This is a genomic window from Stenotrophomonas sp. OVS01A, assembly GCF_019969775.1.
Classification (GTDB): domain Bacteria; phylum Pseudomonadota; class Gammaproteobacteria; order Xanthomonadales; family Xanthomonadaceae; genus Stenotrophomonas; species Stenotrophomonas indicatrix.
Genome location: NZ_JAHXYV010000002.1, coordinates 801604 through 858747, shown reverse-complemented (window position 1 = coordinate 858747; position 57144 = coordinate 801604). Strand labels below are relative to the sequence as shown.

Below are 57144 nucleotides of genomic sequence, written 5' to 3'. Positions count from 1 at the left end.
AAAGTGCCGAAAGAACGAGCAATTTGGAAATCAACTTTCCAACTGATTTTTTTGGCATGGCTACGCACCTTCAACGGATGTAACTAATAGCATTAATCACTAGATCTGGCAGCACCTATCGTACTCGGGGCAGTTCTTGTTTCGCCGGTTGAGCTCGGAGGCATCGAGTTCCTCACCATATTTCCTGAATGAACCTCGGTCTGCCGCACGTCACTATTCGAAGGTGCTGCCGGCGTATACGACCCCGGCGGCTGCCCCTGCGGACCTGGCTGGCCCGCTGCCGATCCACCGATCTGGGAGTATGGCGCGAAACCACCCAAGGTCCCCTGGAAGAACATCGCCGCCATTGGGGGAGCGGTCAGGATCAGGGTCGTGAGGATCAGGCCCATGCCGCCCTGCTGCATCGCTTGGCTGGTCATGCCGTCGCTGGAGGCGCCGTCGAGCAAAAACTTGTTGACTAGGGCGGTGGACCAGAACGCGGCCGAGACACGGATCACCATGTCCAGCGCGATCGATACCATCGCTGCCAGTACCGCCATCGAGAACATCGTGCCGATGCCGTAGAACAGCCATCGCTGGAACAGCTGCTTGGTCTGGTCGAACAGCAGACACAGAATGAACAAGGGACCCAGGCCGATGAACAGCGCCAGCGCGACCTCGTAGAGCAGCAACATCGCACCAGCGGTGACCGCCGGGCCGCCCGTGCCCAGGCCGATGAACCACAGCGCCCGGGTCTTGTCCGCCTGCAACCCTGGATCATTCAGGATCTTGATGCCATCAATGCTCGACAGCGCCACCTGCATCCAGGCCAAGCTCTTGTCGATCTGATCTTCCGGCTGCTGGTCCTTGCCGGTCACCACGTGGGTGATCAGGCCTTTGACGTCCTCGTTGAGGAATTTCTGCAGGTTGCTGCCGAACATCGCCATGCTGGTGGCAACGCTCACAATCAACGCGGCGCGCGCCATATTGGTCACCAGCACCATCATGGAGTCGCGGCTGCGACCGGTGACGATCCGGAAGCCCTGGATCAGTACCCACAGCGTCATCAGCACCAGGGCAATGCCGCCGACCCAGGACATCATGCGCCCCATCAGGTCGATGCCGTAGTCACTGATCCTGTCGCGCAGGTAATCCATGATCAGCTTGAAGAAGACGAAATCGCCGATCGACTGGACACGCACCGCGTAGCCCAGCAGATCCTGCAATCCGCCTGAGAAATCAAAGTTGGCCAGCCACCTGATCGTCATTTCCACAATCCCTTGGTAATTCCGTTACTACAAGAAACGCCGCATTGCTTTGCAGCGCCTGTCCACGTATTAGCGGCCTGCAATCACTTGACGCTGAGCGCGGCCTTCAGTGCGGTGGTCTTTACCATGTCGCTGATCAGCTGCTTGGTCGGGTCCCCCTTCAATGCGGCCTGCGCCACCACCTTCTGGTTGGCCTCCATGACCTCGATATAGGAATCATAGGATTTCATCCGTGCTTCCCAGCTCTGGGCAAGTGCGGCAATGTCATTGGCGGTGCGGATCGATTCGCTGTCGGCACCCTGCACGGTGCCCTGATCGTTGTTGGTCAGGCGGATCTTGAGGATGCGGTTCAAGGAGTTGTTGATGCGCGGAACGGTCTGGGTCAGGAAATCGATCGCGTCGTTGTACTTGCGGTTCTGCATCATCCGGATGTTGACGCAGATCTGCATCTGCTGCTCCTTCACATCCGCCTGCGGATTGAACACGAACACCTTGAAGGCGGACTCCAGGCTGAAGTCCAGCGCCTTGCCGCAGGTTTCGGCAACCAGATAGTTAGGCGCCACCGGCACCAGCGGCGCGCTGTCGGGCATGCCGAAGCTGTTCACCGCCGCCTGCACCTGGATCAGCGCTTGGCGATACTGCTCCAGCGTGCGGATCCAGCGGGTGTTCTGCTCGATGTACTCGGCCGCGTCCTGCGCTTTGGCCGCGTAGGCGGTCGCCTCAGTCTTATAGGTGTTGATCTGATTGAGCAGGTGCTGGATAAGGCTGGTACCGGTCTCCTGCACGGGAATCCAGGCGCTGACATTGGCGGTGCCGAGCGCCATCATGGCTGCCACGGTCATCGCTGCAAGACGGGGCCCGCGGCGGCGGGGCGAGGAAGTTTGCTTGGTATTGTTCATATCAGTCTCCATTGATCGGAACTCGTAGTCTTCGGGCAGACCGTCTCGCGGATCAGGTAACAGTGTCGCGCGCTGCGACAGCCGCCTTGCCCGAGCCCTTTCGATTCTTGTAGAAATCTTCAAGCCACTGTTCCGGCGTCAGTTCATCCACCGTCACTCGTGCGCGTACCGCAGCCGTCTGCAATACGCGATGCATGATGTCGATGTTGTCAGTGGACGCCGAGATCACCGACAGAATGTCGTCCATCCCGCGCAGGTTGAGCTGGCACACGCTGGACGCGTGACCCTGCTTGACCAGGAAGCAGCGCGAGCGCTCATCCAAGGCGGTGACCACCTTGAACTCGGCCTCGGTCAGCTTCAGGCCGTCCATGTAGTCGCTCTTGCTGGCGTTCGGGTTCGGAAGCAGGATCAACGTGGCAGTCTGCTCGATCAGCGCCGCCGAGATGTCGCTCTTCAGCGCGTCCTCCGGGCTCTGCGTCGCGAAAATGCCCAAGCCATTCTGCTTACGGATGGTCTTCTGCTTGTTCTTGGCGAATTCCTTCAGGCCACCCTCACCGTCCAGAATCTTCCAGAATTCGTCCATTACGTAGATCAACGGACGACCGTCGATCAGCGACTCCAGACGGTGCAGCAGGTAGTTGATGACCGGCACGCGCACTTCGGGGTTGTCGATGATGTCGGTGTAATCGAAACCGATGATGTTGGCCTTGCTCAGGTCCACGGTATCCACCGGGTTATCGAACACCCAGCCCAGCGAGTTGCCTGAGGTCCAGCGGCGCATGCGCGCGTACAGTCCGTCGTCGCCCATGTTGGGCAGGCTCTTCTGGAAATTGGTCATGCTGCGCAGGTGCATCGGCGTGTCAAGCATGCTCTCGACCGCGCGGTAGATATCCTCTTCTTCGCGGGAGCTGTACTCACGCTTGCCTGCCAACACCTTGATCAGGTCAGCCAGGAACTGCACATTGCTTTCGTTGTTCTCGCACTGGAACGGATTGAAGCCGGTCGGCGCGCCGTTCTCCAGGGCCAAATAGTTGCCACCGCAAGCGCGCACGAAGATCTCCGCGCCGCGGTCCTTGTCGAAGAAGAAGATAGTCGGCGATGGCTCGTACTTCTGCACCTGGCTGAGCAGGAAGTTGATCAGCGCGGTCTTACCGGTACCCGACTTACCAATCACCATGGTGTTGGCGATCGCCTTTTCACCCAGCGAGTTTTCCGACGGATGGGTGGCATGGAAGTTGAAGTAGTACGGCTGGCCGTTGGTCGTCTGCAACGTGGTGACGCAGTCGCCCCACGGATTGTTGTGCTGCTTGCCGGTGGCGAAGTTGTGCAGTGGCGATAGACCGAGGAAGTTCAGCGAGCTGACGTTGGCCAGGCGAGTGCGGAAGCGCCAGTTGGCCGGAATCTGCGAATAGAACGACGAGGTGACAGCCAAGTCTTCCTTGGTGGTCACGAAACCCGCATTGGACAGCTCGGCACGGGTGGTAGCCACGTTCTGGGACAGCTTGGCCTGGCTGTCGCCATAGACCGCCATGATGAAGTGGTACTCACCCAGTACGAAGTTGCCGGATGACAGATGGTCCATCGCCTGGTCGAGCTCGACGATCTGGCTGACGGCCTTGTCACCGGAGGAAATCATCATGCCTTTGGTGCGGTCGAGCACCTTCAGCGCGTCCTGGCGCCCCATCGGGCTGAACGAATGGGTGATGACATACTCGAAGTCCAGATACTTCAGGCCGTTGAGGATGCCCGGGTAGGTGCCCTCGGCATACTCCTTGATGTTGAGGATGGCGCCGAAGTGATTGACGCCGTTGGGCGTGTTGATCACGAAGTCGCCGGTCTTGGCCGAGAACATGTGCCGGCTGACCGGCAGGTAGTCCTTCACTGGTGCCGACAGCACCGGCACGGGCTCATCGATGCGATTGATCAGGTAGCCGAAGAGCTCCAGGGTCTCGGAGAACACCACGCCGTTCTTGGCTTCGTACATGCCCAGGCGGTACGGCGCGTAGTCGCGGATGACGGCTTCGACGTTGCCAGCCAGTTCCATCAGCTTCTCGACGGCCTGTTCCTGCTCGGCGCGGAGCTTGTCGACGTTGGCCGACTTCTCCACGAAGCGCTTGCCGGCCACTACCGGCCGGTAGAGCATGGTCAGGTACAGCTCGTTCTGCATGATGCGCTGCGAGGACAGCATGCCCATGTACTGGTCGGACACGTCCTGGTTGAAGCGCTGCTTGTAGCTGCTCTTGCCCTTCAACGTGCGGCGACGGCGGATGTCATGCACCCAGAAGGCGACGTTGACGAAATCCGGCGCGCGCAGCGTCTGCAGCAACCGATTGAAGGTGTTGTGCCGATGTTCCAGTTCCCACTCCTCGCGCCCCACGAACGGCAACCCTTCCAGGTGCCAAGTCAACAGATAGTCGCCGCCCGTGGTCTTCACCACGTTCGGGGCTACATGCGAGGACAGAGGAATGAATTCGCTGATGGACGTATCTGGGCTGAACATACGACTGCTTCCAAAGGGTACTGCCGACGAAGATTCGGAGTGGACGAGGTGGGCGTCTGACGCCCACCTTGTCCGATCCAGCCCTCAATCCATTCGGGCTGGTTTGTTGCGGTAGTGATTCGGGTTGAACACCCACATTCCTTCGTGTTCCTGCACGTTGCGAACCCGGAGCTTGAACATCAGCCTCAGGCCCAGCAGCCGGAAGATCATTTCGTCACGCTTGGCCATCTGACGCATGATGAAGATGGCCACCGGAATGGTCAGCAGGAACCAGAAGTTCGTGTACATGCTCAAGAGCAGCAACCCGCCGGCCACCATAAAGAACGGCAGGTAGGGAACGCCCAGAAACATCGCTGGGCGTGTGCAACCCCGGAACAGAACGTTCTTATGCACTGTAGTACTGGATGGCGTTCTGAATCAGGTAGGTCGTGCCGCCGCTGCCGCCACACTTACCGTCGCTGCCATCACCCAACAGCATGCGCGCGATCTGACCTGCGGCACCGATCAGCACGCCACCAATCAGGATCGACGCGACGTCAGAGATGCGCTTGTGTGCGAACGCAATCTGGTAACCGGCGAAGATGACCGCGATGGTCACCACGGCGATCGAGGCAATATTCAGCAGGCCATTGATGTTGTTGAAGAAGCCGCAGACCTTTTCGTCGGTGCCACCGAAATCGGTGGCGCCGGAGGCAAACACCTGCGGAGCAAACACGGCGCCAGCAAAGAAGGTGGCCATCAGCAGGGTCTTCAGCGTGCGCTGGGCCTGGACGAGGTCGAGATTGGATCGCTTCATGGATTGATTTCCTTGTTGATGGACTAACACAACTGAATCGACCAGCCGGGGGACTGGCCGTACCACGACTTCGTCAGAACACGAAGGCCGCATCCCCTGCGGGAATCTGTTGCACCGGCGCTGCCGCTGGCGCGTTGTATACGTTGCCGTCTCCCGCCACAGGTGCGTTCCGCTCGCTCCATGGGCGCAGCATGACCGGGGCATCGTCGCCGGCGACCGCTCCGGGAAGCTGCTGCGGCATGACAGGCACACCCTGCCCTTGCCTGACTTGCGGATTCTGCTGCGGCGGAATCTGCTGCCGCGACTGCGGATAGCCTGCGCCTGCCGGGCCTTCCGGCTGCATCATTCGATCCACCGAGCCCAGCACAACGCGTGACAGCGCCTGATCGGCAAGATTGACCAGACTGCTGCGCGCCATCGCACCGGTGGACGGATAGACGGTATAGGCTCGTGCCGGATCGTTGGACGGCACATACACCGGAGTACTGGCCTGGGCGACGATGCGTGCCTGTGCTGGAGACGCCAGTTGCGGGTGGTGCTCCACCTTGACGGTACGGCGCTCACCACGATTGATCACGTCGATCGGCGCAACGCCATTGGAGGCAACCTGCTGTCCACGACGGATCGAGTCATACACTTTCTGCACATAACCGTGGCGGAAGCCGGTTTCGAAGTTGCCCGAGTAGTAGCAACTGAACGACTTGCCCCAATCCTTGCCCGAGCGCTTGTAACACTCGGCAAGGATGCGCGAACCCGCCTGCAGGTTCGGACACTGCTGGAAGGCCTTTTCGTACGAATCCAGGCCGTACTTGGCCAGGTTGTAGCGATTGACCTGGGCCAGGCCGATCGAGAAGTTGTAACCCTTCTCCTCCAGCATGCGCACGGTGGCGAGCGCTTCGTCCAGCGCCTTGGGCTGGCGCACCAGTGCACCACCAACCACGCCAATGGCGTAGGGGTTGCTCGAAGATTCCACGTTGATGACGTGCTGCATGACGTCCATCGAGACGGCCATCTCCGGGCACGCCATCATTTCAAGTCCTGGCAACATTGCTCAGCCCTCCTGCCCCTGGGCGCGCCCAGGATTGAAATCGATACCGGTGATATAGCGCGAGCCTGCATGCGCCTTGATATGCACGACGATGTCGATGGTCATCATCAGCAGACGCTTGATGACATTGAATTCCAGACCCGAACCTTCGGTCGACGCCTTCACCATCAGCGCCAGCTGATCCCAGGTCTGTTCCGGGCTGCCAGCGTGGCAGCTGGTAATCGAGCCGGGGTGACCAGACGCGCAATTACGGATGAAGTAGAACGCCTCATCGCCACGCAGCTCGGCGAGGATGATGCGTTCGGGCTTCATGCGCAGGCAGGCTTCCATGCAGCTCTTGGCCGTCACGTTGCTGGCGCTCTGCCCGCCCTTGGAATAAAGCAGGTGCACGACATTGGGTTGAGTCAGAAACAGTTCGCGCGCATCTTCGATGGTGACCAAGCGCTCGCTGTCCGGAATATGGTTGACCAGCGCCTTCATGAAGGTGGTCTTGCCGCTACCGGTGGCGCCAGAGACGACGATGTTCTTGCGGTACATCACCGCACGCCTGAAGAACTCGGCGTACTCACGCTGCTGCCGCAGCTCCAGCAGTTCGCGATCCTGCTCGCTGAGGCTTCCATCCTGCTCAAGAATCTGGTTGAAGAAACCATCTTCGTGATACTGGGTAAGTGACTTGGTGTGCTTGGACGGCAGACGGATCGTGATCGACACCTTGCCCGCATCGCAGGCAGGCGGGATCACGAACTGTGCGCGCTGCCCGGTCGGGAAGGTCAGCGACACAACCGGGTCGGCATCGGTAATGCGCTGACCAGTGTTGCTCTCGTTGACCACCGCGGTGCAGAACTGCCGGGCCCGTTCGAACGTCAGGCCCGGCACATCCACGTGCTGCCACCCCGCCCGCGTCTCCAGGTACAGCTCACCCGGACGGTTGATGCAGATTTCCGTCACTTCCGGCGAAGTCATGTACTCGGCGATGCCCAGCACTTCGTACTGATAGCGCAGGAAATCGCTGGAGACGAGGGCGAGGGGCGACACTTCGGCGTCCATGATCGTTCTGGTTTACCGGCGTGGGTTCAGCACGCTGGTGAAATCAACGTCCTTTGCGACGTAGACATTCACGATCGTGCCCTGGTTGATGGTGACAGTCGGCGGACGACGACCTTCGCTGAGGGCCTCATTGGCCAAGCGCTCCATGGTGCGCGCGGTGGCGCTCTCATAGGGCGAGCGGACAGCGAAGCCGTTGCTGGCGACGGTGGTCGACTCTGGACCGTGCTCTGCGGCAGCGTATTTGAAGGCGTCAGCGATCAGGCTGATCATCAGGGCCGACGCGATGCGGCTCCCCCAGTGAGCGCTGTACTGACCCGGATGACCGGCGCCACCCAGCTGGTCCACGCCAGGACTCGACATGGCCACGTCGATGCCGTTCGGGGTCGTGATGCGATCCCAGATGACTTCCACGCGCTTCCCGGTTGGGCCGCCACCGTATGCGCCATAGATCTTCGAACCCTTCGGCAGCAGCAGGTTGCGGCCGTTGATCGAATAGACCGGCTCGGTGACCAGGCAGGAGGTATAGCCGGCGATATCGGTGATGATGCGGGTTTCCAGCACGCAGCGCAGATAGGTGCCGCGCACCAGCAGGGCATCCGGGCTGCGGATGAAGCTGGCGCTGGACACGTCTTCCACGTCCGGTCCGCGACGGACCTTTGCCGGCGCCGCCTGGTTGTTGGGCAGCTGGGCCAGCATGGCACGGGTGTACTCATCCATGCCGCGGCCGCCATTGCCCCCGTTGCCATCCTGTCCATCACCACCACCCACCCCGCTCCCGGAGCCGATGCGGCGGTCCAGCAAAGTCGGGCCACGGTCCATCTCGCGTGCCGAATCGGACTGGGGAACGAACAGCGGGGTGGAATCCAGCGGCGGCGGCGGCGGTAGCGGCGGCACCATCTGGATCGGATCGGCAACAGCCTGCGGCGGTGGTGCAGCCGTCGGCAGCTCAGGCGTCACTGCGCGCGCGGTCTTGTTGACGTCCGCCGGGGCATCCTTGTCTTCCTGCCCCTTGCGGAACAGCAGGAAGCCCATGGCCACCAGCAGAACCACGATGCCGCCCAGGAACAGCAGTGCCTTGCGGTTCAGGCGTTGTTCTTCGGCCGAGCGCAGCTGCGGCGCACTGGCGTCCAGATCCGGCGCAGGGCCGGCCTGGGTGTTGCCGAAATAGGGATTGGACGACGCCTCGGGCGCAGCGCCAGAAGCGCTGCCGTAAGGGCTCTGGCTGTCGTCGCGCCCGTTGTTTGGATCGCTTCCGGGAGTGTTCTGCTGGCTCATTTCTTCACGTTCCTTCGCAGACCAACGACGAAATCGCCGTGGCGGATGACCAGGTACGGGTAGGTCCCGTGGACGATCAAGGTATTGCCTTCAACGGTGGTGTTGACCACGAAATCCTCGCCGTACTCTTTCTCACGGCCGAACACGGCCGGGAAAATGCCGGTCTTGTACTCCGGCGAGTTCGGAAGTTTCAGGTAGGTGAAACGACCATCGTCGTACGCGTTGACCGGAATCAGCCACCCCATCTTCTTCGCCTTGCTGGTCGAATAGGAGTAGTTGAAGTTGTACTGGCGATCCTTGGCCAACTCCGTGCTCAACAGCGGCTGTGCCTCTTCCTCCACGGCCTCCTGGGCAACACCGAACACGGTGTCGTTCGGGTAGTTGAAGGCGATCTTGTACTGCACGCCGGCACGACGGGCCTGCTCGAGCTGACGCCAATCGGTCGCCACCACCTTCAGTTCGAAGATGTACGAATGGGTCTCGGTGCGCACCATCATGTTGGTGTCGACATCGACGTTTTTCGGCTTGATGTAGAACACGTTCTCGCGGCGGGTCAGCTCCCAGCCGCTGCTGAAGCCGGTGCTGTAGTCGAGGATTTTTTCGTTCGGGCTCAGTTCGATCTGGGTGGTCAGACCCAGGCCGGTGCGAACCGGATAGATGCGGTCCTTCTCATACTCGTAATGGTCTACCGCCTGTGCCATCGCCGCGGTGGAAAACACCAGCGACAGCAACGACAGCAGCGCCAATGCGCTCCCCCTGACTTTTCGACTACTCATCGGTTGCTTGCTCCATCAGCATTTCCGGTGGAATTGTTCGGCGCCGGCGGCATGACCTGCCCCTGCTGCATCGGTTGCCCCTGCATCGGTTGCCCCTGCATCGGTTGCCCCTGCATGGGCTGGCCTTGCATCGGCTGCCCCTGCTCATTGACTGGCACTGCCACAGGTTGGCCCGTTGCAGGATCAATCATGGTTGCTGCGGCAGGGTTGTTCGGATCATAGATGCCCTGTGCCTGCTGCGCGGCCTGCTGCGCCTGCGCCTGCATCGCGCCATCGTCCGGCACCGGCACGCCACGTGCGTAATCGTTGTCCACGCGGTATTCGGTGACCTGGAAGGCCAGCGGATTGAGTACACGATCCTGTTCGGACAACGCCAGCTTCTGGTTGTACTCGAAGCGCATCGTCACCAGCTGGTTGTCCAGATAGGTCGCCGCGCCACTACGCTTGTCGAGCAGGCTGCGCTGGATGCGCACCGAAGCGCCGCGGAAACTGCCGTTCGCCTCAGTACCCAAGGGGGTGATGCTGAGGATCTTGACCCGGATCGCTTTCTCGCGACCGTACATCACGAACGGGTTTTGCGGGTTGTTGCCGGCATAGCGCTGACGCATGCTCTGGGCGACAGGACCGCTGGACATCACAAACACCAGCTCCCAGTCGCGCAGGCCCATCACCGCCGAGTCATACGACTCACGTGCCAGCACGTACTGGGCGACGTTGCTGCGATTGACCGCTTCGTTGGTGGTGATGGTTTCACCCTGGAACGTGCCGCGCAGGCGCGCAACCGTCGCCGTACCCGTATAGGCATCAGCCATCACCAGGAACGGCACCTTCTCCTTCAACGGCAGCATGTAGTAGTAGCCACCGGCCAGCGCCAGCGACATCAGCAACGAACCGGTGGCGACCCACCAGGCACGACGCTCGCTGCGCCGGGCCATGTCGGCCACGGTGATCTCGTAGCTGACCGCCTTGGCGACCGACTGCTCGACCTTGGGGCTGTTGCCTGCATCCTTCTTGCGGAACATGGGTTCTTCCGTACTGCTGAAACATCAATGGGCGCGACGCCCCTGCGCCAGACGCGGGGTGCGGCACGTTCGATGATTTCGACGCGGTCTCAGCTGCCGCTGCTGGCTTCGGGATCCTGGGCCGACGCGGTCGGCGTCGATCCAGCGCTCTGCACGACGATCTGGTTGCCGACGATGGAGACGGAAACGCCCTGCGCCGCATAGGCCGCCGTGAGATCGATCACGGCCTGCTGTGCGTTGGTGGTGTCGATCTCCGACACCGCGCCATACAGGGTGAAATCCGAACTGAGGCGATAGTCCAGCGTGCGGCCGGAATCCTTGGCCCAGCGCTCGAGCATGGCCTTCAGCGTGCGATCCATTGGCGACGCCTGATAGACGTAGCTGGAGTACAGCGGAATCTCGGTCGGAGCCGTCGCGAAACGGTTGACCGGCTTCCAACGCCCTCCAAAGTCGGGTGCGGGCTTGGTAGCACAACCGGCCACCATCAACGCCGCCACTGCGGCGATGGACATTTTTGCAATAAACGCCTGATTCATACGGGCTTCACTTTGACGTACGAAAAAGCAGTCCCGATGTTGGTCCCTTGGTCGTCCGGCACTGCGCGATGCACGCCGGAAACGTAACGAATGCACTGCTTAACAGCACATGGGCACGGTTCCCCTGCAGCTCGAAAGCTGCCAACCAAGTCGCGTGAAGCGACCTCATCCGAGGCCCCTCTCACGCACCCTCACCAACGTCGGAACCATCCCTGTTCCCATGGCTGAAACTCCTGGCCACTCTGAAAGCATGACGAATCACACAGATCCGCAAGCCACGCATAGAGTCGCACAACTACGCGTCAATTCGATGTCAGACAAATCTGAATTTTGACCAACGTATGGCGTTTCTTTGACGCGCTTCACTAATTCACCTCAATGAATGCGTGCATTCGTCACACTTTCAAGTCTGCAACTTAGACATCCAGCATCGGCACGTCAACCTTTGGCAGTAGACGTGACGTGAAATAGCGATCCTTGTAATAGCGAATCTTGTCGCACTTGACCGGATGCGGGATGCCTTCGTACAGGAAGACTTCCTTGTCCGGTCCCATCGCCTTGAGCTCCTGCGGCAGCATCAGCGCGCGACGCTCCTCGGTGAAGCTATGGGTCTTTTCACGTGCGTGGGTGACGTTCTTCTTGCGGATGGTGGTGTAGCCCAGCATGTCCGAATAGTCGTTGGCATCCTGCTGTTCGCGCGGGGCGTACAGGATCTGCAGCGCATGGTTGGTGATGATCGTGCGCGAGACCTCGCGGCCGTAGGTGGCATCCAGCTGCGACATGCTCTGGATGATGGGCAGCAGGCGCACGTTGTAACCGGCCATGTAGGACACCGCCGAGGCGATGATTTCGACCTTGCCGATCGAGGTGAATTCGTCCATCAACAGCAGGCACTGGTACTTCAGGTCCGGATTGGACTTGGGCAGTTCCTTGGTGTTGAGGTTGATCAACTGGCTGAAGAACAGGTTGATGATCAATCGGCTTTCGGCCAGCTTGTTGGGCTGGATGCCGATGTAGATGGTCATCTTCTTCTTGCGCACGTCGGTGAGCAGGAAGTCGTTGGTGCTGGTGGCCTTGTCCAGGACCGGATTGATCCAGGGGTTCAGCGGTTCCTTGAAGGTACCCAGGATCGAGGCGAAGGTCTCGTCGGCCTGGGACAGCATGTTGGCGAATGCCGAGCGCGCGTTGCTGCTGAGGAATGGGCGCTCGGACAGGCCCTTGAGGAACTTCTTCAGGTCGCTGCCATCGCCGGAGGACAGGCGGTAGACCGCACCCAGGGTCGGCGTGCCCTGCCCGCCCGGGAAGCCGCTGCTGCGCTCGTCATCCCAGTTCTCGAACAGGTACAGGGTGAAGGCTATGAAGGCATTGCGCGCCTGGCTGATCCAGAACTTCTGGTCTTCCGAGCCATCCGGATACAGCATCGCACCGATGCTCATCAGGTCCGAGACTCGGAACGCCGGGTCGTCGGAGACATAGCTGAGCGGGTTCCAGCGATGGGTGCGGCGATCTTCGGCGAAGGGGTTGAACAGGTAGATCTCCTGCCCCTGGCTGGCGCGCCAACCACTGGTCAGGTCGAAGTTTTCCTGCTTGATGTCCAGCACCACCAGCGATTCGCCGTACTCCAGCAGGTTCGGAATGACCACGCCGACGCCCTTGCCCGAACGGGTCGGGGCCGCCAGGATCACGAATTGCTGGCCGTCCAGCCGCACCAGCTTGCCGCCATGGCTGCCGACCACGATGCTCTGGCCGCTCTTCTTGAACATGCCATGCTTGGCCAGATCGGCGCTGGTGGCAAAGCGCGCATCACCATGCAGCGAGCGCTTGTCCTTCTTCAGCAGCACGACCAGGCCGACGATGGCCAGCACCAGCAGCGGCAGGCCGAAGCCGAGGTAGCCGGCCCATTTGATCTTGCCCACGAACGGGGCAACCTGCGGCTGGCCGATGGCGTGGAAATACTGGTAATAGGTATTCCAGGTGAGCAGCTTGGTATCCAGACCAAGCAGCAGCAGCGTCAGGTAACCGGAAAGCACGAACCCAAGCAGCAGGGTCGCCAGCGTGATGATGGCGATGAGCAGATACTTCTTACTGGACAACACCCGAATCCTCCATGATGCGCCCGAGGGCGCGACGGCTTAGCGGCGGCGTCGCTGCGACGCCTTCCTCCGCAGGTTGACTTCATTCTCCAGCCCGGGCTCCACGCCCTCTTCCCGCACCAGTTCCTCAAGGTACCGGCGCGCATCGGCCAACGACATCAGGTCGGTCAGACGCTCCCCACCGTCGACGATGACCGCATGGCCGACCACATCGCCGGGAGCGTACACCGGCTCGTGGGTCACCGCTACCAGACGGAAGCGGCCGCGTAGTTCCAGCTGATGGGTGTATTCCTGCATGTCTCATCTCCCTGATGGAATCCAGATGCCATTCCTGCAGCGTCCGATGATGCCTGCACGGCCGTGGTGGCGGCATGCAGACAGTCCGTACGACAATACACGCTTGCACCGGGGAGATCGCAATGGACTGGGTAGCACGTGCACGCATGCTGGCGCTGGAGGCCCATGCCGGCCAGGTCGACAAGGCAGGGCACCCCTACATCGGCCACGTTGGCCGGGTGGCCGCTGCCGTGCGCGGCGATGATGAAGCCGAGGCGGTGGCTTGGCTGCATGATGTGATCGAGGACTGCCCGGCCTTCGCTGGGCAGGTGCAGGCCTTTCCCGCTCCGTTGCAGGACGCGGTCCGGCTGCTGAGCCGGACGTCTGCGGCGGATGCCGACACGTACTACGCACGAATTTCGGCGGATCCGCTGGCACTGAAGGTCAAGCTGGCCGACATCGCCGACAATGCCGATGAAGCGCGGCTGGCATCGCTGGATGCCGCCACCGCCGAGCGCCTGCGTGACAAATACCGACAGGCCTTGGCGGCGCTTGGCCAGCCGGCCACGCCGGCAGCACCACCCATCGAACACTGATTTACCCCCAGCCCGGCTGATGCCTGTTGCGGTGCAGCAGTACAATGGGGCGCTTCCCCGCCCCTTTGCGCCCCCGAATGAGCCCCAACTCCCCTCTGGCCGCTCGGCTGACGCCGCGCCAGCGTACCCTGATCATCCTCGCCCTGTCGTTGGGCGGCTTCGCCATCGGCACCAGTGAATTCGCCAGCATGGGCCTGATGCTGGAGATCAGCCGCGGCCTGTCCATCAGCGAGACGCAGGTCGGCCACCTGATCAGCGCATACGCCATCGGCGTGGTGGTGGGCGCACCGATCCTGGCCTTCGTCGGCGCCAGCTTCCCGCGCCGCAAGCTGCTGCTGGCGTTGATGGGGTTCTATGCCGTCGGCAATCTGGCCAGCGCATTGGCCCCGAACTACGGCACGATGCTGGTGGCGCGCTTCGTCGCTGGCCTGCCGCATGGTGCCTACTTCGGCGTGGCGATGCTGGTGGCCGCAGCGATCAGCCCGGCCGGCCAGCGCGGGCAAGCGATGTCGCGCGTGCTGTTGGGGCTGTCGGTGGCGATCCTGATCGGCAATCCGCTGACAACCTGGCTGGGCCAGCAGCTGAGCTGGCGTACCGCCTTCGCCCTGGTCAGCGTGCTGGCCATCGCCACAGTGGCGATGATCGCGCGCTTCCTGCTGCCCGATCCGGATGAGGTGCGGACCTCGCCGATGCGCGAGCTGCGCGCATTCAACACCACCCAGGTTTGGCTGGCGCTGTCGATCGGTGCGGTGGGCTTTGCCGGCATGTTCTGCGTGTTCACCTACCTGGCACCGACCCTGGTGCAGGTGACCGGCGTGGCCGAGTCGTGGATGCCGCTGGCGGTGGGCGTATTCGGCATCGGCGCGATCATCGGCAACATCGCCGGCGGCTGGCTGGTCGACAAATTCCACTTCAAGGCCGCCGCCGTGGTGCTGGTGTGGTCGATCGTGATGCTGCTGCTGTACCCGCTGGCCGCCGAATCGGTGTGGACCATCGGCCCGATGATCATCACCGTGGGCACGATGGGCGCCCTGGCTGCGGTACTGCAGACGCGCCTGATGGACGTGGCCGGCGAGGCGCAGACCCTGGCCGCCGCCTCCAACCATGCGGCGTTCAACACCGCCAATGCACTCGGCCCGTGGCTGGGCGGCATGGCGATCAGCGCCGGCTTCAGCCCGGCCACCACCGGTTACGTAGGTGCGGCGACGGCGGTCGGCGGCCTGCTGCTGTGGTGCGTGTCGGTGATGCTGGAGAAGCGCAGGGTTGCCATCGCCGGCAGCCGCTGAACTGCGCACGGTTCGTCAGCCGTCGCCCAGGCGACGGTGTTGCCCTGGAGGCAACAGGCAGCACCGCGCTGGCAGCGGCTGCACACCGAACCTACCGCAGGCAATAGCTGAAGCGTTCGCCCAGTGCCATGGCCTCATCCTGGCGCTGCACCCGCTCAAGCACGCCGACGATCTGCTGGAAGCGAGGCCCCAGCGCCTCTCTGGAAACCTGATGGCCGTTCCAGGTCAGCTGCAGCGGGCGCTCGACGCTGGCACTCAGCAGATCCCAGAGGGCGTCGAGATTGTTCCCATAACCGCGCTCGACACCCAGTGCGAGCGCCAGCGTCTCGTGGAATGCCCGCTCGCTGTGGATGCGGTTGCCGTCCAGTTCGATGTCCATTGCGGGCTACTCCGTTGCCAGCGGCGAGTGGAAATTCAACCTGCATGCTATCCCAGCCGCATGCGCAGCGCTGAAGCGTAGCAGCGGACCTCGTTGACTTCGCCACCGCGCTGGCCTGACAGCCTCATCACGGTAGGAAAACGAGGATGGAGACACCTGTCTGCAACCGAGAACACCATGCCGGACACCGGCCACTTCGCCATCCATGCCTTCGAGGCCGCGTTCAATATTTCCGGCGACGTGGAGCGCATCATTTCGCTTACCGTGTCATGCCGTCATTGTGCGGAAATCACCTGCGCCCAGGATGCAAACCTGTTGCACCTGCCGGGCGGTACGCTGTTCCGTTGTGATGCCTGTGGCTGCCATCAGGCCATCAGCAATGCGCGCCTTTCGGACTGGCAACTGCCGCCCCTGCTGGGCGTATGAGGACGTGCCATGCCGTTGACTGAAGAACAGTTCACCATCCTGCGCGCCATTGCCGATGCGCACCCTGTGGGAAGCGATGCGGCGACGTGGGCCGTGAAGGAAGGCCTGGCGGTGCAGGCGGAAGATGCGGATATCGATCTGACCCCACACGGGCGCGACATGCTGGCCTCCCAACCGGCACGCTGACCGGGCAGCACTGGCATGCAGTATGCACATGCCGTGGTCAGCTCATCACGGCATTTGCCCGCTGGCGGTGCGACGAACACGCGGCGTAGATCTGCGTTGTTGCAGAGTTGCGCACGCCAGCCCCCCAAGCGCGACACAGTCCTCATGCACCGCCAGCTTTCCCCCACCTGCCACGATGCGATTGCCCTGCGGGCCGGCGCGCTGGGTAGCGTGCTGGGCGTGGCGCTGTTCAAGGTCTTTGCGCTGTCTGCCGCAGCGGCCGGCTCGATGATGACGGTCGGGCTGTGGCTGCTGGGATGTGCACTGCTGGCGGCTTGGGCGTTGGCGGCCTGCCTGACCTGCCTGGCCTTGAGCCGGCGCGTGTTCGTGCTGATGCTCGCGCTGTCGACGGTGTTCCTGATCTGCATCGCCTGATAGGCAGTCAGCGGCCTCAAGCACCTCCACAATTGTTATTCAATAACAAGTGCTGCCAGTCGGATTGCGCGTGAGCCAGGTCACGGATTGAATTCGATAGCCAGACCGGCCCTCTTGAGATCCCCCCATGCGCCTGCTGCAGCCCCTGCTCCGCTCCGCCCTCTGTTTCCTTGCTCTCGCTTCGATCAGCGCCTGTGCCACTTATGACGATTCGGCCATGCACGCAGCCTGCCAGGAGTCGCCGCATGTGAAGGACCTGCCGCCTGAGGTTGCCGCCCGCGAAAGCCGATGCAGCAAGAGCGTTGAGGTCTGGTCGAGCGAGCGCAAAGGCAGTGACCAGCCGCTGGACCTGAGCGGCAAGAAGAAGGATCTCTGAAAGATGGCGGCGCAGCCCCGCGCGGGCTGCGCCGGAACTCAGGCAATCGCTTCCCTGCCAGCTGAGCTCGTCCATTCCTGTACCGCCCGCGCCAGTCCTGCCGCATCGGCGCCATCACTGGCCCAGGCGACAATGCCGTCCGGACGAACCAGCAGCGCCGACAGGCCCAGTGAATCGACAGCGGGCTGCGCGATGGACAGGATGCGGGCCCGTTCAACATCAACCGCCTCGCACAACGAGGCAGCAGCATCGAACACCAGCAGCACCGCCTGCCCTGCCCGCAGTAGTTCACCCATGCGGCGACCATCGACCAGCAGGAAATCCGGCGTGCTGCGGCCCACCAGCGGATGGGTATGGCCGAGGTCCAGCTGCTGGCCCACACCCCACACGCGCTCGGCGAGATACGTGGCGCCATCACGTGTTTCTGCCAGATCGGCCACGATGGCAGCCAGTGCACGTGAGCCCGCGCTTGGGCGCATCAATGCGACCTGCGCGCGCGACCATTCCAGCACGCGCGCGCCGATCGGATGGCGTTCGGCCTGATAGGTATCCAACAGCGCATCAGCTGCCTCGCCGCGAACGACGGCGGCGAGCTTCCAGCCAAGGTTCATCGCATCGCCCAGGCCCAGATTCAGGCCCTGCCCACCCAGCGGCGAATGCACATGCGCGGCATCGCCGGCCAGCAGGACGCGGCCACGACGATAGGCGGTGGCCTGCCGTGCGCCGTCGGCCCAGGTGGTGGCCAGATGCAGTGCGGTGATCGTTGCTTCGCGGCCGGAGATGCGGCGCAGCAGCGCCTGTGCCGATTCGCGATCAAGTGGCTGGCGGTGGCCCGCGCCGCCGTCGAAGTCGGCCAGGGCGATCGTGCCCGGCGGATTGAAGTTGCACATGCCCTGCGCGGTGGTGTGACGCCCCGGGCTGAGTACCGTCGGATCTTCCAGTTCAACACTGAGCGAGTGGCCGGTGAACTCTGGATCGGTACCAGCAAAGCTGAAACCACACTGCTTGCGCACGGTGCTGCGGCCTCCATCGCAGCCGACCAGCCAGCGCCCGCGGAAGGCCTGTCCGCCCGCCTCGACCTGGACCTCGTCGGTCCCCATCTGCACGCTCTGCACGCCTGCACCACGCAGGATCACTGCGCCCAGCGCCTGCGCGCGCTCGGCCAGCACGGCCTCCAGCGCCTGCAGTTCCACCGCCATCTGCGTGCCGACCGGGCTGGGCAGGCGCCACGGCCAGCGACCGCTGTCGACGTTGTCCAGTGCAAACGGAATACCCGCGAAGTGCCCACCCAGCTTGCGTGGCTGCGAGAGCCAGTGCGCGGTTCCCGGCGGCGGCGGGCCTTTCTCCGGCTTCAGCACCTGGCCGGCTGCCACCGCGTCCAGCAGACCGCGCCGGTCGAGCGCCTCCAGCGTCGGGGCATTCAAACCGCGCAGCCCGAACGGCAGGCGCTTCAGCGGCGAATCCGGCGAGGCCGCCTGCTCCAGCACCAGCACCGCGCTTCCTGCCTGACACAGTTCACAGGCCAGCAGCAGTCCCACCGGGCCAGCCCCGGCAATGACGACGTCGTACCGCATTGGAAATCCTCGTGAGCACCGGTTCGGCGCTCTGGCGGTCGCAATGTTACACTCGGTGTACTTTTCCACAAGTGACCCACCCATGCACCCGCCACCCGGCCGCCGCGAGCAGCGCAAAGCCGAGACCCGACAGGCGATTTCCGACGTCGCCACCCGGCTGATCATCGAGCGCGGCTTCGAGGCGGTGTCAATGAGCGAGATCGCCGACGCCGCCGGGGTTTCGCGCAAGACGGTGTTCAACTACTTCGCCAGCAAGGAACAGCTGGTGTTCGACCGTGATGAGGAAGCGCGCCAGTTACTGCGCGAGGGCATGGGGGCGCGCATGTCGATGACGCCGCTGGCCGCCTTCCAGGCACTGGTGCGGGAACTGCTGGACACCGGCCATCCGCTGCTGCGGATCAACGCCGGTGCGGCGTCGTTCTGGAAAACCGTGGCCCAGAGCACCGTACTGGTGGCCCATGCGCGGCAGCTGCAGGCGCTGCTGACTGATGACCTGGCGCAGTTGATGGCTGAGTCAGCGGGGCGACCCGTCGGCGACGCCGACGCGCGACTGGGTGCGACGATGCTGATGGCGTCGATGGTGGCCGCCTACGAACAGGGGCTGCGCGCCCTGTCGTTCGGCGGCGATCCGCGGCAGGCGATGGTGCCGCTGATCGTGCGCGGCGCCACCGGCGTGCTGGTGGCTTTGGCCGGTACACCGTATACGGATCCGTCCGCGCGTCCATGACGCAATCGGGGGATGGGCACCCGCTCATTGCAAATGCTACTCTTTCTCATTTGCAGACAAGCCTGATACGCCCATGCCCCACTTCCTGCCCCGCCGCAGCATTCTGTGCCTGGCGACGACACTGGCTTTTGCCACTCCCGGATACGCCGCCGACGCCACGCCCAGCCGCGTGCAGGAGCTGGACAAGGTGGAGGTGCGTGGCCGCGCACAGACGTTGTACCGGGTGGATGACGCGGCTGTCGGCACCCGCACCGATACACCGCTGGAACTGGTGCCGCAGTCCATCCAGGTACTGCCGCGCGAGCTGATCGACGACCAGGCTGCACGCCAGGTGACCGATCTCTATCGCAGCATCAGCGGCATCAGCTACTTCAGCTATGCCGGGGTGACCCTGCGTGGTTTCCGCCAGGAGAACGTGCTGTATGACGGCCTGCGGGGCGACCCCTATGCGGGATTCTCGGTACCGCAGTTGTTCAACATCGAGCGGGTGGAGGTGCTGAAGGGACCGGCCGGTGCGCTGTACGGGGGCGGCGACGCTGGTGGCGTCATCAACTATGTGACCCGCAAGCCGAAAGCCACTGCCGAACGCCGCGTTGAACTGCAGATGGGAAACAAGGATTTCCGCGCCGGCTCGATCGAAGGTACCGGGCCGTTGAATGCAGCCGGCACGGTGCGCTACCGCGCCGGCCTGTACGGCGACAACGAGCAGGGCGTGCGCTGGAACACCGACAGTGAAAGCGTGATCGGCGATGCCTCGCTGGCCTTCGACGTGGGCGACACCGGCGAGCTGGTGCTGCAGTTCACCGACATTGCCCAGAACCTGGGCGGCAATCGCCTGCGCGGTGTTCCGGTCGATGACAGGGGCAATTTCCTGACCGACCGCCGCTGGAACCACAACGAGGCCAGCGACTTCCTGGACATGCGGGCCAAGGTGGCGCTGGCACAGTACCGTTTCGCGCCGCGCGACAACCTGGACGTGGATATTGCCGCGCGCTGGTTCAGCAACAACGAACACCAGATGTACCACGAGCCGATGGGCCTGATCGACCGCGACCGCGATGGTGTGGCCGAATGGATGACCCGGCAGCTGCGCAACCAGATCCGCGACAACGAGGCGTTCACCGCCAACGCCAATGCGGTGTGGCGGGTAAGCACCGGTCCGGTGGAACACAAGGTGCTGTTCGGTGCGGACGTATACCAGCTGGATGCGGACTTCACCGCGCAGACCGCCAACAGCGCCGACCTCGCGCGCGGCGCCGGCCCGGTGCGTGGCATCGACCTGTTCAATCCGGTGTATGGCGCCAGCACCTGGCACGATTACAACCTGTCCAGCCTGCCCTGGCGCAGCACCAGCACGCGCAGCAGGCGTTATGGCGGTTACCTGCAGGACGAGCTGGCCCTGACCCCGCGCTGGCACGTGCTGGCCGGCCTGCGCTGGGACGGTTTCAAGGACGACGACCGCCTTGCCGGCAGCAGCGTGGATGGCAACGACATCAGCTGGCGCCTGGGCAGTACGTTCACCGTTCGCGATGGACTGAACCTGTATGCCAACGTGGCCAGCGGCTTCGTGCCGCAGTCGGCGGCCAACCAGAATTCCGCCGCGGGCGGCCCGTTCGATGCCGAGCGCAGCAGGCAGTGGGAAGTGGGCATGAAATCGCTGCTGGCCGAGCGCCTGAGCCTGAACCTGGCGGCCTACCGTATCGACCGCAGCAACATCGTGCAGGCCACTGGCGAGGTCATCAATGGAGTGAACCAGCTGGCGGCGTTGGGCCTGGTGCGCAGCACCGGCATGGAACTGGATCTTCTGGCCGACGTGACCGAGCGCTGGGTGCTGAACCTGACCTACGCCTACAACGACGCGCGGGTGAAGGACGCGGGCCCCAATGGCATCACCAATGCCTCTGGCGATCGCTTCGCCAATGCACCGCGCAACAAGCTGGGCCTGTGGACGCGCTACGACCTGCCGGCGATCAACTCGGCCATTGGCTTCGGTGCCGACTACGTGGATGAGCGCATCAGCCTGGATGGCCAGCGCGTGAAGCCGTATACCGTGTTCGACATGAGCTGGAAAACCACGTGGAAGCAGTGGCAGTTCCAGGCCAACGTCAAGAACCTGTTCGACAAGGTGTATGCCGCCAGCGGATTCATCGAGCGCAACGGCCATTTCCCGGGCGAGCCGCGCCGGGTGTATGTGCAGGCCGGTTACAGCTTCTAGGCCAGCGCTATTGAGCAACGCCTCAGGGAGGTGGAATGGCCACCTCCCCGGCCTGCATCAGCCCGAGCAGGACACCAGCATCGAGCGCGTGGCCATCTGGGTGGAGGTGAAGCCGTTCTTGTTGCCGACCGCGATGGCGTTGCCCTCGTCGCCGTCCTTGCTGAAGACCACGTAGCCGCCCGGGCACATCTGCCCGGCCTTCTCGTAGCAACCGCTCCAGGAACTGGAGCCGCTGCAGTCGATGGAAACGCCGCGGCGGCCATCCGGGGTGACGGTCATCTTGGCGGTGGTGCAGCCGGTCAGCGTGGCGAGCAACAGCAGCGGAACGAACAACTTCATGGTGACTCCAGGGATGGGAACTGCGAATGGGCGCCAAGGCTGGAGCGCCTGGATTGCGTGAACCTTGCGCCGTCCCCGCGGCGTCATCGCATCCCTGCATGACCTGCCGGCGGCTGTGCAGGCACGCCATGTTCACGCAATGTTCCTGTAATACGGTGCCGGCGCGTGCCGAACCGCCCTTCTGCGGCCTCTCCCTGCCCAAGCCCTGCTGATGCACATCCTGCTGATCGAAGACGAAGCCGAACTGGCCGCCACCCTCAAGTCCGCCCTGCAGCGCGAGCGCTATGTGGTGGACGTGGCCAATACCCTGGCACTGGCCCGGGAGGCGGCCCTGTACGGCCTGCACGATCTGGTGCTGCTGGACCGCACCCTGCCCGATGGCGATGGCCTGGCGTTGATTTCCCTGCTGCGCGAGCGCAATCCCGGGGTGCCGATCATCGTGCTGAGCGCGCTGGGCCAGTTGCCGGACCGGATTGCCGGGCTGGATGAAGGCGCCGATGACTACCTGGCCAAGCCCTTCGCGCTGGAGGAGCTGTTCGCGCGGATACGTGCTGCGGGCCGTCGCCCAAGCGGATTGCAGGTGGAGTCCATCAGCATCGGCCGATTGGTGTTCGACCCCGCCTCGGGCGAGGCCAGTGTGGGCGGCCAGCGGCTGGAGCTGCCGCGGCGCGAGATCCGGGTGCTGGCCGCCCTCGCACGGCGCCTGGGCCGCACCGTGCTGCGCGAATCCATCGAGATGGCGGTGTATGGCTTCGACGACGGCATCCATTCCAACACCCTGGATTCGCACGTCTCGCGCCTGCGCCGAAAACTCGCTGACGCCGATGCGGGCGTGGAGATCCACGCCATTCGCGGGGTTGGCTATCTGATGCGGGAAAGCAAGTGATGGCGCGTCGCCCGTCGTTGAAGCGCCCACTGATCGTCAAGACGCTGATCTACCAGTTGCTCGCACTGCTGGTGGCCTTCTTCGCCCTGCTGATGGTGCTGGTTCGTGCCGACAGCGGTGGCTACTACACCATCCAGACCTTCGCACCGGTGGCGGCCGAGGCGGTGCACCGCGACCGCAACGGCGAACTGTACGTGCAGCACACGCCGGAGCTGTCCGAACTGCTGAAGATCGTCCCTGGCGCATGGTTCATCGCCGAGGACGAGCATGGGCACTACGTCACCTTCGGTCATGTGCCACCGGCCTATGCCTCGCTGGTCGGCGCCCTCGATGGCATCCCCTATGGCGACCTGCGCGGGCGTGATCGCAGCGATGGCCTGGCGGTGGTAGTGCGCCAGCACAGCGGACCGGCCGGCAAGCTGACCATCATGGCCCATGGCGAAACCGATTCGCTGACCATGCAGATGGCGTTGGCCGCGCACATCATCACCCTGCCGATCTTCCTGCTGCTGGCGCTGGCCACCATCATCCTGACGCCGATCATCGTGCGGCGGGCACTGGCCGGTGTCGAGCGCATCGCGCAGGAAGCCCGCAACATCTCGGCCAGCCGTCGTGGCATCCGCCTGACCGAGACCGCGGTGCCGGTGGAAATCGCGCCGCTGGTAACCGCCGTCAACGATGCATTGGACCGGTTGGATGAAGGACACGAGCGGCAACGCCGTTTCATCGCCGCAGCGGCGCATGAGTTGCGCACGCCGATCGCGATCCTGCGGGTAAAGATCGATGCCGCTGATGATTCGACTTCGCGCAGCCTTGCCGTGGAAGTCGCGCGTCTGGCGACCCTGGCCGAGCAGCTGCTGGACCTTCACCGCATGGAAGAGGACGGTCCAAAGGAAACCCTCAACCTGGCCCGGGTGGCCAAACGGGTGGCCGCCGATCTTGCGCCCCTGCTGATCCAGTCGGACAAGACGGTGGCGGTGGCGGTGGAACCCCACTTCCCGGTGCTGGGTGAGGCCGGCGCGGTCGAACGGGTGATCTCCAACCTGGTGTTGAATGCCGCCGAGCACGGTGGCCGCCAGATCATCGTGCGGGTGCAGGGCAGCTGCCTGGAAGTGGAAGACGATGGCCCCGGCATTCCGGTGGACCAGCGCGAACGTGTGTTCGAGCCGTTCCAGCGACTGCGCCCACGCCAGACCGGCGCGGGCCTGGGACTGAACCTGGTGCGGCAGGTGATCGACCGTCACCGTGGCCATGTCACGATTCTGGATGCCCCCGGTGGCGGCGCGCTGATCCGCGTCGAATTCCCACAGCACCCGGGCGTTGCCTCTGCGCCATCGCTAGAGCAGTGAGGACGTCCGCACATCGGTGACTGCCGCCTGTCCGTGCGCTGCAGACAGCGATGACACGCAAGGTTGCGGCAATGTTCGCTGCGCAGCATCGAATCGATGGCATCTGCGGTGCCATCGCGTTCCATCCTGACAGGAAGCCTGTACGTGACCGAAGGAGTTCCTCCACCCTCCTCTTCTAGCCGATCCCGCGCGACACCAGCTACATCTGGTTTGACCGCGGCTGCGTGGAATAGACGCTCGCATGCCGATCGCGCGCGCGGACTGCCGCATTGGCCACAGTGGCTTCGCGCGATCCCTGCGGTGAAGCGTCCGAACGTGCTGATGCGCCTTTTTGCCGCGCTGTTCCTGTTGCTGCCCGGCAGTGCACTGGTGGTTTCGACGCACCACCATGCACACGCAGCCCTGACCAGCGCAGTGCTGCTCTTCGTCGTCGCACATGCCGTGCTGCACGCGCTGTCCGCATGGCGATCAACTACAGCGCGAACCCTCCCTGCTGCTCTGCGCAACATGGACAGGCATGCAGCGTGGATGATGCTGGCCAGCGCGTGGGTCCCGCTGGTGATACCTCGCGTGCACGCGCAGCCGACCAGCACACTCGCTGCCGCAGGGCTGGTGATCGGCACGCTGTGCCAGCTCTGCAGCCTGGGCATGACATCCGACCGTCTGCGCAGCGCATTGCTGGTGCTGGGCAGTGCCTTGCAGTTCATCACCGTGGCGCTGGTCATCGCCATGGAAGTGACCTGACAACTACGACAGCGCCGCAAGGTTCACGCAATCCATCACCTTGAGACTCGACGGCCAACCACGCCCGGTACTCGGAGCGTGCATCTCTCCTGCCGCGAGGACCACCGATGACCTGCCCCTTCTGGATGCTGTGCGAATGAGCACGGCACCGCGTAAACACCGCCGACTGCTGATGACCGCCGGTGCCGTACTGTGCACTGCCATTGCCGTCTGGTTCTGGCTCCGACCGGCACCGCCACCACCGCTGCAGCTCGCGTCCGTGGTGCGTGGGAACATCGAGCAGGTGGTGGAAGCCACCGGCACCCTCAAGCCATCGCGGCTGGTGAGCGTGGGCGCGCAGGTTTCCGGACGCATCGAAACCCTGTACGTGAAGCTGGGCGACAAGGTGAAGGCAGGTGACCCGATTGCCGACATCGACTCCCGTACCCAGCGCAATGCACTGCTGAGTGCGCAGGCAGCGCAGCGCACCGCACGCGCCAACCGCGATGCACTGGCCACCGATCTGCGCCAGCTCGAACTGACCCTGCGGCGGCAGCAACGGCTGGTCGCATCGCAGCTGGTTGCGCGCGCGGACTTCGACGCAGCCACCGCCAAGGTGGAGGCGACACGCGAACAGATCAAAGCGCTGGATGGAGAGATCGTGCAGCGGCAGACCGAGGTGGACATCGCGCAGACCAATCTGGAATACACCCGCATCACCGCGCCTACCGATGGCACGGTGCTGGCGGTGGTCGCCCGTCAGGGGCAGACGGTGAACGCGGTACAGAGCGCACCCACCATCGTCATGCTGGGCAACCAGGACGTGATGACCGTCTATGCCGAAATCTCCGAGGCCGACGTTGTGCACACCACGGTCGGCCAGGAAGCCTTCTTCACCATCCTTGGCGATGCGGGCCGCCGCTACAGCAGTACCCTGCGCGACATCGCGCCCGCGCCCGAATCGATCACCAACGAAGATGCGTCCAGCCTCACGTCACCGGCGTTGTCCGCCGGCAGCCGTACCGCCATGTACTACAACGGCCAGTTCGACGTGGACAACCGTGATGGGCGCCTGCGCAGCTACATGACCGCCCAGGTACGCATCGTGCTCGGCCGTGCCAACAACGTGCTGACCATCCCCTCCGCCGCGCTGGGTGCGCGGGCCGGCGATGGCAGCTACAGCGTACAGGTTCGCGGTGCGGACGGGCGCGCCGTGGCGCGGCGCATCGCCATCGGGCTGGATGACCAGATCCAGGTGGAAGTACGCAGCGGCTTGAAGCAAGGCGAGCAGGTCGTTCTGGCTCAAGCCGGCGACGAAGACGCCGCCGCACCCGCGCAGCCCCGATGAGCGCCCCCATGAGCGAGCCTCTGCTGAGCGTACGTGGGCTGCGCCGTGAATTCGCCGCCGGCGAGCAGACGCTGGTGGTACTGGACGGTGTGGACCTGGACATCCATGCCGGTGAACTGGTGGCCATTGTCGGCCAGTCCGGCTCGGGCAAGTCGACGCTGATGAACATCCTCGGCTGCCTCGATCGGCCCTCTGCCGGCGAATACCAGATTGCAGGACGCCAGACCGCGCAGATGTCGCCCGATGAACTGGCCGAACTACGCCGCGAACACTTCGGCTTCATCTTCCAGCGTTACCACCTGCTGGCCGACCTGACCGCGCTGGGCAACGTGGAAGTGCCGGCGATCTATGCCGGCATGCCCTCCCCCGCGCGCCACGCGCGGGCCGCCGAACTGCTGGCGCGGCTGGGCCTGGGGGAACGCATGCAACATCTGCCCGGCGAGCTGTCGGGGGGCCAGCAGCAACGCGTGTCGATTGCCCGCGCACTGATGAATGGCGGTGCGGCGATCTTCGCCGACGAACCGACCGGCGCCCTGGATACACAGTCGGGCAAGGAAGTGATGAAGATCCTCGGCGAGCTGCATGCCGAAGGCCACACCGTGGTGCTGGTGACCCATGACATGGCGGTGGCCGAACACGCCCAGCGCATCATCGAGATCCGCGATGGTCGGATTGTCGATGATCGTGCCACGGGTGCTGGCTCGGCAGCGGGCATGGCGCCGACCGCGATGGCGCAACGTAACGATGGCATCGGCTGGCAGGCCGTGCGTGATCGCTTCTCCGAGGCCTTCCGCATGGCCCTGCGCGCCATGAATGCACACCGCATGCGTACCTTCCTGACCATGCTCGGCATCATCATCGGCATCGCCTCGGTGGTGTCAGTGGTCGCGCTGGGTACGGGTGCGCGTCAGGCCATCCTGTCCAACATCTCTTCGCTGGGTACCAGCACCATCGAGATCTATCCAGGCTCCGGCTTTGGCGACCTGCACGCGGCGCGGGTGGAGACCCTTACCCCGGGTGACAGCGTGGCCCTGGCCGGGCAACCGTTCGTGGACAGTGCCACCCCTGGCGTAGCCACCACGGGTACCGCGATGCGCGGCAACCGCTCCGCCAGCGTGCAGGTGCAGGGCGTCAGCGAACAGTACTTCCGCGTGCATGGATTGAAGCTGGGCGAAGGCACCTTCTTCGGCGCGCAGGGTGTGGCTGTCTACCAGCAGGTGGCGATCATCGACGCCAACACCCGCGCGCGCTTCTTCGCCGCAGCCGAGAATCCCATCGGGCAGACCCTGCTACTGGGCACCGTGCCGGTGCGCGTGGTGGGTGTGGTGAAGAAAGATGCCGGCGCCGCCGGCGACGCCTCGCTGCTACGGGTGTGGATGCCCTACACCACCGCCATGGCGCGGGTGTTGGGCCAGAGCCATGTATCCAGCATCACCGTGCGCGTATCCGATGCGACCAGCATGGACGCGGCCGAGCAGGCCATTGCGCGGTTGCTGACCCGCCGCCACGGCAGTACCGACTTCTACATGAGCAACAACGCGCAGATCCGCCACTCGATTGAACAGACCACCGGCATCCTCACCATGATGATCAGCTCCATTGCCGCCATCGCGCTGGTGGTCGGCGGTATAGGAGTGATGAACATCATGCTGGTATCAGTGACCGAGCGCACCCGTGAGATCGGCGTACGCATGGCCGTGGGGGCGCGGCGCAGCGACATCCTGCAGCAGTTCCTGATCGAGTCGGTGCTGGTGTGCCTGCTTGGTGGTGTGCTGGGCATTGGCGTGGCGTTGCTGCTGGGCACGGTGCTGGCACTGGCCGACGTGGGCTTCAGCCTGGTGTTTTCAGCAAGTTCAATCATCGCGGCGTTCGCGTGTTCCAGCCTGATCGGCATCGGCTTCGGCTTCCTGCCGGCACGTCGCGCGGCGCAGCTGGATCCGGTGGAAGCTCTGGTCCGGTAGGCGCTGCAATTACCTGTCGTGACGGCAGGTTCGCGCAATGTCTGCGGTGTGTACTGCAGCTACCGACGATGTCCGCACAGGAGCTGGACGATGTTTCTGAAAACAGGAAGGACTGTGCTGCTGCTTGTGGCGGCCGCACAACTGCTGGTGCTGCTGCCCTACTCGGGCGATGCCCATGCGCAGCGTGGCGACCGCCACAACCCGCAGTGGAACCAGGACTATCGTGACCGCGAGCGCGATGACTGGCAGCGCCGCGAGCGCGAGCGGGAGCGTGACCGGGAACGTGAGCGCCGACACGACGCCAAGGCCACAGGCGTAGTGGTAGGCGTCGTGGGTGCGGCCGTGGTGGCGGGCGTGATTGCGGCAGCGGCGAAGCGCGAGCGGGAAACACGTGAGCGCGCCGATTACTGCATGAACCGCTACGGCAACTACGACCGCCGTACCGACAGCTATCGCGACCGCGATGGCTACACCTACCCCTGCCGCTGACTCCCTCGCTCAAGGAATACATGCAATGCATATGAACAAGACCGCCCTGCTGATCGCGCTATGCGCCGCCCCGCTGCTTGCACAGGCGGCGCCAGCCGACCCGAAACAGGCCTATATCGATTCCACCTTCACCGCGATGGACAGCAACAAGGACGGTCGCGTCGACAAGGGCGAGTTTGCTACGTATCAGCAGGCACGCTTCAGCAAGCAGGCTGACTCGATCGATGCCGCGTTCGCTGCGATGGACAAGAACAAGGACGGAAAGATCAGCAAGGAAGAAGCGACCGTGGTGCCGGAAATCACGAAGTACTTCACGGGGCTGGATACCGACAGCGATGGCTACCTGTCGCTGAAGGAAATGCAGCAGGCGATGGTGGCGGCGCAGACTGCCGACGCACCGGGGAAGTGACGGGTGCGGGGGCAATGGGAATACCCCACTGCCCCTTGCTGTGCACTATGCCAGGCGCATTGCCGGATGCTCGCGCACCTGGTTGTCCAGTTCCTGCTGCTGACGCTGGGACTGGGCCTGTTGCCGTTCTGCACTGGCCAGCTCCAGACGCTGCAACGACTGCTCTACCGGCGTCTTCACGGCCACATCGGTGGGCATGGAAGCCCTCAGGTGTGCCGGGTCGTTCATCTCGCCCTGCACCACGAACACGTTGCGGCCAGCTGGGCTGTCCGCCGTCTGCGCGCTGAGCAGCACATGGTCGGCACGGTCCAGGTTGTTCTGCCGGGCCAGGACCATCACGCTGGCGGTCAGACGTTCACTGCTTGCATCCGGCGTGCGTCCTGCTCTGGCATCGATGCCGGCGACATGCCCGCTGACCTGCTGCAGCAGACTGTACTCGGCGTGGTCCGGGCCAATGTCCGCCAGACGCGTTGGCGAACGCTGGGGGCCTGGCATGCCATCGACCGATGCAGTGAGCGGGCTGCGGGTGATGGAGCGGTAGGGATCTTCCGGGTGGAAGTGGGTGGCCTTCTGCTGGCGCTCAAGGCGGACTTCGCGCGCGTCGTTGAGTTCGGCGATGCGGGCCGGTTCCGTGACATCGCGTTTGATCAGCAGGCCATCCAGTGAGCGAAAGTGAACCCACTTGTTGTCCTGTTCGAAGTACAGCGAAAAATCGTCATGCCTGCCGATAGCATTGGGACTGACTGCGGAAAGCTCGCCAACGGCTTGGAACTCATGCCCACCGAGCTTCGTCAGATACTCCCCTCCCGCCTTCCAGCCCAACTGGGTAATGGCATCCACGCTGGTGTTCTTTACACGCGGGATGCCACCCCCGTCGTTGTCGAGCATGTTGCTCCAGATCTGCTCGAGCTTCTGCGGGCCACTCTTTTCCAGTGCGGCCTGAAGCAGCACGCGGGGTGTCCAGCAATTGGGATCCAGATGATGCTGATCGAAGGCGCGATCGTGGGCCAGCATCACGTCAGCCCCAGGCAGGTTCAGCGCCAGGTCCGGGCGGCGTTCCGCCATCCACCTCTGCCGTAGTTCCAGATCTCTATCAAGCAGTGTCTGACCAAACGATTCCCACTGGCGCTCGGTCAATTCGGCGTTGGGGAACCGGGAACCTTCATCTTGCTGCGTCCTGGCGAAGCTCTGCGCATAGCTGTTCGCAACCCTTCCTGGCAGGCTGTCATTCCTGACGACACCCAATGCCAGCGTTCCGTATCCGTCGGCGCCCGGCAACTGCGACAGGTAGTTCCAATAGAGCTCGCGGTTGCCATCCTTGGCATAGCTGCCAAGGATCCTGAGGTCATGTTCGGTCAATCCACTCATGCCTGAATCCTTCCTTGGATCAATTGGATCGGGTGCGCGTGATGACATCTCTGATAGCGTCTTCCATACGCTTCCAGTCCTTCAGGAAGGCTCTCTTGTAATCCAGGGTAACGGAGAGCTTGTTGTCACCATCGACGAAGTAGTGAACACAGCCGGCGGCAACCTCACCTTGCACGCTGATCACCTGATCACCCTCCAGGCGCACGCCGTCCTGACGAAAGCCCTCGGCATCACACTTGATGAACGTGCTGATCCGGCCATCGGCCTGGCGTGCGACGTACCAGTCCCTTTCGTAGGCTGGATTCCGGACGGGAGCCTTCCCATATCGCGCCTCGTAGCGCTTTGCGAACTCCTTCATTGCCGCCTCGTCGATGGCGTACGGCGTCAACCCCATCGTCTCAGACAGCGGGATTCGGAGATCGAGCCTATCCCTGGGATCTCCGCGTTCCACCGAATCCGCCTCGGTAAGAGCCTCGTTGGACGCGTAGCGCTCCATCAAGCCCTCGATGGGAACGCGATCAACGTAATTGATCCGAACGGAAATTTCCTTGCGGAAATCATTGGTCCTTGGATTAGCCCGCGCCCCCGGCAACGTCGGCGTCATGTCCGGCCATTCAATGACCAGCGAAACGCCTTCACCGGGCCAAGGCGCAATCTGGCTGTCCAGATAGTTGGCGGGGATGCGGAAGGTATTCGGCCCCAGCTTCACATCCACGGGCGCGTCGGTGTAGGTGTGGCCGTTTAGGGTGCGGCCGGTCTGCGTTGCGCCAGGCATGGCGGGATTCCTTTCGTGTTCGGTGGATGGCGGTCGTGCGCAGGCACTGGCGCTCACAGCGACGGCGATTGCGAGTGCCAGGCACCGGCCGGAGGACATCGGGTGCATCGGGCCATTCCATTGCAGGGTTTGGCTCCACTATAGAAAGATTGAGATCGGTGGAACAGGCCCCGGGAATATCCCTTCAGGCATTTCGAACACTTCCGAAGTCGGCGTGACCTCGGTCCTCCGGTTCACAGACTGCTCAACGATCGAGCGACCCGGGATCCAGGTTCCGATGAATGAATCGACCAGCTTCATCCCACTCGGGCGGTGAAAGGTCCATTGATTCCGGATCGACAGCGTATTGATCCTCTGTCAGCGCCTGCAGGCTCTGCTGAATCGCTGTACGGAATGAGGAGACGTCAAAGTCCTTCGGCTTGCGTGACTGGCGACTCCAGTTGTCGACCGCGTACAGTAGAGTGGAGCTATAGGCAACCCATTGAGCGACTGCATCGAGATGGCAGACCTGCGTCCATTCAAGCTGACCAACCGCCAGGAACGCGTGTTTGGATCGGTAATAGCGCGTTAGATCGCGTGTCGCCGCCATGGATTGCAGAACGGCTTCATCGTCCAGCACACCGCCCATGCGATGCATCTCAAATCCGAAAATGAAACGGGTAACGGCGGTACCGAACTCCTGGGCGGCCAGATCCTTCTGCAGGTGCGCTTCTACCCGATTGATGTCGATCCGCCAAAGTCCTTGACTGGCATCGAAACGCCATCCCTGCCTAAGGGCAGTGGCTTCGAAACATCCAGTTGACCAAGTTATCCGGTGCTCGAATTCCATCGGGGAATGTTCCTCTGCGATCCGTGCAAGGGCTACAAGAGGCAGCGCGTCGGCTTTGCCGGGAAAATGCCCCGCAGCTTACTGGTCTCGGGTCAGGCGAAGATTACCGTCGGAGGGAAGCAGCACGCGGTACACCTGACGCTCGCCAGCGCCCAGCGTCAGATTCTGCGAGGTGGAAATGTTCGGGCAGAGACCACCGCCCGTTTCCAGTTTGAGGAAGTAGGCTCCCGGAACAACATGGAGCGTAGCTGCCTCGCCCTGCCTGATTGCCATCACCTTCTCGTTGTTGAGAGAGATGTCATGCGAGCAACCGGAGCCAAAGTAACCTTTGTCACGGCTGATATAGATCGTCGCCGAGCGCTCAGCAGACTTCTGCAAGTACTGCGGCAGGTAGACCCGCTCGGAAGGGATCGGTTTGGCCTGGGCCTCCGTCACTGGCACCGTGGAGCATCCGGCCAGCGAGAAAAGAGCGGCTGCAAAGGTCAGCGCTACGACGTTCCTCATCCATTTCCCCAGATCGTTTTCCCAGAGTTTACCTGAGAGTCCAGCGGATCAGAGGGCGGGAAGCACGGGTTCACCGCCCTCATCCTGTCCGTGGCAATGCGCCGGCAAGTCAAGGGACAAGACAGCGCTCTACTTGCAACGACAATGCTTCGCAGGCGTCGAACAGACCATCGACCAGCGCTGCCGACGGATAGGAGCCCGGATCGTCGTTCTCCCGCGCTACGTGTGCGGCGTGCAACATGGCAGTGAGCGCGGTGATGCCCGATGCGCTTCGAGTGGCCAACGCCAAGTCGAAAGCACGACCGGGCGTGAGGCGGTTTTCGGACCACGGTGTGCCGTCCGCACGATGGCCTTTGCCGTGGCCTTGCAGGAACGTGAAGAACGCAGAGGGAGGCGCGGACTCGGCGACATCGCTGAGTGCGTCTTCCATCTTTTCGGCGAGAGCATTGGGAAGATCGCGCACGGAATCGCCGAGCAGCGCGTGCAGACGGGGATAGTCGGGAAGCAGGTCAGACATGGCGGCAACCTCACGGTGTGGCCACCTGCAGATGCAAGGTGGCGGACGGTGCGGGTTGGCGTGCCGGATACGTACCACTAAAGCCGGCGGATCGAGAGATCCCCACGCACCGCCCGCCATGGACTGGCAGACGGTGCATTGTCGTGATTACAGTTGCGGCTGCAACACGATCCGTAGTGATACGTAAGTTCGGGACGCCAATCCCGGCCTAGGCAGGTGCCTTGGCGAGGCCATGATTCGCGCGCCGTCCGGCGCTGAAAAGAGGCAGAGACAGCATTGTGTGCAGCCTGCGACAGCCGGGGCCTTCTGCGAAGTGGAGCCGTGACGAAGCGCACGCACCGGAGCAGTCGACCGTCGCCCACGGCATGGCCGATTACGACGATCGGATTACCCAAAGCGCCGCCATCATGCAGATCACGACCCGCCTACAGGTTCGACGCGTTCCGCCACAGACTGCTACGGGCGCGCATGGGGCATGGCCACGGTCACTACTGCCCCATCATGATGGGCGCCTTGCATTCACTGCGGAAGTTCGCCGCCTTGCGGTCCAGCGCTACGCGCAGTTGCGGAACCCGCGCCATCTTGCCGCGCATCGCTGACACGGGCAGCGCGCCCGCAAACTCGGACTGAGTCACTCCCAGCGGATCGGGACCACGACGGATGTTCCAGACAAGGGCGTCCAGGTTCGTGCCAAATGCCAGCACCGTGTCCAACGACAACAACGCTCGTCCATACAGGCCTCCATCCTGAAGGCGCGTCCAGTCCATGGTGTTGGTCAGGCTGGTGGAGTGAACCGAGAACCGTCTGGCCGGATCGGCGGAGCGGTACAGATGAATCCACGTATGCCCCGGGTCTTTCAGTGGCTGGCCGATCTCCTTTGCGTTGAACCGGAACTCCATGCCTACAACCACGTCGCGCTCGGGAACGGCCTTCTGACGGATCGCATCACGTGGCCAGTGGTAGGTCAGGTTCCAACTGAACGAGGCACCGGTGCCGAAAGAGACCTGCTTCGATGTCCATTGATAGGTGTCGCGCGATTCCGTAGCCCCGGTGGCTCCATCCACATAGCGCAGGGCGTCCCAGATCCCGTCAGCCTCTTCCGACCAGAGACCACACGCCAATGATTGGACGGCTGCTTGCGCAGCGGCGGGCAGTGCTGCGGCCAACAGCGCGACGGCCAACACACGGATTCGGCGCGGGAAATGCTGCATCAGCTTCGACATGGGAATCCTTCCTGGATTGCAACCATTGAACGACGGCGAGCTCGGGTTGCGGGCCCCATGGTAACCCGGTGCAAGCCTGCGTTCGCCCAGACGGAGGCGGTACAAGCCGCAAGCGACACCAAGCCCGCTTATCATTGGCTCGTAAGGGCACTTTACGCCCATTGACGTATGCAAGGCAGTTTCTGGATGTCTATGGAATGGCGCCCCTCGGGCTGGGGCCAGCGTTTGACCCGTTCAGCACACTGGTTGCTGCGGCTGGAAGGCGAATACGTCGAGATTCGCATGGGTGGCAAGCACTACCGCCAGCACGTGGACGATGATGCGCGCGTGCGGATCATTCCGGGCCTGTTCTGGGCCCGGGTCGAGCTGCAGACTGAAGACCATCACACGGTGTCCGTCGATGGCCTGCCCAACCGCCAAGCATCCCAGCTTTCGGCCGCCGTGCAGCAGGTCCTGTTTACCTGCACGACCCGCGGTCGCAAAGCGCTCTTTGCAGACATCCTCGCGCAGATCCACTGCTGGCTGGCCAAGGCAGACACCCTGACCGACCGCGGCAGCGCCGACCGCCGCTGGATCACCCACGAACAGCAGCAAGCACTGCTGGCCGAGCGGCCCGCCCTGCCCCTGCAGCCGTCCGAGCTGCAGCAGCTGTTTCTCGATGACGCCGTACACGAAGACCTGCACGCGCACAGCCACCGTGCCGCGCTGGACGCCCTGCGCGACTGGGAACTGGATTGGCCATCCGTCTGGGCCGAGGCCAACGCGTCCATGGCAACGCGCGAGCTGGTGCTGGCCAGGAACTTCCTGCAACGGGTGGAGAGCAAGCCGCTTACCGAAGAACAAGCCCGCGCGGTCATCTGTTTCGACAACCGCGTGCAGGTGGTCGCCTCAGCCGGCTCCGGCAAGACCTCCGCTATGGTGGCCAAGGCTGCTTACGCTATCGACCGTGGCTTTGTGGCCCCCGAGCGCATCGTGATGCTGGCCTTCAACAAGGATGCCGCCAAAGAGCTGGAAGATCGGGCACAGCGATCCTTCGAGCGGCTAGGCATCGGCGATACCGTGGTGGAGGCGCGCACTTTCCATGCACTTGGCCTGTCCATCATCGCCAAGGCGACGGGGCGCAAGCCCGATATTCCCGAATGGGCCGTCGAAGCAACGCTGGGGTTCAACAAGCTGGCCGAGCTGGTGGACGACCTGAAGGACCGTTCGACCCACTTCCGCACCCAGTGGGACATGTTCCGGCTGGTATTCGGGCGCGATCTGCCGCCACTGGGCGCGCAGATGCTGGCCGATGGCTACGACCGAGATGGCACCCCCTACATCCGCACCCTGCAGGGCGAACGGGTGAAGAGCCTGGAAGAGTGCGTGATTGCCGATTGGCTGTTCTACAACGGCGTGGCCTACAACTACGAGCGGCGCTACGAATTCGATACCGCCACCGATACCCATCGCCAATATCGCCCGGACTTCTATTATCCGGACGCCAAGCTGTATCACGAGCACTTCGCGCTGGATGCCGACGGCCAGCCGCCGCAGCAGTTTGCCAACTACGCCGATGGCGTGCGCTGGAAACGCGAGCAGCATGCCGCACGCGGTACCGCGCTGGTCGAGACCACCTCGTTCGGGCTACGCAGTGGCGAGGCCCTGCACCACCTGTCGGAACGGCTGGGCGAATCACGCATCGAGCTGGACCCCAACCCGGACCGCGAACTGCCCGATACCGGCGCCAAGCCCATGCCCGATGCCGATCTGATCGGGCTGATGCGCACTTTCATTGCACACGCCAAGAGCAACTGCCTGAGCCTGGAAGACATGGCCGAGCGTCTGCGGCAGATGCCCGAGGATCAGTTCAAGGAACGTTACCGGCGCTTCCTTGAAATCGCCGGACCCGTGTTCCAGGCGTGGGACGACGCGCTGGCAGACGAACGCAGCATCGACTTCGAAGACATGTTGAACATGGCCGCCGAGCTGCTGGAACAAGGCCACTATGAATCGCCCTACGAACTGGTGATGGCCGACGAATTCCAGGACGCCTCGCGCGCCCGCGCCCGCCTGTGCCGCGCCTTGGTCAACCGCCCGGGCCGCTATCTGTTTGCCGTGGGCGACGACTGGCAGTCGATCAACCGCTTCGCCGGCGCCGATGTTTCAGTGATGACCGATTTCCGCGAATGGATGGGGCACGGCCAGGTGCTGAAACTGGAGCAGACGTTCCGCTGCCCACAGGCACTGTGTGATGTTTCCAGTCGCTTCATCAGCCGCAATCCGACGCAGATTGCCAAGACGGTTTGTTCTGCTACACCGGCAATGGGTCCGGTGCTGCAGGCGTTCCAGATGAACCGGCGTGAGGAGGTGCAGGATGGTGTTCGCCAGTACCTTGCCAAGCTGCACCAGCAGCTGTTGTCAGGTGCGGTTCCGCAGGGACGCGACGGGCGCGTTAGCGTGTTTGTTCTGGGGCGCTACCGCGCGGATCGCGGTGCAGTGCCTTCGGATTGGAAGACGGCCTTCGGCAGCACGATGGAGGTCGAGTTCCTGACCGCACATCGATCGAAGGGCCGCGAGGCGGACTACGTGATCCTGCCAGGCATGATCAATCGCAGTTTCCCGAGCCTACGCTCGGATGACCCGGTGCTTTCGCTGGCAATGCCGGATGGTGATACCTATCCACTGAGCGAAGAACGACGGTTGTTCTATGTCGCGCTGACGCGTGCGCGACGGTCGGTTGCGATGTTCACTTTGCTGGGGAAGCACTCACCGTTCCTGGACGAGCTGGTGAACGAAGGTGCCGTAGAGGTCACCGGGATTTCAGGGACGGCTATCAACGACGAGCGCTGCCCAGTATGCAAGGTGGGGGTGTTTGTCGACAGAACGGGACCGCATGGGCCTTTCAGGTCATGCTCCAGTTACCCGTTGTGCCATAGCAAGCCCAGAAGTGGGCGTCGCGGGTAAGCACAGCAGCAGCCAGGAGCGCAGAACACGCGCCGCACGAACCATGATGCGGGAGCGGACACCGGGTGCCATGGACTCACAACCATGAGCAGCTGAACATGGCGCACCAGCAATGACACACACCCATAGCACTGCACCTCGATGACAATATTCGCTTTGATCGCACTTTCCCTCTCCACCTGCATGACACTTACCGGTTGCATCGCACCCTTCCGGGTAAAGCTGCACGATCGGGCGACTTCCGGTATGGCCCCGTCAGAAAAGTCGGCAACCCTCCCGTCGTCAGCGCCCCCGCAGCACTGAAACCGTAAGTCGCTGCGCCGGACATGCATCCGCTGGCCAAGCAGTACAGTTCGTGTGCACGCAGGCGCGCGACGCGGCGTACTCACTCACAGGGCAGCCTTCGCCGATGCTGCAGCCCCCAGTGATTTGGACAAAGCACCGGCACTGATCGATCAGAAGTGGGACGTTCTCGCCTCGTCCGACCCGGCGGTAATCGAAGCCGGCGCTTCACGCGAACTCCCGATAGAACCAGCCGACGGCGTTGCATTCGACATGACGGGCAGCGAACATGCGGCGAACTGGGCAACGCCGCAGTTCAATTCTCATCGTTTCACCGCGACAGTATCCTGCGCCGATGTCTGCCTGCCTTCAGAAGCGGGGCTCTTTAGAGTCCAGATTTTGTCGTAGCGGCCTTTACCGGGATCTGTTGTGCATAGGCGGCCGGCGTCAGGGCACCTAGCGTCTTCTTCGCTCGTTCCTCGGTGTACTCCCGCCGCCAGGTTTCGATAACGTTGCGGGCGTGCAGCAATGTCGGGACGGGGCATAGATACGCGCCCCGCCTCTCGTGTGGAATTTCGGCGACTCGCTGTCATTCCTGAGCCGGGCGCTCCACCACCAATCCATTTCGCAAGTCCAGAGCACCACATGCCAAAAGCGACTCGGTCCGCCCCACGAGAGCCGCACGCAACTGCGCGCTCGTGGTTCGGAAGCCCAGCCGGCGCGACACCTGGAGCGCGACTTCGTCCAATGTCGCGCCTAGGTTCTCGCGCACCAACTCCAAGATCGCGACATCCATCTCCATGGGTGGAAGCAGTTCGGGGCGCCGCAGGCTCAGGGACTGAACGCTGCTTCTGTCACGCACTCGAATACCGCGTCCAGGCCACAGAAGGAACTCGCCATCCTGCAGCACCAGACCGTCTTCGACTGCCCGCCGGATGCCCTCATCAACCGCGCTCTGGATGCGCCCTCCTGCCCGTTGCAAGCCCCATAGCGAACGAATGCGCACGACGACCTCTGACCGATGGATTGGGCTCTCGATGTGAACCAAGTCGCGCACAAAACCTGCCATCCGCATCGCAGGAACTGTATGCAGCTCCTGTTGCTGGCTGGGCACCGCGAAGTTGGCTTCCACGTAAGGATCGGTGTTGGGTAACTCGTCAGAGCTGACCAGACCCACCTCGACGAAATCGTTGTGGTCCACGCTCTCGATGTTGATTGGAACGGCGCGCGATCGAGAGACCGTCTCCGCCTCAAAGGGATCCGGCTCCAGTTTTGAGCGCTCGATGACGCGCACCAAGGCGTCAAGCTCCGCGGCGGGCCTCAGGAACCATTCGGCACTCCACACCCTGTGGACTTGCCAGCCCTTGTCGCGTAGCGCCTGGTCACGCAGACGATCTCTATCGCGCGCACCGTTCGACCTTCGGTACGAGTCTCCGTCGCATTCGATACCAATGACATAGCGTCCCGGCTTCTCCGGATCGGCGATGGCAATGTCGACGAAGAACCCGGCCACGCCCACATGCATATGAAGGTCGTAACCACGAGCGATGAGCGCTTTGGCGACCTCCTGCTCGAACGTCTTCTTGCGCTCCTCGACAGCTTCGCTTGCGATATGGAGACGTCCGGTGCGGGCATAGTGCAAGAACAGTTTGAGCGCGGCAGTGCCTTTACCCTTGCCCCGACTGAGGTCGATGTCTTCATCGGTGATAGACGAAAAGATCTCACATCGTGATTTGGCCCGACTGATGAGCACGTTGAGACGGCGTTCGCCGCCCTCGCTACTGACCGGACCGAAGTTCATGCTCACGCCGCCGCGCGCATCTCGGCCATAGCCGATAGAGATGAAGATGACATCGCGTTCGTCGCCCTGGATGTTCTCCAGACTTTTGACGAAGAAAGGCTCATGGGCATGCGCCGTGAAGAAGCCTTCGGTTTCAGGATGTTGGCGACGCAGCAGTTCCACTTCGTCGAAGATTGCACGCCGCTGCTGGGTCGAGAAAGCGGCAGCCCCCAACGTGAGATGTGGTGTCGTTTGTGCGTGAGCAATAACGGCCATGGCAACCGTCCTCGCTTCACGCGCGTTGGTGCTGGTCCCGCCCCGGTCATAAACGGCGTCTGGCAAGTGGTGAAACCGCAGACCCACTCCCGCCTCACTCGTGTAGGGGCTTGGCACGATCAGCAGCTTGTTCTCGTAGAACTGACTGTTGGAAACCGCGATTAGAGACTGGTGGCGGCTTCGGTAGTGCCACTGGAGCATTCGATCCGGCAACCCACGCGCCAAGCACAGGCCCAAGATACTCTCCACGTCGGCAGGCGCTGCGGAGTCATCCAACGGTGTGGACGAATCGCCCAACGCTCTTGAGAAGAACCGCGTGGGGGGCAATTGACGCTCGTCCCCCACGATGACCAGTTGCTTCGCACGGGCAATAGCACCCAAGGCATCGATTGGCTGGACCTGGCTTGCCTCGTCGATGACCAAAAGATCGAATTCCACCGCGCCGGGCGGTAAAAACTGCGCCACCGACAGCGGACTCATCATGAAGACTGGCTTGAGTGCCTGGATGGCAGGCGCCGCCGACACCATCAGTTGGCGAATAGGGAGGTGGCTTCTCTTCTTCGCCATCTCGCCGAGAATCACCGCCACAGGGCCAGCGGCCCCGCTCTTCGATGGGATTCGTTCGCGATGCGAGCGCGAAACCTGCCGCCGAGCCAGGTCAATGCGGCTTCGGTCCAGCTCGCAAAACGACTCGACAATCTCGGTCTGCTTTTTGCCGTCGAACGTCGCCAGCTCCGGGTCCCGGGCCACCATTGCCGACAGAACCGCCTCGTAATAGGCTAGATCGAACGTGCCGCGAGCCTCATCGGGAGCCAGCGAACCGGTCGCCAGCGCATCGACGAAGTTCTTCAGGCCACGTCGTTCAGCCACATTTGCTTGAGCGATATAAGCAACCCATTGCGGGAGGCCTTCCGGATCTGCTTCCCACGCTTTGAGCTGGACCATCGCGGCATTCACGGAGACCTCAGCGGGATCCGGTGCGACCTCTTCGTTACCCGCAAATCGCAGGGCAGTGAATAGCTCAGAAAGCTTGATGCCCAGCCTTTCAGCTTCCTCAAGCTGATTTGTCGCCTGCTCGAGCTTCTGCTGGGGGTCGGCAGTGCGCGAGGCCAGCACCCTCAAGTCAGTATTGGTAGTCATCCAGAGACAGGCTTCTTGGAGCGCAGCAGCATCCGAAGCAGCGCCTAGCCATAGGTCACCGAACGCGGCTTCACCTTGCGGGTCGATTTGAGCAAGTGCGGCAAGTGCTGCCTGAGTGCTGGTGAGAGCGTCGATGCGTTCAAGGGCAAGTGACGCGGTCAACGCCTTGGCGTCATTCAGCGAATCGCACACCAAAATGGCCTGCCCGAACGGGGCCGTGTCGTCCAACAATCGAAGCAGCGGAACCCTCGGAAGCGAGGACTCTACCGCACTCCACAGCATCTGCCCGCTGGTGAGCAGTGATTCGTGTATGGGAGACAAAAGGGCCTGGACTTCGGCAAGCCCGGGGACCAAACGATCCGCCAACTCAGCCGCTAACCCCCTGTCACCAATAGCAGCAACTTGCTCGCGAGCGCCCAGCCCGAGCGGGCGCATGCCGCGCATCCAAGCTACTACGCCCCTCAAGAAAGCAGTATCAGAGCGATCACGCTCCCAGTTAGCACCGAATGCCTCCTCGCCCTGAGCATTGCCCTCCTCGACCCGACGAAGCGCTGCCTGTGCGTCAAGGAGTTTGTCCAATTCTGGAAGCAACTGATCAGCCGGCAGCTTGGGATTTCGAAGCTGCGCGCGGACCAGCCGATTCGCAGCGCGCCACTCGCCGCTTACAAAGCGGAAGAAACTGCCAGTGCGGCTTGCGATTTGCAGCCGGGCGTCCTCAAGGTCAGCGGACCAGGCAGACTCCCGGAACACCCCGCTGAGTTCACGGCGGGCCGTCTGGAATTGCTGCACCCAATCAACCAGGTTCTGGACTGAGTCAACGCCTCGCTCCCAAATACGGGCAACTAGAGCATCGCGATCGATCTGCGGCGCTGAGCTAGCGCGCTCCGCAAGCGCGCAGACATGAGCCATTACCTCAAATGTTAGCGGTCGCTGCTCCCCTACCAGTTGGGCTAGCCGGGCTAGGTCAGAAGTCATGCCCGACAGCTTCTGGTGCGCATCGCGCATCGCAGACAGTTCCTTGCCTAGGACGAAGTCTCCAGGAACATTCGACAAGTCTTGCCTCGTCTGCCCCCACTCCTGTTCAAGTGCGGATTCGCATGCAAACTCGTTACAAGTTTGGCGCAGCTCCTGCGCCCGCCGGACATCTTCGATGAGGCTTTCGGGGCCTGCAGGCGCCTCCCACGAGGCGTCTGCGAGTGCGTCGGACCCGAGGGGCGGTGCCGTCAGCAGAATCTTGGCTCGCTCGATTGCGGCTTGTGGCGCGTCGAGGCGGTCGGAGAACTGAAGATCGAGCATGCCGGTCAGCTCAACGGCGCGTTGCCTCCAGTCCTCCAGTTTATTGGCAAGGTCAGCGATCTCCCGAATCAACCGGTCCCGATCGTTCGGCAGGAGCGCCTCATTCTCCACACCGGCCCAGGCGTGCTGGTCGGGGATGCCCATGGTGAGGACACGGTCACACAGATCCTGAAGCAGCTTCTGGTTTTCTCCCACTCTGTCCCATGCCCACTCGAGCGGCGAATCGAGTCGGATGCGTGCCGTGACATGCCCCTCCCGACGCAGCCGAACAAGGTTGCCGAATACTTCGTAGGGCGTCAGTTTCGACGGCAGCAGTTCTTGATGTAGGCGCAAGGCATGGGCGTTAAGCAAATCGCGTCGCTCAGTGAGCTGACGAACGATCGGGCCGCTGTCCTCATCGGCCAGTGGGCTCAAATTCCATGTCAGTCGCAGTTCTTCGAGCAGGGCTCGCTTGTTCGCCTTGTTGCTGTGAAGCTCAAGACACGCGGCGCCAAGGCGAACTTGGTCCAAGCGCCTCTTCACAACTTCCAGTGCCGCCAGCTTCTCCGCCACGAACAACACGCGCTTCTTCTCGGCAATCGCCCCAGCAATAATGTTGGCGATGGTCTGGGACTTGCCGGTGCCCGGCGGCCCTTGGACCACGATGCTCCGCCCCTTAAGCACATCATGGACGACGAGGGACTGGGAGCTGTCGCTGTCGACGACATGGCGCATATGCTCCGGGCTAACAGTAGCGTCAATGTCCTCATCGTTGGTCGAAATAGCCGCGCCGGGGAAGCCGTCCGAAACTACGCCACGAAGTGCGGGGAGCGCTTCCAGGCCACCAGACTGCTCCCAACTCACGGGGTCCAGATCCCGATACATCATGAACTTAGCAAACGAGAATAAGCCCAGGACCGCATCGTCCGGCACAACTGCCCATTCGGGCTTGCCCTCAATCAGGGCGGCCACCTTGGACAAGTAGTCATCGATGTCGAGGCTTTCGAACTCATCGATCTCGGGGAGCTTTATCTCAAACTGACGTTGCAAGAAGAGCTGGAGCGAGAGGTTGGCAACAATCTCGTCACCCTGCCATCGAAGGTGAAATTTTTCGCCAGCATTGCTGCGCTCCAAGGCAACTGGCACCAGCACGAGGGGAGCATATCGGTCTATCTTAGGCGTGGTCGGAGCTCGCCATTTAAGGTAGCCAATACCGAGATAGAGCACGTTGATGCCCTGCTCTTCCTGAAGCGTGCGGGCGTCGACGTAGAGGTCTAAAAGCCGCTTCTGGAGGCCGGTCGGCGTCAAGCGCGTCGTCAGCTGGGCGTCCCAGTGGCTGACACGGCGTCCCTGTTCGTCCAGCTCTAGGTTGGGCTGCGCCAAAAGCTCAAGGTCGTCCGGCTCATCCTCGAGAAGCGCGAGGTCGGCTTCCGCATCAACAGCGTTGACCTGGACGAGGCTGGCTAAGTCGGACTGTTCGCTTTCCTCGCCAACGGTATCGTCTACGGCCGTCTTTGGATCAGCCCTACCAGCAACGAAGGTGAAGCGCTTTCCGTCGATGACGAGCGTCTGATACATCGCTCGTGCGAGCTCATTGACCACTTCAACCGTCTTGGCATGGCCGGAACGGGGAACGTTAAGCAACCGATTGCGGGTCGATAGGTCGAGCAGCTCCAGGCGGGCCCGATTGACCTTGTCAATCAGCGAGCCTCGCTCCCGGAGCACAGACCCGCTCTCCGGGGCGTCGACCGTCCCTTCCTCAAACGACCTTTCCATGTCTTCCCCCTATGGCCCGAAACTGGGCGCCAGAGCTATAGTGCCCCCATCTGGGCCGGCCTTCCACCCGGCGAGCGAGGGGCTCCATGGATGGCCTGCGTCCGACTGAGATCCACTGGATCGCCAACCACTACATTGGCGTGTCAGGCGGTTATCTGGGCGATTTCACCTATCCGTCCCACCGTGAGTTCTACGCCGCCTATTGCGACTTAAAAGTCGATCCGGAGGAATATCCGGGCACGACGCGCCAACGTTTCTTGGCCGTGCTCTCTTCCGTCGATCCGCAGTCTCAGGCGGCGATAGTGCGAGGCGTTGCCCGTCGGTTCCCGGTGGGGTCAGAGGTCCAGCGAACCCCGGAGGCGCGCGCCAAGTTGCTTGCAATGGCGAAGCGATGCAGCCAAATTGCCGCCGTAGAGCCGACGTCCCCGAAGCTGGCCAGCGAGCTTGTGCACCAAGCATTGGCCGACGCGGCATCGCTGTTGGAGGCACAGGGACCAGTGAGCGCCCTGGATCGCGTTCACACCGCTCTCCATGGCTACTTGAAAGCGATGTGTCGGTCGGCAGGGTTGGACATGGCTACGCTGCCAACGGACCCAGGAGTCACTCAGATTTTTAAGTTGATGCGTGAGAACCATCCCGCTCTGCGCGATATGGGCGTCCAAGACGATGCGATGCGCAAAATCGTCTTCTCCATTGGAAACATCCTTGACGCGCTCAACCCACTACGTAACCGCGCAAGCCTGGCTCATGCCAACGATCAACTGGTCGAGCGCGATGAGGCATTACTTGTAGTCAACCTTACGCGCAGCATTATCCAATATCTAGACGGTAGAACACAGGAAAAATAGAACAATAACGCAGGACAACAGCCAAAAAACGAGTAGACCCTGCTGTTTTTTCGCCCCCCCTGCCCTCCCTTAGCGCAAGGCCCTTCACAATTGCGGTGAAGCTCAAGAATGGTGCAGACGCAGGAGGCACCGCCGCCTTCAGTCGACTTCAAAGGTGAATTTAGGCGACCAAGCTCAGCTTAAAAAATGCCGCGATTCGGCTTTGGAGCACCAATAGCTTCTATGGTCCCAAATGCTCATCTAGCGAGCAGGACAATCGAGCACGACCGTCAGTCAACCGGTACACCCGACTATGCTCGGCGACCGATTAAGGATCAATTCGATCGCTGGGGGATGTGCATGCGAGAACTTTCTCAGCACAACTCCTGCCACTTAAATTGGTCAATTGACTTATTCGAGTTAAGAATCAACAGACAGGCATCAAGTGGCGGAGAGAGTGGGATTCGAACCCACGGAAGGTTTGACCCTTCGCCGGTTTTCAAGACCGGTGCCTTAAACCGCTCGGCCATCTCTCCGTATCGGCCCAGCCTGCTGGCCGGGCACGCATTCTCGCACGGCCGGGCGATTTGCCCAAGACCGTTGTTCCGTCGGGGCGGCGCCTCAGCCCGCGTCCACCGCCAACGCACCCAGCGCACTGGCCTTGATCCGCTCCTTGGCTTTCTCGCAGGCGCCACCGCAATCCAGGCGCGAGGCCTCCAGCTGCGGCGGCAGGTGTTCGGCCAGGAAGTCGATGAATACCCGCACCGCCGGCAGCAGGCCGCGACGCGAGGCGAACACGGCATGGCACACGCCCTGGGGCAGCGACCAGTCCGGCAACACCACTTCCAGCTCGCCATTGCGCACGGCATCGGCGCAGACAGTTTCCGGCAGCATGGTGATGCCGAAGCCGTCCTTCACCATGCTCTGCAGCAGCGGGAAGTCGAAACCGGCCACGCGCGGCTGCAGGTCCACCCGGCGCACGGCGCCTTCGGGTCCGTGCAGTTCCCAGCGCTGGCGCGCTTCGTCTTCGCTGATGCTGAGGGTTACGTGGTTGGCCAGCTCTTCCGGGTCCTTCGGGCGACCGGCGCGGTCCAGGTACTTCGGGCTGGCCACCAGCAGTTCCTGCACCTGGCCGAAGCTGCGCATCACCAGGCTGCCGTCGTCATCCAGCCGCGAACGCACGCGCAGGGCCACGTCGTAGCCTTCGTTGATGATGTCCACGCGGCGGTTGCTGATGTTCAGCTGCAGCCGCACCTTCGGGTACTGCTCGAGGAACTTGGGCAGCAGCTTGGGCAGCTGCATCTGCGCCAGCGACACCGGCACGCTGGCGCGTACCAGGCCGCGAGGCTCGGCGCTGAGGCGATCCACCACCTCGCGCGCGGCCTGCGCCTCGGCCAGCATGGTCTGGGCGTGGCGGTGCACGCTGGTACCGACGTCGGTGACGGCGAAGCGGCGCGTGGAGCGCTGCAGCAGGCGCACGCCCAGGTCGGTTTCCAGCTGGCTGATACGGCGGCTCAGGCGCGACTTGGGGATGCCCAGTGCGCGCTCGGCGGCGGCGAAACCGCCGTGGTCGACCACCATCGCGAAGTAGTACAGATCATTCAGGTCATGCATACCCGAGTTCCATTGATAGAACAATACGTGGCATTCAACCACCTTTATCCCGCCGATGCAACAACCTATCGTTCTCTCCGTCGGCGGCAAGCCCGCCACCTCTCCCGAACATAGGTACTGCCATGAAGCTTCTGCACATCGACGCCAGCGTGCTTGGCGACAACTCCGTCTCCCGCCACCTGACCGCCGCCGTGGTGGCCCAGTTCAAGCAGCAGATCGACGGCCTGCAGGTTGATTATCGCGATCTTGACGCCAATCCGGTACCGCATCTGCGCAGCGGCTCGCTGGCCAAGACCGACCCGGCCGAGGCCGCTGATGCTGAACAGGTGCTCGAGCAGTTCCTGGCCGCAGACATCGTGGTGATCGGTGCCCCGATGTACAACTTCAGCGTGCCCTCCACCCTGAAGGCCTGGATCGACCGCGTGGCGGTTGCCGGGCGCACGTTCAAGTACACCGAGAACGGCCCGGTGGGCCTGGCCGGTGGCAAGCGGGTGATCGTGGTCAGCAGCCGTGGCGGCATCTACACCGATTCGCCGGCGGACTTCCAGGAGCCCTTCCTGCGCCAGACGTTTGCCTTCTGGGGCATCAACGACATCGAGTTCGTGCGTGCCGAGGGCATCGCCTATTCGCCGCAGCATCGTGAAGACGCGATTGCCGGTGCGCTGGCGGCGCTGCCGTCGCATGAGGCGGCGGAAGTGGCAGCGGCGTAACGCGTTCCAGCGTTCGGCGCCTCTCTCCCTCGTCTGGGCGCTGAACGCGGGCCGGGATTCCCTCCCCCATCCCGGCCCACCCTACCCTGGCGGCCCTGCTTTTGCGGGGCCGCTTTTTTTTGCCACCATGGGGCGATGAACTACATCGTGATGGCTGCGCACCGCAGCGAATTTCCGCACCCGATCACCCTGCACCGTGGCCAGGCACTGGTGGTGGGCGAACGTTATGAGGGGCCCGAGGGTTGGGAAGACTGGTTTCTGTGCGAGGCCGAGGGACAGCAGCCGGGGTTCGTGCCGGCGCCGGTGATCGGTCGCGATGCGCAGGGTGGCGCGTTTGCCACGGAGGATTACTGCGCACGGGAGCTTGATGTGGACCCGGGGCAGCACCTGCGCGGCGTGCGCACGCTCAATGGGTGGGCGTGGTGTGTGCCGGCAGCTGGCGAGGCCGGTTGGGTACCGCTGGAGAAGCTGCGCATAGCAGGTTGATGGATTGCGGCATCCACGCATGGCGTGGATCTACTGCAAAGCCCTAAGCCCCAGCGCCTGGATGCAGCATCGCGCCAGTAGATCCACGCCATGCGTGGATGCCGCACCGCCTCAGTAGATCCACGCCATGCGTGGATGCCACACCGCCTCGGTAGATCCACGCCATGCGTGGATGCCGCACCGCGTCAGTAGATCCACGCCATGCGTGGATGCCACACCGCCTCAGTAGATCCACGCCATGGGTGGATGCGGTGCCGACATGGCCGGCACCCATCAGAAGGCCGCCGGGCATGGCCCGGCGCTACCGGCTGATCAGCCGATGGTTTCGATGCCGCCCATGTACGGGCGCAGTGCTTCAGGCACGGTGATGCTGCCGTCGGCGTTCTGGTAGTTCTCCATCACTGCGATCATCGCGCGGCCGACGGCCACGCCCGAGCCGTTCAGGGTGTGCGCCAGCTCCGGCTTGCCGGTGGCCGGGTTGCGCCAGCGCGCCTGCATGCGGCGGGCCTGGAAGTCACCACAGTTCGAGCACGAGGAAATCTCGCGGTAGGTCTCCTGCGACGGCAGCCAGACTTCCAGGTCGTAGGTCTTGATGGCCGAGAAGCCCATGTCGCCGGTGCACAGCAGCACCTTGCGGTACGGCAGGCCCAGCTTCTCCAGCACCACTTCGGCGCAGCGGGTCATGCGCTGGTGCTCTGCGTCGCTGTCTTCCGGGCGGCAGATCGAAACCAGCTCGACCTTCTCGAACTGATGCTGGCGGATCATGCCGCGCACGTCGCGGCCACCGCTGCCGGCTTCGGAACGGAAGCACAGCGAATGGGCGGTCATGCGCAGCGGCAGGCGCTCGGCATCGAGGATCTCGTCGCGGGCGATGTTGGTCAGCGAGATTTCCGAGGTCGAGATGAGGTAACGCTTCTGCTCACCCAGCTGGGTGATGAACATGTCCTCTTCGAACTTGGGCAGCTGGCCAGTGCCGTACAGGCTGTCGGCGTTGACGATCACCGGCACATTGGTTTCCTGGTACTCGTGCTCGCCGCTGTGCAGGTCGAGCATGAACTGGGCCAGGGCGCGATGCAGGCGGGCGATCGGGCCACGCAGCACGGTGAAGCGCGAACCGGACAGCTTGGCGGCGGTTTCGCCGTCCAGCCACTTGTTGCGGGCGCCGAGCTCAACGTGGTCCAGCACCTTGAAGTCGAACTGGCGCGGGGTGCCCCAGCGCGACTGCTCGACGTTCTCGCTTTCATCGGCACCGGCCGGCACGTCATCAGCGGGTATGTTCGGGATGCCCATGGAGATCGTGTCGATCTTCTCGCGCAGCTCGTCCAGGGCCACTTCCGAAGCCTTCAGCTCGTCGGCAAACGCGGCGACCTCGGCCATGATGGCCGAAACGTCCTCGCCCTTGGCCTTGGCCTGGCCGATGGCCTTGGAACGGCTGTTGCGCAGGCTCTGCAGCTCCTGGGTACGCACCTGGATGCGCTTGCGATCGGCCTCCAGTGACTCCAGGGCAGACACGTCGAGCTCGAAGCCGCGGCTGGTGCGCAGGCGTTCGGCGAGGTCGGCGGGCTGGTGGCGGAGCAGGGCTGGATCAAGCATGGCAGGCGTCGTGGTGGGTAACAGGAACGGGATTATCGCCTGTTATACGGAATTCTGCCGCCCGGTTCATTCCGGCCGTGGCAGAATCGAGGCATTCCGTACTGGTCTGGTCCATGTCTGCTCCCCGTCCGTCGCCTGCCAAGTCGTTCACCGTGCATATCCCGCGCAACGCCCTGAAGATCGCCGGCATCGCCTTCGGCGTGGGCATCCTGCTGTTCGTGCTGGTCTGGCTGACCGGACGCGACAAGGAATTCTTCCGTGCCGACCCGGCCGCGCAGACGCCGCAGGAAACCGCCCAGGTGGAACCGCTGCCCGAGCCGCTGGCCGCGGCCGCAGGTTCCAGCGATATGCCAGACGCCAAGCCGGCCCCGGTGCCGGACGAAGAAGATGCGCCGAAGCTGGTGGAAACCGCCCCGCCCCCGCCACCGGCCACGGTTGAACCCGCTCCGGCCGCGCCGGGCACTGCGGCACCGGCAACCGCCAATGCGCAGCCGATGCCGATTGCCGGCCAGTCGCCGCCGCCAGCCTACCCGGCCGCCGCCCTGCGACGCGGTGAAGCGGGCAGCGTGGTGGTGCGGGTGGAGGTGGACGCCACCGGCTACCCGAACAACGTGACGGTGATCCAGCGCAGCGGTTCGCGCGAGCTGGACCGTGCAGCAACGGACGCGGTGCGTCGCTGGCGCTTCAGCCCGGCAGTCAGCAATGGCCAGCCGGTGCCGGGCAGCATTGAAGTGCCGTTCGACTTCAAGCCGCAGTAACTGAACGCTTCCCCGCAGAAAAGCTGAACCTTGCAGGTTGCGTTGACGCAATGCTGACACGCTTCGACGCCGCCTCGGGCAACACTCTGGGCGTCGTTACTGACGTGAGGAGTTTGCGATGACTGCCACCACCCACGAGAACCTTCATTCGCCGCAACTGCAGCAGGATGGCGCGCTCGAGCCGCGCTCGACCTCCCCTTGGCTGTGGCTGGCCCTGATCGTGGCGATGTTCGCCGCGGCACTGGTCTGGCTGCGTTTCTCCAGCCATGACGACGTTGCGCCTGCGCCGGTAAGCGAGCGCATGCTGCCGGCCACGGAAACGCCGGTCGCCATCACGCCCACCCCGGCTGCGCGACAGGCCGTGCCCGCGCAGAGCGAGCGCAAGGCAGCCCCGGCCGTACGCAACCGTGAGGCGCGTCCGCTGGCCAGCAACAGCAAGCCCAGTTATCCGGCTGCTGCGCTGCGCAGTGGCGTGCAGGGCAGCGTGGTTGCCAGCTTGAATGTGGATACGCGTGGCAACGTGACCGACGCTGCGATCGTGTCGCGCAGTGGTGAGCGCAGCCGCGATCTGGACCGTGCCGTGCTGAACACCGTGCAGGGCTGGAAGTTCGAGCCGGCCATGCATCAGGGTCGTGCGGTCGCCAGCGTGGTACGCGTGCCGGTGGATTTCCGTACCGAACAGCGTTGATCACCGGCTGACGCCTGAAATGAAAACGGAGGCCTCGGCCTCCGTTTTTTTTTGCGCGCGCGTTGGGATTCCGCTGGGCATGGCCAGGCGCTACCGGGGCAGGCGCCGAGGGTAGCGCCGGGCCATGCCCGGCGAGCGCAGCGGCGCCGGGACTACCTCAGGCCAGGTTGAAGCCGGCGCTGCGAGCCAGTCCGTCGAAGTCCGGGAAGGACGTTGCGACGTTGGCGATGTCGTTGATGCGCACTTCACCATGGCTGATCTGGCCGGCAATGGCGAAGGCCATCGCGATGCGATGATCACCGTGGCTTTCAATGGTGCCACTGCCCAGCGATACGCCGCCGTGCAGGGTGGCGCCATCTTCGGTTTCGTCCACTTGCATGCCCAGCGCGCGCAGACCGGTCGCCATCGCGGCCAGGCGATCGGATTCCTTCACCCGCAGTTCGGCGGCGCCGGTCACCACGGTCTGGCCTTCGGCGGCAGCAGCGGCCACGAACAATGCCGGGAACTCGTCGATCATGTCCGGCACCAGCTCCTCGGGAATGCGCGCACCCTTCAGCGGCGCGTAGCGCACCAGCAGATCAGCCACCGGTTCGCCGCCCTGCTCTGCCGGGTTCTGTTCGGTGATGTCCGCGCCCATCAGGCGCAGCGCGTGCAGCAGGCCGGTACGGCGCGGATTGAGGCCGACCTGCTTCAGGCGCAGTTCGGAGCCGGGAATGATGCTGGCCGCGACCAGGAAAAACGCGGCCGAGGAGAAGTCGGCCGGCACCACGATATCGGTCGCGCGCAGGCGCTGGCCACCACGCAGGCGGGCCTTGCCCGGCGAGAACGCGATGTCCACGCCGAACGCGGACAGCATGCGCTCGGTGTAGTCCCGGGTCGGGTGCGGCTCAGTGACGCTGGTTTCGCCGTGCGCGTACAGGCCGGCCAGCAGCACGGCGGACTTGATCTGCGCACTGGCCACCGGCGAGGCAAAGTCGATGCCGTGCAGCGTCTGCCCGCCATGCACGTGCAGCGGCGGCGTGCCGTCTTCCTCGGTGTCGATCTTCGCACCCATCTGCGACAGCGGACCGGTGACGCGGCGCATCGGACGGCCGGACAACGATTCGTCGCCGACCAGCGTGCAGTCGAATGCCTGACCGGCCAGCAGGCCGGCCAGCAGGCGCATGCCGGTGCCGGCATTGCCACAGTCGAGCGGTGCGCTGGGTGCCTGCAGGCCATCGATGCCGACGCCGTGCACGATGCGCTGCGACGCACTGGGGGTTTCGATGCGCACGCCCAGCTGGCTGAAGATGCGCGCGGTGGCGCGGGTGTCTTCGCCTTCCAGGAAGCCTTCGATATGCGAGGTGCCATCGGCCAGCGCGGCGAACATCACCGAGCGGTGCGAGACCGACTTGTCGCCGGGAATGGTCAGGCTGCCCTGCAGGGGCTGGCCCTTGCGGGCGATCCAGTGCTGCGCGTTGCTCATCGTTGAATGGTTCCGTAAACGCCGGCTCGCCGGCGGTGCATCAGGGGCGGCGGCCGCAGCCGCCGCAGCAGGGATCAGGGCACGGCTACCGGATAGGAGCCAAGCACCTTGATCTGCGCCGAGTGCGCTTCCAGTTCGGCCAGTGCGGCCTGCATCGGCGCGTCGTCGATGTGACCGGCCAGGTCGATGAAGAAGCCGTATTCCCACTTGCCGTGGTGCGAGGGACGCGACTCGATGCGGTTCATGCTGATGCCATGGCGCGCGAACGGGCTGAGCACATCGAACAGCGCGCCGGGCTTGTCATGGATGAACACCAGCACCGAGGTGCGGTCATGGCCGGAGGTCGGGAAGATGTTGCGCCCCACCACCAGGAAACGGGTGGTGTTGTCGGCATCGTTCTGGATCGGCTTGGTGACGACCTTCTTCAGGCCGTACACATGGCCGGCGCTCTCGCCGCCAATGGCCGCTGCATCGTCGGCGTTGCGCGCACGGCGCGCCCCTTCGGCGTTGCTGGCCACCGGGATCTTCTCGGCCTTGGGCAGGTTGGCGCGCATCCATGCCGAGGTCTGCATGAACGACTGCGGATGGCCGTAGACGCGCTCGATGTCCTCGATGCGGCCACTGCGCGACATCAGGTACTGCTGCACGCGCAGTTCCACTTCGCCGCAGATCTTCAGGTTGGAGGTGAGGAACATGTCCAGGGTGATCTGGATGGTGCCCTGCCCCGAGTTTTCCACCGGCACCACGCCGAAATCGGCGTTGCCCGCTTCCACTTCCTGGAACACTTCTTCGATGCTGGCCATCGGCAGGCCCAGCGCCGAGCGGCCGAAGTGCTTGAGCACGGCCTGCTGGCTGAAGGTACCTTCCGGACCGAGGTAGCCGATCTTCAACGGCTCCTGCTGGGCCAGGCAGGCCGACATGATTTCGCGGTAGACGTGCACCAGCAGCTCATCGCTGAGCGGGCCTTCGTTGCGATCCACCACCATGCGCAGCACCTGCGCCTCGCGCTCGGGGCGGTAGTAGTCGACGGCGGCGGCGAGCTTGCCCTTGGCCTTGCCGACCTGGTGGGCGAACTGTGCGCGCTCGGCAATCAGGCTCTGGATGTCACGGTCGATCTGGTCGATCTTCGAACGCACATCGGCCAGTGCCAGTGGCGCCAGGGTCGGCACCGCGGTTGCCTTCGACTTGCCCTTGGGCTTGGAAGTGGCGCTGTCCTTGGCCGGCTCGGCCTTCTTCGACGCCTTCTTGCTGGGTTTGCTTGCCATCGGAATTCCTTGTTGCGGGGCGCGCACCCGACGATGCGCGCCGTTCATTGCTCAGCCGTGACGCTGCTGGAAATCGGCCATGAAGGCGACCAGCGCCTCGGCCCCGGCCAGCGGCATGGCGTTGTAAAGCGAGGCGCGGATGCCACCGACCACCTTGTGACCCTTCAGCGCCAGCAGGCCGGCGGCCTTGGCATCGGCGACGAAACGGGCATCGAGGTCGGTGTTGGGCAGGAAGAACGGGATGTTCATCCGCGAGCGCGCCGAATGGGCGACCTCGTTGCGATAGAAGCCGCCGGAGGCATCGATGGCGCCGTACACCAGCGCGGCCTTGGCGGCGTTGCGCTTGGCGAACTCGACCACGCCACCTTCGGCCAGCATCCACTTGAACACCAGACCGGCCAGGTACCAGTTCCAGGTGGGCGGGGTGTTGAGCATGGAATCGCGGGCGACGTGCGAGCGGTAATCGAAGATGTCCGCGCGGGGCTGGCCAGTACGCTCCAGCAGGTCGCGACGGATGATCATCACCGCGATGCCGACCGGGCCCAGGTTCTTCTGCGCACCGGCATAGATGACACCGTAGCGGCGCACGTCCAGCGGCTCGCTGGCGATGGACGAACTGAAGTCGGCCACCAGCGGCACGTTGCCGGTCTCGGGCACATCACGGAACTCGACGCCGTGGATGGTCTCGTTGGCAGTGATGTGCACGTACGCGGCGTCGGGAGAGAGCTGCCAACCGGCGCGCTCGGGCAGCTGGCGATACCCTTCGGCCTCGCTGCTGGCGGCGATGTTGACGTCCACGTAGGGGCTGGCCTGCTTGACCGCGGTCTTGCCCCAGTGGCCGGTGACCACGTAGTCGGCACGCTGGCCGGGGCTGGCGAAGTTGAGCGGGATCAACGCCTGCTGGGTGGTGGCGCCACCGGGCAGGAACAGCACCGCATAGTCCTCGGGAATGTCGAGCAGGCGACGCAGGTCGGCCTCGGCCTCGGCGGCCACGGACATGAACTCCGGACCGCGATGGCTCATTTCCACGATGGAGGCACCGCTACCGTGCCAGTCCAGCATTTCCGCCTGCGCCTGGCGCAGGACCGATTCCGGCAACGTTGCAGGGCCGGCACTGAAGTTGAACGCGCGCGTCATGGCACACCTGTGGGGCAAGATCCCTAGTATGCCGCACTGCACCAGCCTTGCGGCCTTGTGGCGCAAGGGAAATTTGGTTGCATCCGTATCCATTGCCGCGGCGGCACTGGTAGTGCCGGCCGCTGGCCGGCAATTGCAATCACCTTGGTTCACCAGGTTGCCGGCCAGCGGCCGGCACTACCCAAAGCGGGTTGGTCCGGGCGGTAGCGCCGGGCCATGCCCGGCGGAACGAATTCAGCGCGCGCCGAACCAGAGCAGCAGGCTGAGCACGGCTGCCAGCAGCAACGCACTGCCCAGCAGCCACGGCCAGCGCCGCACCCGACGCGGAGCGACCGGTACCACCGGTGCCTGTTCGGCTTCGTCGCTGCCTTCGTCATCGGCCAGTGGCGGTCGCCGGCGCGGGTCGTGCGGCACTTCCAGCACGAACCGGTGCTGGCCGTCGAACACGACCTGGTCGCCGGCCTGCAGCCAGCAGTGGCGTACGGCAACGCCGTTGACCCGGGTGCCATCGGCACTGCCCAGGTCGCGCAGCAGTACCCGCTCGCCCTGGACTTCCACCCGCGCGTGCTGTTCGGCGAAGGCGGGCTCATCGATCTCGATGTCGACATCGCTGCCACGGCCGATCACCCGCGCGCGCGACAGGGGGTAGCTGCGGCCGTGGTGCAGGCCGCCCACACCGCGCAGCAGGCGCTGCTCGTCGCCGCTGCCTTCGACGCTGGCTGCCGGCGCCGGTGCCTGCAGCAGGGTGTCGACCTCGCCCTGCAGGACCATTTCCACGCCATCGACGTAGACCGCGTCGCCCGCCCTCAGCAGGGCCATGCGCCGCACCGGGCGACCATTCACATGGATGCCACGGATACCGTTGCCGACCTGAAGCCAGAGGCCGCGGTCGTCCATGCAGAACTGCGCAAGCAGCAGCGCGCCGTTGCCGGCATCACCGAGGCGCACGCTGCCGTTTGCCTGGCGCACGATGCGCTGCACCCCGGGCCGCAGCGGCTGGTCGGGCTGTTGTTGTTGACTGAAGTGAACTAGCAGGTTCTGCACGCGGCGCAGACTAGCAGGTTGGCCGCCCACGAAGAAGAACCTGCGATGAGCGCTTGGCGTGGGCGCCGTCGATGCGCACAATGCTCGCCCTCTCAATTGATCCCCGCCCTGCGCCAGGAGCCTGCATGTCCACCATCGATGTCCGCCACGCCCACACCCTGCCCGACACCCAGGCACGTGAAGCGATCGAGCAGGTTGCCGCCAAGCTGGGCGAACGCTTCGGCCTGAAGTCGTCGTGGGCCGCCGACGTGCTGAATTTCTCCGGCAGTGGCGTGGACGGTGCGATCGAACTGCAGCCGGGCGCGGTGCGGGTCACGGCCAAGCTGGGCTTCCTGCTGTCGGCAATGAAGGGCATGGTGGAAAGCGAGATCCAGCGCGTGTTGAAGGAAAAGCTGGGCTGAACCTGCGCTGCGGCCATCACGGCCCAGCAACGGCGCGCCGCGCTACTCTCGGGGATAGGCCCAACTCCCACGGGGAATGCAATGAACCGTTACGAGAATGACGATCGCCGCGACGACGATGCCGGCTTCGGCGACCAGGCAGAGCGCTTTTCGCGCAAGCTGAGCGATTCGGCACAGCAGGTCTGGCTGGCTGGTCTGGGCGCCCTCGGGCGCGCGCAGGCAGAGGGAGGCCGTTTCTTCGATGGCCTGGTGAAGGAAGGCGAAGCCTGGGAAGCCCGCCGCCGTGAACGCAGCGGCGAGCAGGAACCGGGCTGGCGCGACAACGTCGAACACTCGCTGGACGAAGCCCGCGAGAAGGCGTCCGGAACCTGGGACAAGGTCAACAAGGCCTTCGATGACCAGGTGCAGGGCGTACTCAAGCGACTGCACGTGCCGACCGCCGATCAGGTGACCGCGCTGGAAGCCCGCATCGATGCCCTGACCGCGCGCCTGGCCAAGCTCGAACACCGTGCCTCCACCGACGTGGACGCCCCCTCGCCGGGCAGCCACCAGTCGCCGGGCAGCACGCCCTGAACCGCCTTTGTTGCAACGCAATAAATTTTCGTTGACAATCGCGTAGAACCCGCCAATCGCTTCGGCTGCCGTTTGTTCCCTCCCCTCACGGCTTCAGGATTGGCGGGTTTTTTCGTGTCTGGCGCGTGCGGATCTGCGGGCTGCATCACGCTTGCTGTCGGGGACACCCTGACGCAATCGACCGGTCGGCCCTTTACACTGTGGGCTTCCGTTTTCGCCCCTTCCGTCGTCGCCCTGCATGCTTCCCTGGATTCTGGCCCTGCTGTCGGCCCTGCTTACCTGCACCCTGGCCACCGTCTATCTCTGGTGGTTCAAGCGCCGACGTACCGAAATGCAACTGGGCCTGCAGGCCCTGGCGGGCATGCACTGGCGCGAGTTCTCCACGCTGATCAAGCGCATGCTGCGCGAGCAGCGCGGCCTGCGTGAACTACAGGATCCGAGCGAGGAAAGCCGCGAGCCGAGCAGCGATTTCCTGCTCAGCGATGGACCGAACACCTGGCGGGTGTCGTGCAAGCACGGCCTGGCCTATCGCATCGGCACCGCTGCGGTGAACGAACTGGGTGCTGCCGCGCGACTGGCAGGCGCCAAGGGCGGCATGCTGATCACCGAAGGCCGGGTTGAACGCGATGGCCTGGGCGCGGCGGAAAAGCAGGCAGTGGAAGTAATCGATGGTCCGCGCCTGTGGCCACTGCTG

Annotated in this window: 54 protein-coding genes, 1 tRNA gene and 2 pseudogenes (2 of these 57 cut by a window edge); 25 read left to right on the top strand and 32 right to left on the bottom strand. The window is 63.5% G+C overall.

What is annotated here, in order from left to right; translation table 11 throughout:
• The 14 genes and pseudogenes from LC407_RS20855 to LC407_RS12670 form a co-directional block, all read right to left on the bottom strand.
• Positions 1–58, bottom strand: the 5' portion of a protein-coding gene (locus tag LC407_RS20855; protein ID WP_154880781.1) for a DUF4189 domain-containing protein. Its footprint begins 467 nt before the window's first position; the window shows 58 of its 525 coding nt (coding positions 1–58); it begins with the start codon at positions 56–58; the stop codon falls past the left edge of the window.
• A 34-nt stretch (positions 59–92) separates the two neighbouring features.
• Positions 93–1247: a type IV secretion system protein gene (locus LC407_RS12730; protein WP_223482928.1), complete on the bottom strand. Its 1155-nt coding sequence runs from the start codon at positions 1245–1247 to the stop codon at positions 93–95.
• Positions 1248–1330: 83 nt separating this feature from the next.
• Complete coding sequence (locus LC407_RS12725) at positions 1331–2269, bottom strand: hypothetical protein (protein ID WP_154880783.1); 939 nt, start codon at positions 2267–2269, stop codon at positions 1331–1333.
• Complete coding sequence (locus LC407_RS12720) at positions 2199–4646, bottom strand: VirB4 family type IV secretion/conjugal transfer ATPase (protein WP_154880786.1); 2448 nt, start codon at positions 4644–4646, stop codon at positions 2199–2201. The genes LC407_RS12725 and LC407_RS12720 overlap by 71 nt, the downstream gene beginning before the upstream one ends.
• 84 nt (positions 4647–4730) lie before the next feature.
• A complete protein-coding gene (locus LC407_RS12715) occupies positions 4731–5039 on the bottom strand; it encodes a VirB3 family type IV secretion system protein (protein WP_154880788.1) in 309 nt (102 codons plus the stop codon).
• The gene (locus tag LC407_RS12710; RefSeq protein ID WP_154880790.1) at positions 5032–5442 is read right to left on the bottom strand and encodes a TrbC/VirB2 family protein; all 411 of its coding nucleotides are present in this window, start codon (positions 5440–5442) and stop codon (positions 5032–5034) included. The genes LC407_RS12715 and LC407_RS12710 overlap by 8 nt, the downstream gene beginning before the upstream one ends.
• A 508-nt stretch (positions 5443–5950) precedes the next feature.
• A pseudogene (locus tag LC407_RS20895) lies at positions 5951–6490 on the bottom strand (lytic transglycosylase domain-containing protein); the annotation flags it as partial.
• Between the two features lie 3 nt (positions 6491–6493).
• Positions 6494–7537: a P-type DNA transfer ATPase VirB11 gene (virB11, locus tag LC407_RS12700; RefSeq protein ID WP_223482926.1), complete on the bottom strand. Its 1044-nt coding sequence runs from the start codon at positions 7535–7537 to the stop codon at positions 6494–6496.
• A gap of 12 nt (positions 7538–7549) precedes the next feature.
• Entirely contained in the window at positions 7550–8812 is a 1263-nt protein-coding gene (locus tag LC407_RS12695) for a TrbI/VirB10 family protein (protein WP_223482925.1), read from the bottom strand.
• Positions 8809–9588, bottom strand: a complete 780-nt coding sequence (locus LC407_RS12690; protein WP_154880794.1) for a TrbG/VirB9 family P-type conjugative transfer protein — start codon at positions 9586–9588, stop codon at positions 8809–8811. The genes LC407_RS12695 and LC407_RS12690 overlap by 4 nt, the downstream gene beginning before the upstream one ends.
• Positions 9585–10610: a type IV secretion system protein gene (locus LC407_RS12685; protein WP_223482924.1), complete on the bottom strand. Its 1026-nt coding sequence runs from the start codon at positions 10608–10610 to the stop codon at positions 9585–9587. Before LC407_RS12685 ends, LC407_RS12690 begins: the two co-directional genes overlap by 4 nt.
• Positions 10611–10699: 89 nt before the next feature.
• Positions 10700–11146: a hypothetical protein gene (locus LC407_RS12680; protein WP_025878721.1), complete on the bottom strand. Its 447-nt coding sequence runs from the start codon at positions 11144–11146 to the stop codon at positions 10700–10702.
• Between the two features lie 416 nt (positions 11147–11562).
• Positions 11563–13242, bottom strand: coding sequence for a type IV secretory system conjugative DNA transfer family protein (locus LC407_RS12675; protein WP_025878722.1), 1680 nt, complete (start codon positions 13240–13242; stop codon positions 11563–11565).
• 36 nt (positions 13243–13278) lie between these two features.
• Positions 13279–13536: a hypothetical protein gene (locus LC407_RS12670; protein ID WP_025878723.1), complete on the bottom strand. Its 258-nt coding sequence runs from the start codon at positions 13534–13536 to the stop codon at positions 13279–13281.
• Between the two features lie 122 nt (positions 13537–13658).
• Here LC407_RS12670 and LC407_RS12665 point away from each other — a divergent pair, with 122 nt between their 5' ends.
• Complete coding sequence (locus LC407_RS12665; protein WP_080148512.1) at positions 13659–14111, top strand: phosphohydrolase; 453 nt, start codon at positions 13659–13661, stop codon at positions 14109–14111.
• Positions 14112–14188: 77 nt separating this feature from the next.
• Positions 14189–15397, top strand: coding sequence for an MFS transporter (locus LC407_RS12660; RefSeq protein WP_033831433.1), 1209 nt, complete (start codon positions 14189–14191; stop codon positions 15395–15397).
• Between the two features lie 91 nt (positions 15398–15488).
• Here LC407_RS12660 and LC407_RS12655 read toward each other — a convergent pair whose 3' ends face one another.
• Positions 15489–15776, bottom strand: coding sequence for a barstar family protein (locus tag LC407_RS12655; protein WP_223482923.1), 288 nt, complete (start codon positions 15774–15776; stop codon positions 15489–15491).
• 93 nt (positions 15777–15869) lie between these two features.
• Here LC407_RS12655 and LC407_RS12650 point away from each other — a divergent pair, with 93 nt between their 5' ends.
• The 4 genes from LC407_RS12650 to LC407_RS12635 all read left to right on the top strand — a co-directional run bounded on the left by LC407_RS12650 (position 15870) and on the right by LC407_RS12635 (position 17178).
• Positions 15870–16202: a hypothetical protein gene (locus LC407_RS12650; protein WP_223482922.1), complete on the top strand. Its 333-nt coding sequence runs from the start codon at positions 15870–15872 to the stop codon at positions 16200–16202.
• 9 nt (positions 16203–16211) lie between these two features.
• The gene (locus tag LC407_RS12645; RefSeq protein WP_223482921.1) at positions 16212–16388 is read left to right on the top strand and encodes a hypothetical protein; all 177 of its coding nucleotides are present in this window, start codon (positions 16212–16214) and stop codon (positions 16386–16388) included.
• Between the two features lie 144 nt (positions 16389–16532).
• Complete coding sequence (locus tag LC407_RS12640; protein ID WP_025878728.1) at positions 16533–16802, top strand: hypothetical protein; 270 nt, start codon at positions 16533–16535, stop codon at positions 16800–16802.
• Positions 16803–16929: 127 nt separating this feature from the next.
• On the top strand, positions 16930–17178 hold the full coding sequence (locus tag LC407_RS12635; RefSeq protein WP_100436505.1) for a hypothetical protein: 249 nt from the start codon (positions 16930–16932) through the stop codon (positions 17176–17178).
• Positions 17179–17216: 38 nt separating this feature from the next.
• On the opposite strand, the gene LC407_RS12630 is transcribed toward LC407_RS12635, so the two are convergent.
• On the bottom strand, positions 17217–18752 hold the full coding sequence (locus LC407_RS12630) for an FAD-dependent monooxygenase (protein ID WP_223482920.1): 1536 nt from the start codon (positions 18750–18752) through the stop codon (positions 17217–17219).
• Between the two features lie 82 nt (positions 18753–18834).
• On the opposite strand from LC407_RS12630, the gene LC407_RS12625 reads away from it, so the two are divergent.
• Both LC407_RS12625 and LC407_RS12620 read left to right on the top strand, forming a co-directional pair.
• On the top strand, positions 18835–19479 hold the full coding sequence (locus tag LC407_RS12625; RefSeq protein WP_223482919.1) for a TetR/AcrR family transcriptional regulator: 645 nt from the start codon (positions 18835–18837) through the stop codon (positions 19477–19479).
• Between the two features lie 73 nt (positions 19480–19552).
• Positions 19553–21694 carry a TonB-dependent receptor gene (locus tag LC407_RS12620; RefSeq protein WP_223482918.1) on the top strand — a complete coding sequence of 714 codons (2142 nt, stop codon included), beginning with the start codon at positions 19553–19555 and terminating at the stop codon, positions 21692–21694.
• Between the two features lie 57 nt (positions 21695–21751).
• Here the strand turns inward: LC407_RS12620 and LC407_RS12615 are convergent, their stop codons facing one another.
• The gene (locus LC407_RS12615) at positions 21752–22033 is read right to left on the bottom strand and encodes a hypothetical protein (protein WP_059064492.1); all 282 of its coding nucleotides are present in this window, start codon (positions 22031–22033) and stop codon (positions 21752–21754) included.
• Between the two features lie 211 nt (positions 22034–22244).
• Between LC407_RS12615 and LC407_RS12610 the strand changes: the two genes are divergently transcribed.
• From LC407_RS12610 to LC407_RS12580, 7 genes are all read left to right on the top strand, one after another.
• Positions 22245–22919 carry a response regulator transcription factor gene (locus tag LC407_RS12610; protein WP_223482917.1) on the top strand — a complete coding sequence of 225 codons (675 nt, stop codon included), beginning with the start codon at positions 22245–22247 and terminating at the stop codon, positions 22917–22919.
• Positions 22919–24268: a HAMP domain-containing sensor histidine kinase gene (locus LC407_RS12605; protein WP_223482916.1), complete on the top strand. Its 1350-nt coding sequence runs from the start codon at positions 22919–22921 to the stop codon at positions 24266–24268. The genes LC407_RS12610 and LC407_RS12605 overlap by 1 nt, the downstream gene beginning before the upstream one ends.
• Before the next feature lie 321 nt (positions 24269–24589).
• Positions 24590–25012: a hypothetical protein gene (locus tag LC407_RS12600; RefSeq protein ID WP_223482915.1), complete on the top strand. Its 423-nt coding sequence runs from the start codon at positions 24590–24592 to the stop codon at positions 25010–25012.
• 136 nt (positions 25013–25148) lie between these two features.
• On the top strand, positions 25149–26339 hold the full coding sequence (locus tag LC407_RS12595) for an efflux RND transporter periplasmic adaptor subunit (protein WP_223482914.1): 1191 nt from the start codon (positions 25149–25151) through the stop codon (positions 26337–26339).
• Positions 26336–28300 (top strand): MacB family efflux pump subunit, encoded by a 1965-nt coding sequence (locus tag LC407_RS12590; protein ID WP_223482913.1) that lies wholly within the window; start codon positions 26336–26338, stop codon positions 28298–28300. Before LC407_RS12595 ends, LC407_RS12590 begins: the two co-directional genes overlap by 4 nt.
• 90 nt (positions 28301–28390) lie before the next feature.
• Entirely contained in the window at positions 28391–28789 is a 399-nt protein-coding gene (locus LC407_RS12585) for a hypothetical protein (RefSeq protein ID WP_223482912.1), read from the top strand.
• 31 nt (positions 28790–28820) lie between these two features.
• A complete protein-coding gene (locus tag LC407_RS12580) occupies positions 28821–29198 on the top strand; it encodes an EF-hand domain-containing protein (RefSeq protein WP_317850718.1) in 378 nt (125 codons plus the stop codon).
• Positions 29199–29243: 45 nt separating this feature from the next.
• Here the strand turns inward: LC407_RS12580 and LC407_RS12575 are convergent, their stop codons facing one another.
• The 6 genes from LC407_RS12575 to LC407_RS12550 form a co-directional block, all read right to left on the bottom strand.
• Positions 29244–30566: an XVIPCD domain-containing protein gene (locus LC407_RS12575; RefSeq protein ID WP_223482910.1), complete on the bottom strand. Its 1323-nt coding sequence runs from the start codon at positions 30564–30566 to the stop codon at positions 29244–29246.
• A gap of 19 nt (positions 30567–30585) precedes the next feature.
• A complete protein-coding gene (locus LC407_RS12570) occupies positions 30586–31449 on the bottom strand; it encodes a hypothetical protein (protein ID WP_134832763.1) in 864 nt (287 codons plus the stop codon).
• A 136-nt stretch (positions 31450–31585) separates the two neighbouring features.
• Positions 31586–32170: a hypothetical protein gene (locus tag LC407_RS12565; protein WP_140227303.1), complete on the bottom strand. Its 585-nt coding sequence runs from the start codon at positions 32168–32170 to the stop codon at positions 31586–31588.
• Positions 32171–32248: 78 nt separating this feature from the next.
• The gene (locus tag LC407_RS12560) at positions 32249–32674 is read right to left on the bottom strand and encodes a hypothetical protein (RefSeq protein ID WP_025878744.1); all 426 of its coding nucleotides are present in this window, start codon (positions 32672–32674) and stop codon (positions 32249–32251) included.
• Between the two features lie 109 nt (positions 32675–32783).
• Positions 32784–33191, bottom strand: a complete 408-nt coding sequence (locus tag LC407_RS12555; RefSeq protein WP_154880805.1) for a hypothetical protein — start codon at positions 33189–33191, stop codon at positions 32784–32786.
• A 488-nt stretch (positions 33192–33679) separates the two neighbouring features.
• The gene (locus LC407_RS12550) at positions 33680–34414 is read right to left on the bottom strand and encodes a hypothetical protein (RefSeq protein WP_223482909.1); all 735 of its coding nucleotides are present in this window, start codon (positions 34412–34414) and stop codon (positions 33680–33682) included.
• Positions 34415–34606: 192 nt separating this feature from the next.
• Between LC407_RS12550 and LC407_RS12545 the strand changes: the two genes are divergently transcribed.
• Positions 34607–37360, top strand: a complete 2754-nt coding sequence (locus LC407_RS12545; RefSeq protein WP_223482955.1) for a UvrD-helicase domain-containing protein — start codon at positions 34607–34609, stop codon at positions 37358–37360.
• Positions 37361–37789: 429 nt separating this feature from the next.
• Positions 37790–38050, top strand: coding sequence for a hypothetical protein (locus LC407_RS12540; protein WP_223482908.1), 261 nt, complete (start codon positions 37790–37792; stop codon positions 38048–38050).
• Here LC407_RS12540 and LC407_RS12535 read toward each other — a convergent pair.
• Positions 38028–38177, bottom strand: a pseudogene (locus LC407_RS12535) (IS3 family transposase); the annotation flags it as partial. The gene LC407_RS12540 and the pseudogene LC407_RS12535 overlap by 23 nt on opposite strands.
• 54 nt (positions 38178–38231) lie before the next feature.
• Positions 38232–43889: a DUF3320 domain-containing protein gene (locus LC407_RS12530; RefSeq protein WP_223482907.1), complete on the bottom strand. Its 5658-nt coding sequence runs from the start codon at positions 43887–43889 to the stop codon at positions 38232–38234.
• An 86-nt stretch (positions 43890–43975) separates the two neighbouring features.
• Between LC407_RS12530 and LC407_RS12525 the strand changes: the two genes are divergently transcribed.
• Positions 43976–44737 (top strand): abortive infection family protein, encoded by a 762-nt coding sequence (locus tag LC407_RS12525; protein WP_223482906.1) that lies wholly within the window; start codon positions 43976–43978, stop codon positions 44735–44737.
• Positions 44738–45162: 425 nt separating this feature from the next.
• Here LC407_RS12525 and LC407_RS12520 read toward each other — a convergent pair.
• Positions 45163–45252 (bottom strand) — tRNA-Ser (locus LC407_RS12520).
• An 85-nt stretch (positions 45253–45337) separates the two neighbouring features.
• A complete protein-coding gene (locus tag LC407_RS12515) occupies positions 45338–46330 on the bottom strand; it encodes a LysR family transcriptional regulator (protein WP_025878750.1) in 993 nt (330 codons plus the stop codon).
• A gap of 122 nt (positions 46331–46452) precedes the next feature.
• Here LC407_RS12515 and LC407_RS12510 point away from each other — a divergent pair, with 122 nt between their 5' ends.
• Together LC407_RS12510 and LC407_RS12505 are read left to right on the top strand one after the other, a co-directional pair.
• Positions 46453–47040 carry an NAD(P)H-dependent oxidoreductase gene (locus LC407_RS12510; RefSeq protein ID WP_033831454.1) on the top strand — a complete coding sequence of 196 codons (588 nt, stop codon included), beginning with the start codon at positions 46453–46455 and terminating at the stop codon, positions 47038–47040.
• Positions 47041–47175: 135 nt separating this feature from the next.
• Complete coding sequence (locus LC407_RS12505) at positions 47176–47526, top strand: ligand-binding protein SH3 (protein WP_154880808.1); 351 nt, start codon at positions 47176–47178, stop codon at positions 47524–47526.
• 312 nt (positions 47527–47838) lie between these two features.
• Here the strand turns inward: LC407_RS12505 and serS are convergent, their stop codons facing one another.
• Complete coding sequence (serS, locus tag LC407_RS12500; RefSeq protein ID WP_025878753.1) at positions 47839–49119, bottom strand: serine--tRNA ligase; 1281 nt, start codon at positions 49117–49119, stop codon at positions 47839–47841.
• Positions 49120–49232: 113 nt separating this feature from the next.
• On the opposite strand from serS, the gene LC407_RS12495 reads away from it, so the two are divergent.
• Complete coding sequence (locus LC407_RS12495) at positions 49233–49877, top strand: energy transducer TonB (RefSeq protein ID WP_025878754.1); 645 nt, start codon at positions 49233–49235, stop codon at positions 49875–49877.
• A 118-nt stretch (positions 49878–49995) separates the two neighbouring features.
• A complete protein-coding gene (locus tag LC407_RS12490) occupies positions 49996–50565 on the top strand; it encodes an energy transducer TonB (RefSeq protein ID WP_223482905.1) in 570 nt (189 codons plus the stop codon).
• Between the two features lie 157 nt (positions 50566–50722).
• On the opposite strand, the gene aroA is transcribed toward LC407_RS12490, so the two are convergent.
• The 4 genes from aroA to LC407_RS12470 all read right to left on the bottom strand — a co-directional run bounded on the left by aroA (position 50723) and on the right by LC407_RS12470 (position 55476).
• On the bottom strand, positions 50723–52030 hold the full coding sequence (aroA, locus tag LC407_RS12485) for a 3-phosphoshikimate 1-carboxyvinyltransferase (RefSeq protein WP_223482904.1): 1308 nt from the start codon (positions 52028–52030) through the stop codon (positions 50723–50725).
• Positions 52031–52104: 74 nt separating this feature from the next.
• Positions 52105–53295 carry a prephenate dehydratase gene (pheA, locus tag LC407_RS12480; RefSeq protein ID WP_025878757.1) on the bottom strand — a complete coding sequence of 397 codons (1191 nt, stop codon included), beginning with the start codon at positions 53293–53295 and terminating at the stop codon, positions 52105–52107.
• A 51-nt stretch (positions 53296–53346) separates the two neighbouring features.
• Positions 53347–54432, bottom strand: coding sequence for a 3-phosphoserine/phosphohydroxythreonine transaminase (gene serC, locus LC407_RS12475; RefSeq protein ID WP_223482903.1), 1086 nt, complete (start codon positions 54430–54432; stop codon positions 53347–53349).
• Positions 54433–54666: 234 nt separating this feature from the next.
• Positions 54667–55476 (bottom strand): FHA domain-containing protein, encoded by an 810-nt coding sequence (locus LC407_RS12470; protein ID WP_223482902.1) that lies wholly within the window; start codon positions 55474–55476, stop codon positions 54667–54669.
• 125 nt (positions 55477–55601) lie between these two features.
• Here LC407_RS12470 and LC407_RS12465 point away from each other — a divergent pair, with 125 nt between their 5' ends.
• The 3 genes from LC407_RS12465 to LC407_RS12455 form a co-directional block, all read left to right on the top strand.
• Entirely contained in the window at positions 55602–55877 is a 276-nt protein-coding gene (locus LC407_RS12465; protein ID WP_025876985.1) for a polyhydroxyalkanoic acid system family protein, read from the top strand.
• An 81-nt stretch (positions 55878–55958) separates the two neighbouring features.
• Positions 55959–56450 (top strand): phasin family protein, encoded by a 492-nt coding sequence (locus tag LC407_RS12460; protein ID WP_025876984.1) that lies wholly within the window; start codon positions 55959–55961, stop codon positions 56448–56450.
• 238 nt (positions 56451–56688) lie between these two features.
• A protein-coding gene (locus tag LC407_RS12455) for a restriction endonuclease (protein ID WP_025876983.1) crosses the window boundary here: on the top strand, positions 56689–57144 show its start. The gene runs 561 nt beyond the window's last position; 456 of the gene's 1017 nt are visible here — the first part of the coding sequence; it begins with the start codon at positions 56689–56691; its stop codon lies beyond the right edge, outside the window.

Coding starts and splice junctions, on each gene's coding strand:
- LC407_RS12515 (WP_025878750.1), bottom strand. CDS start 46,330: ATGCATGACCTGAATGATCTGTACTACTTCGCGATGGTGGTCGACCAC.
- LC407_RS12685 (WP_223482924.1), bottom strand. CDS start 10,610: ATGTTCCGCAAGAAGGATGCAGGCAACAGCCCCAAGGTCGAGCAGTCG.
- pheA (WP_025878757.1), bottom strand. CDS start 53,295: ATGGCAAGCAAACCCAGCAAGAAGGCGTCGAAGAAGGCCGAGCCGGCC.
- serS (WP_025878753.1), bottom strand. CDS start 49,119: ATGCTTGATCCAGCCCTGCTCCGCCACCAGCCCGCCGACCTCGCCGAA.
- LC407_RS12505 (WP_154880808.1), top strand. CDS start 47,176: ATGAACTACATCGTGATGGCTGCGCACCGCAGCGAATTTCCGCACCCG.
- LC407_RS12695 (WP_223482925.1), bottom strand. CDS start 8,812: ATGAGCCAGCAGAACACTCCCGGAAGCGATCCAAACAACGGGCGCGAC.
- LC407_RS12545 (WP_223482955.1), top strand. CDS start 34,607: ATGGAATGGCGCCCCTCGGGCTGGGGCCAGCGTTTGACCCGTTCAGCA.
- aroA (WP_223482904.1), bottom strand. CDS start 52,030: ATGAGCAACGCGCAGCACTGGATCGCCCGCAAGGGCCAGCCCCTGCAG.
- LC407_RS12655 (WP_223482923.1), bottom strand. CDS start 15,776: ATGGACATCGAACTGGACGGCAACCGCATCCACAGCGAGCGGGCATTC.
- LC407_RS12580 (WP_317850718.1), top strand. CDS start 28,821: ATGAACAAGACCGCCCTGCTGATCGCGCTATGCGCCGCCCCGCTGCTT.
- LC407_RS12645 (WP_223482921.1), top strand. CDS start 16,212: ATGCCGTTGACTGAAGAACAGTTCACCATCCTGCGCGCCATTGCCGAT.
- LC407_RS12495 (WP_025878754.1), top strand. CDS start 49,233: ATGTCTGCTCCCCGTCCGTCGCCTGCCAAGTCGTTCACCGTGCATATC.
- LC407_RS12460 (WP_025876984.1), top strand. CDS start 55,959: ATGAACCGTTACGAGAATGACGATCGCCGCGACGACGATGCCGGCTTC.
- LC407_RS12720 (WP_154880786.1), bottom strand. CDS start 4,646: ATGTTCAGCCCAGATACGTCCATCAGCGAATTCATTCCTCTGTCCTCG.
- LC407_RS12600 (WP_223482915.1), top strand. CDS start 24,590: ATGCGCCTTTTTGCCGCGCTGTTCCTGTTGCTGCCCGGCAGTGCACTG.
- LC407_RS12710 (WP_154880790.1), bottom strand. CDS start 5,442: ATGAAGCGATCCAATCTCGACCTCGTCCAGGCCCAGCGCACGCTGAAG.
- LC407_RS12550 (WP_223482909.1), bottom strand. CDS start 34,414: ATGTCGAAGCTGATGCAGCATTTCCCGCGCCGAATCCGTGTGTTGGCC.
- LC407_RS12530 (WP_223482907.1), bottom strand. CDS start 43,889: ATGGAAAGGTCGTTTGAGGAAGGGACGGTCGACGCCCCGGAGAGCGGG.
- LC407_RS12605 (WP_223482916.1), top strand. CDS start 22,919: ATGGCGCGTCGCCCGTCGTTGAAGCGCCCACTGATCGTCAAGACGCTG.
- serC (WP_223482903.1), bottom strand. CDS start 54,432: ATGACGCGCGCGTTCAACTTCAGTGCCGGCCCTGCAACGTTGCCGGAA.
- LC407_RS12525 (WP_223482906.1), top strand. CDS start 43,976: ATGGATGGCCTGCGTCCGACTGAGATCCACTGGATCGCCAACCACTAC.
- LC407_RS12585 (WP_223482912.1), top strand. CDS start 28,391: ATGTTTCTGAAAACAGGAAGGACTGTGCTGCTGCTTGTGGCGGCCGCA.
- LC407_RS12490 (WP_223482905.1), top strand. CDS start 49,996: ATGACTGCCACCACCCACGAGAACCTTCATTCGCCGCAACTGCAGCAG.
- LC407_RS12590 (WP_223482913.1), top strand. CDS start 26,336: ATGAGCGCCCCCATGAGCGAGCCTCTGCTGAGCGTACGTGGGCTGCGC.
- LC407_RS12665 (WP_080148512.1), top strand. CDS start 13,659: ATGGACTGGGTAGCACGTGCACGCATGCTGGCGCTGGAGGCCCATGCC.
- LC407_RS12465 (WP_025876985.1), top strand. CDS start 55,602: ATGTCCACCATCGATGTCCGCCACGCCCACACCCTGCCCGACACCCAG.
- LC407_RS12555 (WP_154880805.1), bottom strand. CDS start 33,191: ATGTCTGACCTGCTTCCCGACTATCCCCGTCTGCACGCGCTGCTCGGC.
- LC407_RS12625 (WP_223482919.1), top strand. CDS start 18,835: ATGCACCCGCCACCCGGCCGCCGCGAGCAGCGCAAAGCCGAGACCCGA.
- LC407_RS12565 (WP_140227303.1), bottom strand. CDS start 32,170: ATGGAATTCGAGCACCGGATAACTTGGTCAACTGGATGTTTCGAAGCC.
- LC407_RS12570 (WP_134832763.1), bottom strand. CDS start 31,449: ATGCACCCGATGTCCTCCGGCCGGTGCCTGGCACTCGCAATCGCCGTC.
- LC407_RS12615 (WP_059064492.1), bottom strand. CDS start 22,033: ATGAAGTTGTTCGTTCCGCTGCTGTTGCTCGCCACGCTGACCGGCTGC.
- LC407_RS12690 (WP_154880794.1), bottom strand. CDS start 9,588: ATGAGTAGTCGAAAAGTCAGGGGGAGCGCATTGGCGCTGCTGTCGTTG.
- LC407_RS12635 (WP_100436505.1), top strand. CDS start 16,930: ATGCGCCTGCTGCAGCCCCTGCTCCGCTCCGCCCTCTGTTTCCTTGCT.
- LC407_RS12630 (WP_223482920.1), bottom strand. CDS start 18,752: ATGCGGTACGACGTCGTCATTGCCGGGGCTGGCCCGGTGGGACTGCTG.
- LC407_RS12660 (WP_033831433.1), top strand. CDS start 14,189: ATGAGCCCCAACTCCCCTCTGGCCGCTCGGCTGACGCCGCGCCAGCGT.
- LC407_RS12510 (WP_033831454.1), top strand. CDS start 46,453: ATGAAGCTTCTGCACATCGACGCCAGCGTGCTTGGCGACAACTCCGTC.
- virB11 (WP_223482926.1), bottom strand. CDS start 7,537: ATGGACGCCGAAGTGTCGCCCCTCGCCCTCGTCTCCAGCGATTTCCTG.
- LC407_RS12610 (WP_223482917.1), top strand. CDS start 22,245: ATGCACATCCTGCTGATCGAAGACGAAGCCGAACTGGCCGCCACCCTC.
- LC407_RS12575 (WP_223482910.1), bottom strand. CDS start 30,566: ATGAGTGGATTGACCGAACATGACCTCAGGATCCTTGGCAGCTATGCC.
- LC407_RS12670 (WP_025878723.1), bottom strand. CDS start 13,536: ATGCAGGAATACACCCATCAGCTGGAACTACGCGGCCGCTTCCGTCTG.
- LC407_RS12730 (WP_223482928.1), bottom strand. CDS start 1,247: ATGACGATCAGGTGGCTGGCCAACTTTGATTTCTCAGGCGGATTGCAG.
- LC407_RS12560 (WP_025878744.1), bottom strand. CDS start 32,674: ATGAGGAACGTCGTAGCGCTGACCTTTGCAGCCGCTCTTTTCTCGCTG.
- LC407_RS12640 (WP_025878728.1), top strand. CDS start 16,533: ATGCACCGCCAGCTTTCCCCCACCTGCCACGATGCGATTGCCCTGCGG.
- LC407_RS12620 (WP_223482918.1), top strand. CDS start 19,553: ATGCCCCACTTCCTGCCCCGCCGCAGCATTCTGTGCCTGGCGACGACA.
- LC407_RS12680 (WP_025878721.1), bottom strand. CDS start 11,146: ATGAATCAGGCGTTTATTGCAAAAATGTCCATCGCCGCAGTGGCGGCG.
- LC407_RS12595 (WP_223482914.1), top strand. CDS start 25,149: ATGAGCACGGCACCGCGTAAACACCGCCGACTGCTGATGACCGCCGGT.